This window comes from Zhongshania sp. (assembly GCF_047636175.1).
Lineage (GTDB): Bacteria > Pseudomonadota > Gammaproteobacteria > Pseudomonadales > Spongiibacteraceae > Spongiibacter.
In genome coordinates this window covers 1-57,671 of sequence record NZ_JBLIKC010000025.1, presented here as the reverse complement: position 1 = coordinate 57,671, position 57,671 = coordinate 1, and the positions used below count along the sequence as shown (strand labels likewise).

Below are 57,671 nucleotides of genomic sequence, written 5' to 3'. Positions count from 1 at the left end.
TTGGATGCTTTCGGAAATGAAAAACATATGTGATCAGTTCGCGAAAGCGACTATAGAACCAGCTAGCTGCCGGACCAACTTAAAATTGATCCGGCCGGAACATTGCATCGTGGCCACCATCGACAAAAACAATAGAACCGGCCATAAAACTGGCCTTGCTACTCAGTAAAAAGCAGACCACCTCCGCGATCTGCTCGGGCCTACCAACCGCTCCCATGGGCACGCTGTCACCAAAGTCTTTCATGATCTGCCCAAGGTCCTTATCCGCAAGCACTTTGTCGCTTAGCGGGGTATCGACAATACCTGGTGCAACTGCGTTCAAACGCACGCCTTGTCTAGCGTAGTCCGGCGCATTGCGGCGCAACCAGCAACTAAGCGCATGTTTTGACCCGGCATAGGCGGTATGGGCATCCTTACCATCAACCAGCTCGCATGCAGCGGATTCCTGATCATCGAGTAACAACTTGACGTAATCATCGTGCCCGACCATCGCGGCGGAGTTAGAGGCAATCATCACAACGCTGCCTTTACGTCGCACCAACAAATCCAGCACGCCCTCAGTGACCGCTATTGCGGCAAAGTAATTAACCCGGGTAATCAAGGACAGTGGTCGAACCGACGGACCGAGACCGGCGCAGGGAATAAAGCCATCGAGTCCATTTGGCGCAAGGGCACGAATACCGTCTATCGCCTTTTGACGCCCCGGAAGGTCAGATAAATCAGCGCAGACATCACCCTCGGCAAGATCAACTACAATGACTTGATGGCCAGCATTACGAAGCTGCATCTTAATCGCAGCGCCAATACCGGTGGCACCGCCCGTTAATGCGTAAGTCCCCATTGATTATCCTTATTATTGGATCATTTATTCGACAGCAATCAAACCCTCAGCGCGAGTCAGCTTATTGCGTTCATATTTATGTGCGGGTGTATTTACAACATCCGCTAGCGGCGCAGCCACCCGAGAGCGCTGACTCTGCAGCGGGTCTGCGGCGCCATAAAGCGTATTGCGCTGAAACGGTACACGACCGGCACGGCGAATACGCGCTTCCATAATTTCTGGCGCGGTTTCCTGACCATGGACAGCGCCAGCGGCGCGGGTGATGGTCTCGTTCATCAGGGTGCCACCAAGATCATTGACCCCGGCATTCAATAAAGCCTCGACACCCTGCTCGCCCATCTTCACCCAAGAAGCTTGAATATTATCTATCAGGCCGTTAAAAACCAGCCTAGCAACGGCGTGCATCAACACCGCCTCACGAAAGCTCGGTCCCCGTCGCGACTTACCTTTAAGATAAATTGGCGCCTCTGCGGGCACAAACGGTAACGGCACAAATTCAGTGAAACCGCCCGTTTGCGACTGAAGACGCCGCACTCGGAGCAAGTGGCGCGCCCAAGATTGATAATTATCAACATGACCATACATAATAGTCGCCGTCGAGCGCAGCCCCACCTTGTGGGCCGCCGCCATCACCGCGAGCCATTGCTCGGTATTTATTTTATCCGGGCACAATACAGCCCGCACTTCATCGTCCAAGACTTCCGCAGCAGTGCCGGGCAAGGTATGCAAACCCGCCTCTTTAAGCCGCTGTAAATAGGTCTCTAAATCTAGGCCCAATGTTTCAGCGCCCTGCCAAACCTCTAAAGGCGAGAAGGCATGAATATGCATATCCGGCGTCGCTGCGCGCAATGTCGCCACAATATCAAGATAGGTTTGGCCGGTGTACTCGGGGTGTATACCGCCCTGCATACACACCTCAGATGCACCGCGCTGCCATGCTTCAAGAGCGCGCCGCGATATCTCCTCACCGGACAAATCATAGGGCCGGCCGCGCAAATTCTCACTGAGCTTGCCTTTAGAAAACGCGCAAAACTGACATTTGAAATAACACACATTAGTGTAATTAATATTTCGCGTGACTACATAGCTGACCTGCTCACCACAGCGCTGCTGACGCAACTGATCGGCAGCCCTGCAGACGGCGGAAAAATCGCTTCCGCGGGCGCTGAATAACCGCACAATATCATTTTCGCTCAACGCCTCTGCGCGCAGTGCGCGCTCAAGTAAGAGGCTTATATCGCTGGATATTGGCGCATAGCTTTTCAAAAACTCGGGCTCTGCACGCAGTAAATTAAGCTCGGCGGCAGGAGCATCAATGTCTTGACCGGCAACCCAGCACTCGTCCTTGGGCAAGCCTTGTGTGTCGCTGTAATGGAGCACTTTGGTATGTAGAGCGGGGTCTAACCACCGCTTATAATCGCGCACGTATTGGGGGTAAATAGTCAGCCGCTCATGCAAGTGTTTACCCGCACCCGCGGTTTCTTTCATCAGAGTTTCTAAGTGTGGCCAAGGCGCCTCGGGATTGACAAAATCAGGTGTCAGCGGCGATACACCACCCCAGTCATTAAGTCCCGCTGCCACTAATTGCGGCAGCACGCCGGGGCTCAAATTTGGCGGAGCTTGAATACTCATCTGCGCACCAAAAATCAAGCGCGCAACGGCGATAGTCCACAACAATTCATTCAAATCTGGCTCAGGAGCGGACGCCATTTTAGTATTCGGCTTGGCTCTAAAATTTTGAACGATGATTTCTTGGATATGGCCGTAGCGCTGATGTAACTCACGCAAGGCTAGTAAAGACTCCACCCGTTCGAGACGAGTTTCACCAATACCAATGAGTATGCCAGAGGTGAACGGCACCAACGCCCTACCCGCCCGCGCAATCGTTTCCAAACGCAGTACCGGGTCTTTGTCAGGCGAGCCATAGTGAGGCATACCTTTTTCACACAAACGGCTAGAGGCCGATTCGAGCATGATTCCCATTGAGGCAGATACCGGCCGCAACATCGCTATTTCTGCATCATCCATGCAACCAGCGTTAATATGTGGCAGCACATTAGTCTCTGCCAGTACCCGCGCTGCAACATGTGCAAGGTATTGCAGTGTGCTAGCAAAACCCATTTCCGCGAGCGCGTCCCGAGCCGCCTTGTAACGCAATTCCGGTTTCTCACCCAAGGTAAATAAAGCTTCTTTACAACCCATACTCTCGGCAACCTTAACTTGCGCTAGCACCTGCTCGACGGGTAAGTATGCTTGCTGTATTTTTTTAGGGGTTTTTGCAAAGGTGCAGTAATGACAAACATCGCGACATAAATGCGTCAACGGAATGAAGACCTTGCGAGAATAACTCACACCATTGTAAAAACCGCGGTCGCGCAATTCTGCCGCCGCAAGTATCAGCGCTTGAGTTTCTGTCTTGTCCGCCAGTAACAGGGCGTGTTCCGCGCTCATGCCATGGTCGCCGACGTCCGCTAATAAAGACTCAACTGTAATTGCCTGTGCTATCGCGTTCATACCGCACTCCACAGTTGTAGAGATGTATTTGCGGCTTCGCCACCCAGTCGTCGCAAGCGCTGCGCAATACCGTCTTGATACAAATACCCCAGCGTTCGCTCAGCGGCGTCGCTAGGTACCATCGCCAGCAACCGCAGAAGATCGTCTTGCGTGTCAATATCTTGCGCCAGTCCCGGTAAAGAGATCACCTGCGCAGGCAGCTGCATGGCCGCAGCTGAAGCGTAATGCGCCGCACAACTGCCGGGGCCATAGGCCAAGACCGGCGCCTTAGCAGGGTCGCAAACCACAATATTACTGCCGAAGCCATGACGATCAGTGGCAATACTTACCGCCGACGGATGGGTTTTCATTAATAGCCGATGCTGTTCAATCAGTGCGTTTAATTCTTGGCTACCCAGCAAAGGCAAATCGCCATGCACAACCATTGCTGGAGTAACGCGGGAATGGTTGTCGGTAAGCTCAGCCATTTTGCCCAATGCCGAGCCGACCACGGCATTCAGTCCACTTGCACCTAAGCTGCGCTCAGACCAGCAATCAGTACCGTAGTGCTCGGCCAACAGCTGGGCGGCGGGATCATCCGATACCACCACAATACGCTCAAAACTCGGATGCACGGTCAGTACCGTGAGTACATCCTCAACCATGGCGTGAAATAAGGCCCGTCTTTCAGAAACATTCAAACTTCCCGCGAGACGCTGTTTGGCCTGTACAAAATCTTTTAACGGCAATAGTGCCCACATAGTGTTACACGCTTTTATCCGGTTACTTTTATTATCAAAACGTTTCGGCAACTGCATCACCGAAGGTGTTTAAGCGCTATAGCTGGCGGCAAAACCCAACACGGCAACTGCAAGCGCAATCTTACTACTGAGATCAGTCATCAAGGTCGGCGCCACGCACACTTTAATACCTAATGCCTCAATATCGTCGGCATATTGTGCATCGGCTTCATCAAGTACAAAGCCATCGAGTAAATCACCGTAATACTCTGCTACCGCAAAGGCCGTCGCTGGCATATCAAGTTCACGCATCATTTTTGCCGCCGGCCCTTTCACAGCCCGGCCGGCAATAATAGGCGACACGGCAATCACCGGCGCCGATGACTTCATCAGCAAACGCCGGCATCCCGATAAGCTCAATATTGGGTCTATGCTAACAAAGGGATTGGACGGGCAAACCACAATGGCGGCTAGGGCCTCATCCATCAATAAACTGTGTACCTGCGGATTTAATTGCGCGTCGTCCGCACCTTCAAAATGTAGTTCTCGCACTTCCGGTTGGCATTGATCACGCACAAAATATTGCTGAAAGTCTAACCAGCCTTGATCGGTATTTACCTTGGTGGCAACCGACTGTTCCGACATCGGTAGCAATATATGCTTTATACCCAAGCCTGCCGCAATCTGCTGGGTCACCGCCGACAACGACTGGTCGGCGCGTAAAAGCTGCGTTCTTAGTATATGTGTCGCTAAGTCTTGGTCACCTATTTGAAACCACTCATCGCCGCCGAGCCTGCGCATGGCGATGAGAGTACGCCAAGTTTCATCGCGCAAACCCCAACCGCGCTGCTCGTCATTTAAATCTGCAAGCGCGTACATCACCGAATCTAGATCGGGGCAAATACGCAGATCCCAATAATCGAAATCATCACCGGTGTTCGCAACAATGGTTAGTTGCTCAACGGCCAATAAGGCGGCTAAACCACGGCATAATTTAGCACCACCAACACCACCACTTAAGGCCAGCACCTTGCCGCCTAAGTGCGACTCTAGGTTAGCCATTAGCGGAACATATCCTTTTCTCGATCACGAATTAAGCTTGCAGAACCGGCAGCCGACGGGCGTAATTTTGCCCCGCGAATTAGGACTAAAGGCAGTGCCTCATCGCCCTGCCCCATCATAAAAGAGGCCGCCGCCGCCAACTCATCGGCCACCGCCACTTCGGTGACCTCAAGTGGTCGGCCGTATAAATCAGCTTCACCGACTCTATTTTCCAGCGCTTCAAAGCCGGCGGTAGCAATCGCAAACCCGACGGTGCCATTGCGCCAGGCACGACCGGCACTGTCATTGATAATAATATTCACACCAACGCCAGTGCTCGCCAATAATGCCGAGCGCAGCTCTGCGGCGCTGCGGTCCGGGTTTTCTGGCAACAGCAGTAAACGCGGATTGTCGTCATCACTATTAATATTAGAGCGATCAATCCCGGCATTAGCGTGCACATAGCCAAGTACATGCTCGACGATAACCACACCCGGACGCTTACGAATAATCTCGCGAGACTCATTTAACACAATCTGCATATGACGGGAGTCTTTATCACATTGTCCGGCTAGCTCAACAGCTTGAGCGCTCGGCTCTACAACGTTTAAATAGGCATAGCGCCCCTCGGCTTTGGACACGATCTTTTGTGCCAAGACCAATACATCACCGACTTCCAACACCAACTCTGAGGCGGCCAAAGCCGCCAAAATAAGTACCGCTATATCATCACCGGGCTCCACCAAAGGAACACCCGGCAATGCATGAAGACTAAGCGAGGGTGTCATAACTGAATTAATGATCCAAACCCGTTAACTTAATACCGGCGTGACATTTATATTGTTTATTTATAAAAATAAGCAACGATGTCATGGCCTCTACAGCAGCGGCATTGGCGATGCTCCCAGCATGAAACCCGCGCAAACCAGCAGCCTCAACCAATTCGATTACCTTGGCGCGGGCTGCTTTATTGTCACCACAAACCAGCACATCACAATCCATACCTTGCCCATCTTGCAAATGTATCGCTGCCACATTTTGGAATGCCGACACCACGCTGACGCTCTCGCCCAAAATATTTTGAGCAATCTGGCCAGCTGAACCTTCAGCAGGCAACTGCACCCGCGCTACTTTTGGCGGGACTAATGGCACAGTAACATCGATCAGTATTTTACCTTCCAAGGCCGCTTTTACAGTGAGAAGGGTGTCCGCATGGTGGGCAAACGGAACCGTCAAAGCAGAGATATCCGCCGCTGCTGCTGCCGCCACATTATCCATAGCTGCTACCGACACGCCCTCTATACCGCGCTCTTGCATCAATTCTCGCAGCGCCTGGGCCGCCGCCTCGGCTTTTTCTTGGGTACGCGACCCAATAATAATAGGGTAGCCGGCCTCAGCCCAACGGCGCGCCAAGCCAGTACCCAAACCACCCGTTCCACCAAGAATTGCCACAATGGCTTTGCTTTCAGTCATTCGAAACTCTCTCTTTAATGATGCAATTATTAGACTTAGCAATGGCCGCGAAAATCTCTTCGTAAGCAGCCAAGACTGTCAAAACATATTGTGTTTGCAGATTAGTGTATACGTCTTAATCCACCGCGAATACTGTCAAAAACGGTCTATTTTTAAACAAATAAGATCGTTTTACTCGCCCCACTTAACACCCAAGGCATCACTCAAATAAAAAGCTGAGACCTAGCGGGTTTACATCAAAGTGCTTCTCTAAAAAAGGAGCTCAGTCACCACAGTTACGCATTTTAGATTAGTCCTTTCAGACTAGCCGCTGCCCGAGTCAGCAAGATTCCTCGCCATATGGGCGTCTTAGACCAGACATTAAAAGTAACACCGAAGCAAATCCGCTTCCGGTAGCATAAAAATGCGTTAAACTTGGACCAATTAAACTTAGCTAAATTTAGGGGGTAATACTCTAGAAAAGCGCCTTAGCAAGTCGACAGCCAACTTAAATATAAAAATCACTTAATGTGTAGTGCGGAGTTAGAATGCAGGACAAGTTAGATTTCAACGGCAAGATCGTTATCGTTACCGGCGGTGGCAAAGGGGTTGGTAAAGGTATTACTGAACGCTTCCTGCAGTGTGGCGCAAAGGTGATTATCTGCGGCCGCAACAAACCTGAAATACTTCCCAGTGCAAACGGCGAAAATGCCGTATTTTTCCCTTTGGATGTTCGCGATGTTGACGCAATTCAACTGTTTGTAGATACCGTTGTCAGCGACTTTGGCGGCATCGACGTGCTCATTAATAATGCTGGCGGCGCACCCGCTGCAGATGCTGCGACGGTCTCTCCGCGCTTCTCAGAATCCATTATCCGCCTAAACTTACTCGCCCCACTGAATTTTTCACAGTCCTGCAATAAAGTCATGCAAACTCAGAATAGTGGCGGCGCTATTATTAATATCGCCTCGGTGAGCGCAGTACGCCCCTCGCCCGGCACCGCAGCGTATGGTGCTGCCAAGGCAGGCCTAGTCAGCTTAACAAGCTCCCTCGCAGTAGAGTGGGCACCTAAGGTGAGAAGTAATACCATCATCGCCGGTCTAATCCGCACAGAGCAAGCCCATCTTCACTATGGCGACGAAGCAGGTATCGCCGCTGTCGAGAACACCATCCCGCTGGGTCGAATGGCGTTACCCGAGGATATCGGCGACGCCTGTGTATTTTTAGCCAGCGATCTTGCCGCATACATAAGCGGCTCGACGCTAACGGTACACGGTGGCGGCGAAAAGCCCGCATTTTTAAATGCCGCCAACGCAGATTAAGATCGACTGCACATTTCTGGCTGGCTACCGCTTGCAACTCAAATTTTATCATCCCAGCTCAATCCGGCGCCTGTCGGACTGGGAGGTAGTGAATTACCGCAATTCGCTACGCAAACTATGTATACCCACTTCGGTAATCTCGAATAATCATGCCGGCCCCTGAGGAGTACATTGGCTAACAAGTAAGGCGACTTGAAACTACTCAACGCGACGATCTGGCATCGCCTGCCCACGACAATTAACGAGGCGCGACATGACACCTAGACAAATTACGATAGTACAAACGCAGCTATCTACGGTGAAATCTATCGGCAAGCCCTTTGCCAAAATGCTCTACGCGCGGCTATTTCAATTATCGCCAGATCTCAGAACACTATTTGCGGGCGGCAGCCGTAAAGACCGCCAACTCATAGACACGCTCTGCACTACCGTGAACTCATTACAAAATATGGATGGACTCAAGGTGGTAATCCATAATGTCGGTCGGCACTACAATGACTTAGGTGTAGGCGAACGCCATTACGATTTTTTTATGCAAGCGATGCTGGAAACCTTAGAGATGGCGCTGGGCGACGAGTTCAGGGATGAGGTGAAGGCCGCATGGCTAAACCTACTAACTACGCTAAAAAACACGCTGCTTGAAGCCAGTCACTACCACGAAATTCAACACCCTGCCTGGGGCAGTGAAGTACCGATGGCCTTGGTGGATCAAGGGCTGAGAAGAATCAGCGCTTGTCAATCAATGCCGTTAAAAATATTAGCGTAGCCGAAATGGAGTCTGACGCCACATAGTCATCCGCACCATTTCCCACGGCGCGCGTTATGCATTGCATTGTAATCTGACCACTGCCGGAATGCAGCCAGACTAAACCACTCACATTAGCCAAAACCGTAAACCAGAACACCAATCGAAAAGACACTTTCTTGGTTTTATGACGCAAGCGTTGCTGTGCAAAAAATGCCCCAGGCCAGCCGCCAGAAAGAGATAATAGCTGCAGGGTTTTTTCTGGTACTCGCCAAGTTCCTACCAGAGCCGCTTTTTTATCCTTAGCATAGTAGAAGTAATTCACTAAACTAAGGCATAAAATTAACAGCGCAATCAGTGGCGGTGTATATCCAAGATAATAAGACAGACCCAAAAACAAACTCACTATAGCGACAATAACGTAAGCGATTCTCATCGTATTAGCTCTACTAGTCATTGTTATAAACAGCGGGATTTATTACGCCATTACAATAAAGACCCCAGAAAATGGAGCCTTTAAATATCAAACTAATAGTATTTACAATATCAGTTAACTCGCACTATTTTTAAGGTATTAGTGTGTCCATCCATACCCACTTGATCACCGCTGGTACCTAGGATTAAATCGTCAGTTTCAACATGCCCTTGCAAGCGAATAGCCTCCACGCAGCCGTCAATTTCAATACCTGCTGAGGGGCTGGCAATGGCATAGACACCGCGATATAAACTGACACGATTACAGGTGGAGGGATTGCGACTAAAGGCAAAAATAGGAATACCCGAGGTCAGTCGAGACATCAGCAATACGGTTCTACCGGTCTCAGTCATTGACACTATGGCTTTAACGCCGACTTGATGGTTGGCCGCATACACGGCGCTCATGGCGAGCGTCTCTTCAACGGATTCGAATTTACGCTCAAGCCGGTAGCTAGACTTACGCGCTGAGGGATACAATTCCGCGCCCTCGCAATTGCGGGCCATGGCTGTGACGGTTTCTACCGGATATAAGCCCGATGCGGTTTCTGCCGACAGCATCACGGCGTCAGTACCATCGAGGACGGCATTTGCCACATCAAACACTTCAGCGCGGGTGGGAACCGGACTGCTGACCATCGACTCCATCATTTGCGTGGCGGTAATAACGGGACGGTTTAGCACTCGCGCGCGTTTAATAATGAGCTTTTGGAGACCGATTAAACTTGCATCGCCGATCTCTACACCAAGATCACCCCGAGCCACCATCACGCCGTCACAGGCGAGAATTAGTGCATCCAGATGCTCGTCAGTTGCGACCGCCTCGGCCCGCTCTATCTTGCCAATAATATGCGCAAAGCAGCCTGCACTTTCCAGCTTAAGCCGGGCATCGTCAATATCTTCTGCACTGCTAGGAAAGGATACTGCGATGAAATCGAGATCCATTGTTGCCGCCAGTTTAATATCTTCCATATCTTTATCGGTTAGCGCTGGCGCTGATAAACCGCCACCCAAGCGGTTAATCCCTTTGCGGGAATGCAGCTTACCAATACTTTCTGAGCGACAAAATACTTGCTCGCCAACAACTTTATCAACGCGTAAACGAAGCCGACCATCGTCGAGCAACAAAATATCACCCGCACTGACTGAGCGCGCTAAGGGCTCATAATCTACCCCAATATGACTCGCATCACCCTCGCCATCGGCGAGCTGAGTATCCAATATTAGTTCCATGCCCTTTTCAAGTTCAACCGGATCCACTGCCATCTTGCGCAGGCGAATCTTCGGCCCCTGCAAGTCTCCCAACAAACCAACGTAGCATCCCGCCTCGGCAGCCAACTCACGTATCAGCGCGGCGCGAGCTACGTGCTCAACTGCAGTGCCGTGAGAAAAATTCAATCGAAATACGTTAACCCCAGCGCTAATCATCTCAGCAAGAGTTTCTCGAGAGTCACAAGCGGGTCCGACCGTGGCCACAATCTTAGTTCGACGCATGAATGGCGCTATCCTTTGAATAAATATTGAGGAAAATCGATATGTTACACCTCTAACTCGCTGACAGCGACTAAGCAAACACTTGGTTTTATGACCGCCGCTATTTACTAATAAACAGTCAGCTAAATTTTGAACATAAAAAAACCCGGCAGAGCCGGGTTTCGGTGTAGCGCTATAATATATTCAAAGAAAATAGTCACCGTTATCGATACCCAAACCCAGACCACCAAGATTGCGGGCAAAGCTGGTAGGATTATTCGCAACGTGGGCTCTGGCGGTGTGAATATCAAGGAAACGCTGCTGAATCTCACTACCAAGAAATACCGACTGACCACCGGCCACTTCAAACAGTGAGTCGATAATCCCAATGCTCTTAGTGATAACCAACGATGCATGATAGCGATAACGAGCGCGGTCTTCGACCGGAATAGCTTGGCCTGCTTCAGCCATGGCCATCATGGTATCGAAATTACCAAATAGCAGCGCCTCCATTTCGTCAATACCGTTTACCGCAGCGGCAATTCGCTCTTGAACCTGAGTATCACCAGCAAGTTTAGTAGGATCACCACTCGCCTTATTCAGTACCGCATGCTTATAGAGTTCTATCGCAGCTTTACACGCACCAATTGCCGGGGTACACACCACGCGGATAAACGTTTGCGCCCAGGGTAACTGATATAATGGCGCGGTATTGAGCGCCTGTCCGGGATTTGTGCAGGCAAAACCGTCAGTTTGCTTGTGGGTCATATAGTCCGGCACAAACACATCATCAACCGCAACATCATTGCTGCCGGTACCCTGCAAACCCATAGATTGCCAGGTATCAATGATTTTATAATCACTCTTGGGCACCAAAAAGGTCCGGTAGCCGTCACCTGGAATGATTGCACCCAGCAAAGCCCAGGTGCAGTGATCACTGCCACTAGACCATCCCCAGCGACCGCTAAGCTTAAAGCCACCGTCAACAGCGGTCACCTTACCCATCGGCGCATAGGATGACGAAACCCGAGTGTGAATATTGTCACCCCAGATCGCCTGTTGAGCGCGATCATCCATGATGGCAAGTTGAAAAGCATGAACCGCAATAATCCCACACGCCCACGCCGTAGACATACAGCCTTCGGCCAAGGCAATTTGCATGCGGAAAAAATCCTGTGGTGTCAGCTCAAGTCCACCGTAGCGTTTAGGCTGTAAGGCAAGAAAAAAGCCGATATCCTGCAATTCGTCTATAGAAGCCTGCGGTACTCTGCGCAGTTCTTTCGCTTCTTGCGCCCGCTCGCGCAAACGCGGCTGCATCTCGAATATCGCCGCCATCATGTCGGCAACTGAAAACATCTTTGGATCACTTTTAGCTTGCGCTACGCTCATCACATTTCTCCTTTACTCATTCTATTGGCAAGGCGACCATCATATTGTAACTCGCCCAACCATGACGCAAATCGATACGACCATCCGTCGCAGTAAAAACCAAATCCAGACTACGCGTCTGGCATATTAAATTTATGGCCCCACAAACTTGGCAGGCTAGTCACTGTTGGGGTAAATCCATCCCAATCCATTTGTAAACCGTCAGTTCCAAACTCCATGGCAAAACCGGTGGGCGTTGCCATATAGAAAGACAACATATTGTCATTAGTATGACGACCCAAAGTAGACACCACAGGGATCTCTGCCGCTTCAACACGATCCAAGCAATAACCCACTTCATCAACATCGGTTACTTCTAGCATCAAATGGACACAGCCGACAAGATTAGCCTGATCTTCATACAGCGCCAGGCTGTGATGTCGGGGATTATTCACGTGCATAAAATGCAGGCCCTGCCCCGGATCAGCAGGATCTGGCGAAAATTTGAAATGCATATAATCGCTATCACCAAAGCCTAGCAGATCTTTGTAGAAATCGTGGGTCTCACCTAGCTTTGCCGCAGGCAGCACCGCGTGGCCAAAACCCATATCGCCGTTAAAGCCGGTTTCAAAACCTGAGATACCTTTTGGCGATATAAATTTAGCATAATCCAGCTCGCCACCCCAGAATAGCTCAAGGCCATTACCGGAGGGGTCTTGCAGGCGAATCAAGCCGCGCACCCGACGTGCTTTTGCGTCCGCCTCAGAACCCTCTTCAAATGCAACACCCGCGGCCTTTAACTCAGCCTTTGCGGTGGTAAAACCGGCTTCGTCTGCCAGCTCCCAGCCACAGCGAGCCAGTCGATTCTGATCTGACTTCACAATGGCAAACCGGTAGGGCCGGGTATCCATCTTCAAATACACATTGCCATCCTGGGGCATGGTCGGTGCAACCATTAACCCCAAGATATTACTGCCGTACTCTAACCACTGCTCCGGGTTCGTTGACTCAATAACCACATAAGCTAAGCTGCGAACATCCATTACTATTTCCTGTTATTTTCTCGATTTATCAGCTATTTCGTATTGCGTAATCCACCACGTATTCACGCTTTTCAGCAAACGCTTCGGGCACATCAACGGCATCGACGTAAAACTGGTTATACCATTGGCGCAGGCGATTGATAGGCCCATCGCCGTCACACAGCACTGGATTATCTACCCGTGTTTTGGTGTGCCAGATATGCACATCTTGAAAGAATGCGGTGCGGTTCTGCTCAACATATTGGCGCGCCATTTCGTCATTCTGCGCGTCGCTCATACCGGCAATTTTCTTCACCGCCACACCAAAGCGCAAATCAAAACTGCCGTGATTAATCGGCACATGGGTCACCAGTAAGCGTGACGCAATGTCCATACCCTCAGCTTTGCCCGTCATAAACGTATTCATATACGCAGGGCCGTGGTAGGTCGCCTCGGAACTCAAGCCTCCGTCTTCAGCCAGCAGCTCTGAACCACCGGTTAACTCCTGGCGGTAGGTGTGCTTGTACACAATATTCTTGAATTCTTGTATCGGCGCGCCATGGATAGGACCAAAATGCGCTACATCTGCCATATTATCGATAAGCTCTCGAGCATTGGTATTGATGGTCATCAAGTCCATATGCCAAATCGTCCAGTCATCGCTAAACAAATCATCGATGAGCGGCGGACGCTGCTCTTCAATCGGCGGTTTACCTTCTGGGTCAAACCACATAAACAGCAAATGGTTTTCTTCTAAGGTCGGATAAGTGCGAATCACCGCTTTAACTGGAATACGTTTGGCGTAAGGTATGTCATCGCAAACACCGTCTGCACCCCAACGCCAAGCGTGAAAAGGACAGCGTATAGAATTGCCTTCCACACAACCTTCACTCAAGTCAGCGCCCATATGGGGACAGTAGCCGTCAAGAATATGCATCTCGCCGTCTTCGCCACGATAGGCAACCAGACGCGTACCAAAATAATTAAGTTTAACCGGCGTGCTAGTATATTCACTCGCCAGACCGAGACAGTACCAACCACGGGCGTAGCGATCGGGTAATTCCGCTGCCTCAATAATATGCGGCTGGCGCGGCACTTGCGCTACCTGACTCATTGTTATTCTCCTTGGGACGCGTTTTTTATAATGGCTCTATATGGTGAAAAATTCTCACACATGCCCACCAGCCGCACCATCCTCCGTTTAGACGAGCTAAAAATTATAAATAAGCGCCTGTTTTCATTAATATTTTCTAGAAAACACGGCAAGCAGCTAGCACCTATTACAAGTCATAACTCGTGGGTAAAATTCCCGCCTTGCGGTATCCTCCGCCAATACCAGCCGTTACAATGAAACCCTAAACCTAAGAAGCTAGGCCCCCAGAAACTTAGAAATAAAAAACTCAGCGCCCGACCGAAACCAACACCAACATTCTTTACTAATAGATTACAGGCACCAATGGCTAGTAAAAAATCATCCAGTAAATCCGCAGTCGACAAACACGAGCGCAAAATCGTCAGCATGAGCCTTCCTGGCCGACCGGGTAAAAACCCCATGCCCGCCGAACAAGCCATCAACTTTGCTACACAGTTAGCGAGCGACGGTAAATGGCCGGTGGTTATTGTTCTGAGCCGACAGCTACTAGCACAAATACCCCAGCTAACTCGCGTCTGGCCCCTGCTATTTCAGGGGCTCACCGAAGCCGGCGACTATAGCGGACTCGCCGCTGCCACGGCGGAACATTTAATTAGCAAACCTCGTGACATCAGCGCACTACTCTCGCAAGCAACCGCGCTACGCCTGCTAGATCATCACGAGCAGGCCCTGCAATCGATTGCGAAAGTCCTGCGTTTAGCACCCGCCAATACCACTGCGATCAATCATCGCGGCGTAATTCTAAAAGAAATGGGCAATATGACTGACGCCCTAGAGGCGTTTAATCGCTGCATCCGATTAGCCCCACAAGATGGCCACGCATACTGGAATAGATCCGATTTATTTAACGACATTAGCGATACCGAGCTCGAAAAAATGGAGGCGGTATTAAGCAAGCCGTCACTCACTCCCAAGAATAAAGCCCGGCTGCACTACGCACTGGCTCGCGGTTACGAATTTCGTGGCAATAGTGAAAAACAATTTTCGCATACCGAAAGTGGCGCAACACTAAAACGCAGCTTACTTCAGTATAACCACGCCGAAGAAATGCAGCAGGTGCAAGATATTCCCATCTATTTCAGTGCTGACACCCTCAATCAAACGCCCCTAGAAGCCAAACCACACAGCGCCAAGCCGATATTTATTTGTGGCCTGCCACGCAGCGGCACCACCTTGGTAGAACAGATTTTATCAACGCATTCTATGGTTACTGCTGGCGATGAGCTAAACGCTCTTCCCCGCGCAGCAGCTGCGTTATTGCAGAAAAAACGTATCGACAAGCCCTTTCCTCTGTGGGCAAAGGATTTAAGCCCAGCGGACTGGCATAGTATTGGCGAAAGCTATCAATCAATGACCAAGAATCTTCATGGCACGGCATTTTTCACTGACAAATATCTTCAAAATTATAAGGCCCTGGGATTGATTCATCTTGCTAAACCAGAGGGCAAAATTATTTTCTGCCGGCGAAATGCAATGGATAATTTGTGGGGATGTTACCGCCAATATTTTGCAGACGGTCTGCGCTTCACTTACGACCAGCAGGAATTAGCTGATAGCTATCATGGCGCCGCCGAACTTTACCGCTACTGGCAAAAAGTCATGCCAGACAAAGTTTTCTTTCTTGAATACGAAACCTTAATTAGCGATTACGAAACCACTGTTAAGGCGCTACTGGCATTTATTGGCTTGCCATGGGAAGAAGAGTGCCTGCACTTTTACAATAATCCCCGAGCAGTCAGAACGACCTCCGCCACACAAGTAAGATCACCCATTAACACCGGCCGAATCGACCAGTGGCAGAAGTTTGAGCGGCAACTAAAGCCGATGTATCAAAGACTGCGCGAACTTGGAGAAATAGAGTAATATCGCGCCGCGTTAGTATTTAAACCGCTGCTAACTCGGCAAAATCACAGTTATTGGCCCCGCTTTCTACGATGACCTTGCCAGCGGCGAACCGCCGCTTTCACCCCAACAACGCCTTGGAATCAGCGCCGACGAACCATCAAAAGGCATCATTCTCGGCATAGACTCGGGCGGTGACCCCGAACTCTTCATCAAAGGAGAGCGCGACAGTCATTGGCCGGCAGCAGACTTCACAGTCCTCCACATATTCATCATCACCGGCAGACAAATCCAGCAACAACTCAATAGGTTCACCGCAGTATGGGCAGTGTTCAGAAACCGACTCTAGAGCATTCATTAAAAATTCCCTCTGTCGTCAATGAATACCCGCGGGAATAAATACATATCGAATAGCCTTTCATAAAATGGATACCTTCGATTTATACACCCTCAGACCCAAGAATGCTGCTCTAGTTAAAATAATATTCGTGACGGAGGCTGCACGACCATTCATTTTGATCAAAAAGAGCCATCGCTCCTGGCGCTAGGAATGGCTTAGATCGCAGCTATGCCCTGGCTTTTGTCCGCCGTCGTCATCAATGACTAAGATGGCAGCGGAGATGGTATCGGCGCTTCGTTCGCTGCAGCACATGCCGTTGTTGCCAAAATTGAAGAAAATCGCAGCAAAGCAATTTTCCACGACGCCAATGTTGCGGTTTTCAGCAAAGTAGAAGGCATAGTGCAAGCAAAGCGCCGTCACCGCAGATGCCTTAGCGCTTTACCATGACGATACCCCAAGCCGCCAATACTCTGTGACGACGGTGTAAATATCAGCAGTGCTATCTTTCCAACCGATGGGATGTATCTGACACCAAATCAACAAACGCCAGAAGGCGGTATCGCTCAGGGATATGAGATCTGTGATGCCAATAATCAAGTAAAGTTAGATCCCGATTTTAAAACACCTGAAAGGTTTTTATTAAAGGCGCCAGCATACTTAAGAAAATAATAAATCATTACCTTTTGATCAAAAAAAACCCCCGGCATTCCGGGGGTTTTTAAAGATCAGACTAAGCTAGGCAAGTTCAAAGCGATCTAGGTTCATCACCTTAGTCCACGCCGCCACAAAGTCAGTTACAAAGCGCGTCTGCGCATCGGCACTGCCGTAGACTTCTGCTAAAGCGCGTAGCTGTGAGTTAGAGCCAAAGACTAGATCAGCCCGTGTACCCGTCCATTTCACTTCGCCGGTGCTGCGGTCCCTACCTTCAAACTCTTCTTCAGATTTTGACGTCGCCTTCCACTCGGTGCTCATGTCTAGCAAATTCACAAAAAAGTCATTACTGAGTGAACCCACATTTTTGGTGAATACACCGTGCTGAGTTTGACCGACATTGGCTCCTAATACTCGCATACCGCCAATAAGAACAGTCAGCTCTGGCGCACTCAATGTCATCAGCTGCGCACGGTCAATCAACAACGCCTCTGAAGCCACCGCGTACTTGCCTTCAAGGTAATTACGGAAGCCATCGGCAATTGGCTCTAACGCTGCAAATGACGCGACATCGGTTTGCTCGTTCGACGCATCCATCCGGCCTGGCGTAAACGCTACAGTCACCGAGTGCCCGGCGTTCTTGGCAGCCTGTTCAATACCCGCACTACCTGCCAACACAATTAAATCTGCCAGCGATACCTTTTTCGCGCCGCTATTGAACTCACTCTGAACACCTTCGAGCGCTGTTAGTACCTTAGCCAATTTAGCAGGTTCATTTACCTCCCAGTCCTTCTGCGGCGCCAGACGAATACGCGCGCCATTTGCACCACCGCGCATATCAGAACTGCGGAAAGTGGAGGCCGAGGCCCACGCGGTAGATACCAGCTCAGCAACCGACAAGCCGGTAGCGACAATATTCGCTTTCAGCGCGGCAATATCACCGTCATCTACTAGCGCATGATCAACCTCTGGAATAGGATCTTGCCAAATCAGCACTTCTGAAGATACGTCTGAGCCGAGATAGCGAACCCGTGGCCCCATATCGCGGTGGGTTAATTTGTACCACGCCCTGGCGAACACATCGGCAAACTCTTCAGGGTTCTCGTAAAAATGTCGAGAGATCTTCTCATAAGCTGGATCAACACGAAGCGCTATATCTGTAGTCAACATGGTGGGTACATGACGTTTATTGTCGTCAAAGGCATCGGGAATCATACCCGCTCCGGCGCCATCCTTAGGCTGCCACTGGTGTGCGCCCGCAGGGCTCTTAGTCAGCTCCCACTCAAAAGAAAACAGATTTTCAAAATAGTTATTACCCCACTGGGTAGGTGTACTGGTCCAAGTCACTTCCAAGCCGCTGGTAATAGCATCAGTGCCTTTACCGCTGAGGTGACTGCTCTTCCATCCAAAGCCCTGCTGGGCAATGGTTCCCGCCTCTGGCTCTGCGCCAACAAGAGCTTCATCACCAGCACCGTGAGTTTTACCAAAAGTGTGACCACCAGCGATTAAGGCAACAGTTTCTTCATCATTCATCGCCATACGGGCAAAGGTTTCACGAATATCGACTGCCGAAGCTAGGGGATCAGGCTCACCATTTGGGCCTTGTGGGTTCACGTAAATTAGACCCATCTGCACCGCGCCAAGTGGATTTTCTAACACTCGATCACCGGTGTAACGCTTATCATCAAGCCACTCGGTTTCAGCGCCCCAATAAATATCTGACTCAGGCCCCCAAATATCTTCCCGACCGCCGGCAAAACCAAAGGTTTTAAAGCCCATTGTCTCTAAAGCCACGTTGCCGGTGAGAATCATTAGATCAGCCCAAGAGATTTTCTTGCCGTATTTTTGCTTAACCGGCCATAGCAACCTGCGCGCCTTATCAAGGTTGCCGTTGTCTGGCCAGCTATTGAGTGGCGCGAACCGCTGACTACCAGTGCCGGCACCGCCTCGACCATCAGCAATCCGGTAGGTACCTGCGCTGTGCCAAGCCATACGAATAAACAAAGGACCGTAATGCCCGAAATCGGCAGGCCACCAGTCTTGGGAGTCGGTCATTAACGCCGCGATATCACTTTTCAAAGCAGCTAAATCAAGGCTTTGAAATTCTTCAGCGTAGTTAAAATCATCGCCCATAGGATTCGACTTGGCCGAGTGCTGATGCAATATATCTACCCGCAGTTGGTTTGGCCACCAATCGCGATTAGTCGTTCCAGAGCCTGCAGCGTGGTTCATTGGACATTTATTATTTGACATAGGATTATTTTCCTTAGGTAGTGAAAGTGTTTTTAACACCTACCTTTTTAGTCGTAGCAGACCTAGCTATCCAACTGTATTTTTCAATCGCGCTGATAGGTTTTAACTGTTGACGCTGCTTTCAGGCGTCACGAACATCGTAATCTGCACGCCATTTGGCTTAAGCCGCCGGCATGCTCAGACCAGCAATGAGCGCTAGGTGGCTAAAATAAACGCCAAGCTGAATTTAACCTACGACACGCCACGGCAGATTTGAGCGCCACCTCCCACAAGCGTCCGTCAAATAGATTCAATACCGTAGCTGCGGGTTACTCGCTCGGTAGAGCGTTCTATTTTGCGCCTTATAAAAAACCCCAAACATCGTTTTCAAGAGCTCAGCTTCCGTTGCCAGCTACTCCTTTTATTGGGGTCCGCCAGTTATGACTTACGTCAAATTGTTCTTAGCCAATATCGTTTCCCCCGCAGGTGACGAGGCTATTGGCCGTTCGGCCACAGGAAAAATCTATTTTTATTGGCGTGACTAAAACTAATTTAAATCCATTGCATACTTTTTTAGTAACTCCATTGGCACAATCTCCAACGCCCTAATGTGAGTGCGTTTAAGATGCAGTCTTGGCGCCATGCCGCTTTCCATCGCCTCTAACCATCGCGAGGCGCAGACACACCAACTATCGCCTGGCTTTAGACCTTTAAAACCGAACTCAGGTGCCGGGTTCGATAGATCATTGCCTTTTAGCTTTGTGAATTCTAAAAATTCCTTCGACGTTTCAATACAAACAGTATGAGAACCAACATCACCTTTGCACGTATTGCACTTCCCGTCCCGGTAGAAGCCGGTAATAGGGTCTTCTCCACACGTCTCTAATTTTTCACCAAATATGTTAATCGATTCATCCATTTCCATTGCTGTATACCTTCGACTTATGACTGGTAGTAAGACCTTAACATCTCAACGCCAACGGAGAGTCAGTTACTCAACTTATTGGCTTGCTTGGGTGCTTAACATTGTTTCAAACTCACGGTCCATTACGCAATAAACAGCTTAAGCGTTTACCGAGATAAAACTCGGCATCCATGAGCTCGATAATTGGCGGCATTTATTAAACGAGCGTATCTTCTTTACTTAAAAACTGCTCTGATTCTATTTAGACTATTTTACCTAAGCATGGAAATGACACTTTCGACTGCGCGTGGCACTAAATGCTGAGCCGAGCGTATACCGCCATTGTCGATAACGATAGTGCTGCGGTCACACCTGCAGCGCTATCGCGGCCGAGGACAGTACTACTTTTGTTTTAGCCCTTTATTACTCATGGGCTTACTTTGCGGCCAGATACTGCCGCCAGCCACCGAAATGGCTGATATCTTCTGCACCGGCTAGACCCGACGCCTCGCAGATAAATCCACTCACCTGACTGCCGTCTTGCAAGCTGACTTTGCCGATACCCAAAGGCGCAGGAATACCCGCTACAAAGCTGCCGAATTCACTGGCGGGTACTGACCACACTTCTACTTCAATAGCGCAGCCCTCGCCTTGCGGCGCAATCACCATACCCGGCCTAAACGGCGGACCACCGGCTAGGGCATAAAGTTTGTAGTCTGGTAAAGACAAAGTTTGCGAGAGCAGATAGCCGCCGCGCTCGGTCAACTGCCAGTTAAGCGGCTGCCCCTGCAAATGCGCGCCACACACCGCTACTGCAATGCGCTGTGAGTTATTCGCAGACGCGGCCGACAAGGCTTGATAATCGGACTGGGATTTCCCCAGTGGTAATTTAAAGAGTTGCTGAATGCGGTTTGCGACAGACAATAGCCGTCGATCGCTAAATGCCTCGCCTACTAATGTTAAACCAAAGGGGAAGCCACTCTCGGTAAACCCTGTGGGCACTGCCACACCGGCCAAATCAAATAGGTTCATATAATTTGTGTAATAACCTAAATTACTATTTAGCCTAATGGGATCGGCATTCACTTCATCGATACTGTAGGGTCGGCCGGCAGTTGGTGTTAACAAACAGTCCACACTCGCCAATACCGCAGTCGCAGCTTTACGCAGCGCTTTTAGGCGATATTGCGCCTTGAAAGCATCTACCGCTGAACCTTTGTCACCCGCTGAAATTATGGTGCGCGTAACATCCAATAATGCCTCTGGCCGCTCTTGAATCAAAGGCGAAGTGGCAATATAACGCTCTGCGACCCAGGGCCCTTCATACAATAAACGTGCGGCGTCTATAAACGGCGCAAAGTCCACTTCGACCAACTCCACCCCGCTTTCAGCAATGGCACTAAGTGTTTGTTGATAGCAGGTGGCATACTCCTCATGACCGAAAAAGACCAGCTGATCGGCGGCTAACACGCCCATCCGCAATGCGCCCTGCCATTGTCCATAATGTCGAGCGCCATTGGCAAAGGAATTGGCACGGCTATAGGCATCAGCGCCATCTTCGCCCTCGGCCACAGTCAAAATAGCGTTGGCATCGTCACACTGCAAAGCAAAAATTGTCATGCAGTCCAAAGACCGACAGGCCGGCAACATACCACTGGCAGACAACAAACCAATACTCGGTTTTACGCCCACCAAATTATTAAAACACGCTGGCACGCGACCGGAGCCTGCAGTGTCTGTGCCCAGTGAAAACGTCGCCATACCCAGAGCTACTGACACCGCGGAACCGGCACTAGAACCACCACTGATCATGCTTGGGTCAAAGCTATTTTTACACGCTCCCCAGGGGGACCGCGTACCCACAAGGCCAGTGGCAAACTGATCGAGATTAGATTTACCGACCGGAATAGCGCCCGCATCAATGAGGCGCTGCACCACAAAAGCCGAGCTTTCCGGTGTATAGGCAAAGCTTTCGCAGGCGGCGGTAGTTGGCACCCCCGCCAAATCAATATTATCTTTTATGGCAAAGGGAATACCGTAAAGTGGCAAGGCCTGCGCAGAGGCAGACTCCAAGCGCTGAAAATAGGGTTCTAACTCTCCCACTGAAAGCGTGTAAATCCAAATATTATGATCGTGATATTGTTCGCAGCGCTGAGCAATAATTCCAAACACCTCGCGCGGTGTTGTCGTGCCCGCCAAATAAGCGGCGCGCAATGCGGTCAAAGAAAGGTTCATGCTAAGTCCTCCAAAATAAGTACAGACTGACCGGCACTCACTCTGGCGCCCTCATGTAATAATTGTTTTTTAACACGCCCCGCCTGTGGCGAAAATACTGCGATTTCCATCTTCATAGACTCTAGTAATAACAGTGGCTGCCCCTCCTTCACCACATCGCCCTCGTTTACTAACCATTGCCATACGCTGCCTGCCACCGAGCTATCGACAGGTATTTCGCCCTCTTGCAAACTAATTACATCAACCGGGTCATCTATTTCAGGCGCTTCGTAATGGAATTGGCCATCGGCATGCCAGCGCGCCAGTTCCTCGGCAAACGCCTGCTCGCGCTGTTTAGTGTGAGTGGTAATGTCCTCACTGTTATCCACCAGCATTTGCTGATAATCGGCTAAGCAAAATTCGCCCTCTACTATGCGCAGCGAATACTTGCCGAGCGGAAAATCATCACGAATTTGCAGCAGCTCATTCTGGCTAACTTCATAGAAACGAATCTGATCAAAAAACCGCAGCAGATAGGGCTCGGTGAATTCTTTAGTGCGACGGTAGCGGTTCCACATTTGCAGAGTTCTACCAATAAACTGATAACCACCCGGCCCTTCCATGCCATAAACACAGAGATAAGAACCCCCGATACCCACCGAGTTTTCGGCCGTCCAAGTGCGCGCCGGATTGTATTTTGTGGTCACCAAACGATGACGAGGATCAACCGGCGTCGCCACCGGCGCGCCCAAATACACATCCCCTAAACCCATGACTAAATACGAGGCATCAAACACGATATCTTTCACCTTATCGATACTATCCAGGCCATTAATACGACGAATGAACTCTAGATTACTCGGACACCAAGGCGCATTCGCGCGCACCGATTGCTGATATTTGACAACGGCCTGACGACACGCTTCATCATCCCAGCTCAACGGCAAGTACACCGTCCGCGACGGCACGTTAAGCTGTTCCAGCTGGGTTGAGAGATGTTTCTCGGCCGCGACCAATATCGCCAGCAAGTCTGCTAAGGAAATTATTTGGGAGTCGTAATGCAACTGTAGAGATCGTATACCCGGTGTCATTTCGCGCACCCCAGCCACTGTATTTTGCTGCAAATATTGCATCAGTGCGTGGGCGCGAAAACGCAGGCGAATATCGAGTTCCAAGGGGCCGTATTCTACTAATAAGAAATGATCGCCAGCCACCCGATACCAGACTTGATCGCCGACCTCGTCGGCGCTTAGGCGCTGCACAATAGGAGATGGCAATTCACTCAAGGGGGTCATCAGCACAGGTGTCGGTGTCAGGGTTTCAATACTGGTCTGCTGGGCAGCCTCGGCGGCTACCGCGTCTGCAATGGTAACCGCCACAAATTGTAATTTATCGCCAGCGCGCAATTGCCCCAGCTTCCAAAGATCGGCGCTAATCACGGTAGCTGGACACACAAAACCGCCTAATGAAGGGCCGTCGGGACCGAGAATAACCGGCATATCGCCGGTAAAATCAACGGTGCCAAAAGCGTAGGCGTTATCGTGAATATTTGACGGGTGCATTCCCGCCTCGCCGCCACTATCACGCGCCCAGTTCGGCTTGGGACCAATCAAGCGGACCCCGGTGCGGCTGGAGTTATAGTGCACTTCCCACTGAGCGCCAAAAAACGCCTCAATATCTGCGGGAGTGAAAAAGTCTGGTGCGCCGTGTGGTCCGTAAATCACCCTTAAGCTCCAGTCTTGGCTTATTTCGGGTTTAAGCTTATCGGGTAAAAGATTGCCCTCAGACAGTGTGCTAGCTAATGACAATACATCCCCCACCCGCAAGGCGCGACCGCTGTGACCACCAAATTGACCAAGGGTAAAAGTCGAGCGCGAACCTAAATATTCAGGGCATTGAATGCCGCCGGCCACGGCCAGATAAGCTCGGGCACCTGAACTGATGCGGCCCAAGGTAAGCGTCTGTCCGGCCTCAAGATGCACAAGCTGCCAAGGCATCACTGGTATTCCATCCGCTCCGGCGCTCCCGCCAAACACAGTCGCCGGGATTGCAGCGCCACCAATCACCACATCGGTGGCCACACTAAATTGCAGACTGGGGCCTTGCAGTGTTATTTCCAACCCTGCGGCGCGGCTGTCATTACCTAATAAGCGATTAGCTAAACGGAAGGAATAACTGTCAAAGGGCCCAGATGGCGGCACGCCCACGTCCCAATAACCGCTGCGCGCCGGGTAATCCTGCACGGTGGTTTGAGTACCCGCTTGTAACACGGTCATTCGCTGCGGCTGCCACTGAAAATCGTTAAGGTAGCGAGTGGTGATCAGCCCTTCTTTCAACACGGGATCATCTAACAGCGCGCGCAAATATTCGCGGTTGCTGACAATGCCATATAACTCGGTTTCATCCAGCGCTGCAGCCACGCCTTGCAAGGCCGCGCTGCGCTCTGGCGCATGGAATATAATCTTGGCCAACATGGGATCAAAATACGGTGACACTTCAGTGCCACTGTCTAACCAATGATCAATGCGCAAGCCCTTGGCTTCCGGAAAGGAAACCTTACTAAGCAAACCTGCACAGGGCTGGAACTGTCGATACGGATCTTCGGCATAAACTCGCACTTGCATGGCATGACCCTTGGGCACCAGTTTCTTGCGCAGTGCAGCAAGATCCGGCAAATCGCCTGCAGCTAACATTAGCATCCATGCAACTAGGTCTATTCCCCAAACCGCCTCGGTGACGCCGTGCTCTACTTGCAGGCGGGTATTCACTTCCAAAAAGTAATATTCGCCACTGTCCTGATCGTAAATAAATTCTACGGTACCGGCGTTGCGGTAATTAACTACTGACAATAAATCCTCAGCTTGGGTGTAGAGCAAATGGCGCAAAGAATCTGGCAGGTTCGGCGCTGGGCATTCTTCTACTACTTTCTGGTTCCGGCGTTGAGCCGAGCAGTCGCGCTCGCCAATGGCGATCACTTGACCGTAACCATCGCCAAATACTTGAACTTCAATATGTCTGGCGTGGGCGATAAACTTTTCTAGAAACACGCCGTCGTTAGAAAAATTATTACCGCTCAGTTTTTTAACTTTGTCGAAGCCACTGCGCAAATCGTCTTCGCTATGACAAACCTGCATACCAATACCACCGCCGCCGGCAGTGCTCTTTAGCATTACTGGGTAGCCAATTCCCGCCGCTAAGCTAACAGCGCTTTCCAAATCATTGAGCAGGCCGGTTCCGGGGGGCAGTGGCACGCCCACCGATTCGGCAATTTCTCGCGCCTTATGCTTTAAACCAAAATCGAGCATGTGCTGTGCAGTAGGACCAATAAAGGCAATTCCTGCTGCCTCACAGCGGCTAACAAAGGCCGCGTTTTCACTGAGAAAGCCGTAACCTGGGTGAATAGCTTCTGCGCCGCAGAGCTGAGCAATATCAATGATTTTATCGGCATTGAGATAGGTTTCGGCAGCACCACCGTCCCCTAAACTATAGGTTTCATCGGCGTTGCGCACATGCAAACTTCCGCTGTCGGCTTCGGCGTAAACAGCAACGGCGATAATATCGAAATCTTTTAAGGTGCGAATTATCCGTGTGGCAATTGCGCCACGGTTAGCAATCAAAACTTTCTGGAACATAGCAATCCGGTAACGGGCCGTCCCGTTGTGCTATACGACAGCGGTCGTCCACTGAAGCGTTAACAAAACAATGTTTATACTGCGCTCAGGCTGCATCCCACACTAAATATTCAATTGGCGTGGGGTTGAAGGCATTACAGGGGTTATTCAACTGGGGGCAATTAGAGATCAGTACATAAACATCAACTAAGGCCTTCAGCTCCACGTATTTGCCGGCACCGGAAATACCATCGGCAAAGCTCAGGCCGCCATCGGCGGTGACCGGAACATTCATAAAGAAATTGATATTGTGGGTAATATCGCGCTTGCTTAAACCGTATTCTGGTTTTTCGGCAATGGCCAACATCCAGCTGTCACGGCAGGCGTGCATACAGCGTTTTTCCAGATCGTAGCGCACGGTATTGCTCTCGGTGGCACAGGCGCCACCGAGGGTATCGTGGCGGCCACAGGTGTCAGCAACAATTTCCAGCATGGGGTGATTTTTATTGCTGCGCAGTATTGAGCCCGCCGTCAAATACACATTGCCCTGCTCACGGATAGTATCGGTGACACTGTATCGTTCGGCGGGATCATCCGCACAATAAAATAATGTGTCCGCCGCCTGATTACCCTCTAAATCTAATAATCTTAAAACTTGTCCGGCGCTGACTTTACCTAGATAGTAATCACCCGCCAATACCACTTCACGAAATACCGCCGCTGCTGCCAGCAAGTCACTTTCTTTAATCATAATGCAGCCCTCTTCTCAGCTGCCTAGGTAATACAAGGCATTATTTGTAAAACCGCGACGGTTTTCGTCACAGTGATTCAGACATATATCGTCGTCAATCATCGGCTCGGATAAACCCAGCTCAATACCAATACGATGGCGGGGATATTGCTCCGCCTGCTGCAGGGGATGCGGGCAGGCATGTATCAATACTAAGGCGTCCATCTCAAGTCGCAGCCTAACGCTACTGCCTGCGGCGCTACCATGCTCTGCCAGCGACATATCGCCGTCGACATTGGTCACCACTTTGCTAAACCAGTTGATATTGGCCGCCATGTCCGCGCCACCCAAGCCGTACTTTGCCAACTCGGTTAAAAAGGCATCGTAGCCATTTTGGTGCCAGTCATTGCGGTCGCTTTGATAATTACGTGCACCCCAGCGATCTGCCACTTGAGCCGCGTGACTATTACCACACACAGTGTCATGCCAGCCGCTGTCATCACTAATAACAGATGCAAAAATCCGTCCCATATCAGAATACAAGCAATGACCTTGGGTGAGTTTAAACGTGTGCTGACACTTGAGTGTGTCTGGGGCGTTGTAACGCTCCAATAAATTGCGCGGGTTATAAAACAGCATAGCCGCATTGCCACCGCCATCTAGATTACGCAAGGTGATCTGAGTACCCCGCCGGAGCTCGACAGACCAATGACCGCCAGCGGGTAGTAATGTTGCATAATTTTGCATTTTTTAAACGTACTCCGCCGGTTCAGGCTCCATCAAACTCTCGTCAATTTCATCGAGTAATTCTTGGGCACACTCTCCCACTGGCAGATCATAAGTAATCCCTGCGCCGTAGGCATTAGGTGCTTGTGCATCTACCCGCCGTTTATCAAACACCCACAATCGAGTTCCCAAATGAAAGCCCTCTTTTAAATCGTGGGTAACCATAAATATAGTGAGCTTATGTCTACTCCATAGATCCAGTACCAACTCGTGCATATCTGCACGAATACCGGGGTCAAGCGCGCCAAAAGGTTCGTCTAGCAAGAGAATGCGCGGCTTTAAAATTAAGGCCTGAGCAATCGCTAAACGCTGACGCATACCGCCAGAGAGTTCATCTGGGTAACGCTGCTGCATGTGACTAAGACCAACAATATTTAGCAGCTCGGCCGCCTCTGCCTGTGCGGCTTTTTTAGCACTGCCCCAGAGAAACCCAAATTTGGTTTTTTCGAAGGCCCGGGCAATCGCCACGTTTTCTAAAACACTTAAATGTGGAAACACCGAATACTGTTGAAAAACCACGCCACGATCGGCATCAGGCTCCGTGGGAATAGGTTTACCATCGAGTAAAATACTACCCTGCGATGGCGTTTCATTACCCAGAAGCATTTTTAAAAATGTACTTTTACCACAACCCGACGCGCCAACCAGAGTGATGAACTCGCCCTCTTTTACCGAGGCAGAAATATTTTCTAAAATGACATTATCGCCGTAGCGTTTCCAAATATTATTAATTTCGATCATGACTTACCTTCCTGCTGAGCGTGCCACGGAAAGGCTGTGCGACTGAGCTTGGCAAGCAGATAATCGATGGTGAAAGCTAGCAGCGTAATCCATGCCACATAAGGCAAAATAATATCCATGGAAAGGTAGCGACGCACTAAAAATACCCGGTAGCCCAAGCCGTCTGTTGATGCAATCGCCTCCGCAGCAATAAGGAATAACCACGCCGTACCCAATGACAGCCGCACGGCATCGATCAGTCTTGGCATTAACTGGGGTATTAGTACCCGCAAAATAATCTGGCCACTATTAGCCCCCAAGGTTTGTGCTTTTACCAACTGTTCACGGGGAATTTCCAGGGCACGCTTTTGAATCTCTCTGGCAATAAAGGGAGTCACACCGATGGCAATGAGCGCCACCTTAGAGACCTCACCCAATCCGAATACAATAAATAACACTGGCAGTAAGGCCATGGGCGGCACCAGCGATATCGTAGTGAGCAGTGGGGCAAAACCGGCATTTAATACTGGCAAGGCGCCGGTCATCAAGCCAAAGAACATACCCAGTGACGCGGCAATAAGCATACCCAAACCCAGACGCTGTAAACTGCTGAGAGTATCTTGCCAAAACAAATAATCGCCGGTGCGCTTGCTTGGTTCAAATGCTAGACGTTGAATTGCATCGCTCATTTTGGCAAAACTGGGTAGTAATTTATCAGCGGCGTTTTCAGCAAGTCGCGCGTCTGACGCGGAAATATATAGCAATAAAATTGCCGCAAATGGCAGCAGAGCTAAACCAATTCTCCATATCCGTGAGGGTGTAAAATTGATGAGTCGTTTCATTATTAGCTACATTCCTTATTATAAAATTTGCTAACCACGCGCCGCGATCCTGTTTAAATCATCACCATACATGGCTAGCAAAACCGTCTTACAAGTTGCCGTCAGCGGCCATTTGCATATAGCTAGGGTCAAAACGGAGCTTAATATTTTTGCTATTACCAAACACCCCCGCTGCTGTTTCTATACCAATAAATCCGGCGTCTGGTGCACCGTTACCCAAGAGACCGTGTTTAAAGGAGAACTCTGCAACACTTTTCATGGTGGCTTTGAGTGCTACGCTGTTGGTAAATTCAACCGCGCTGGCTGGGGTGTAAAACATTTTGGTGCTGGCGAGCTGCGATTCATAACCGGCTAAATCGGTACCAGAGGCAATGCCCATTTCAGTACGAGCATCAATACCTGCTTTTCCCACGTCACTCATAGTAGCCATGATTTCATACCAAGCACCGGTCAGCGCTTTACCCAGATTCGGATTCGCTTTAAGGATGTCGGTATTGATAACTAACAGATCAATGATTTCGCCGGGGATCATCGAAGAATCGAAGACCTTATTCGAGCCAGGCATACTCATGATTTCACTTAGCAGAGGATTCCAAGTCGCCACCGAAGTAACACTGGCGGTGGGGAATACCGCAACCATATCAGCGTCTGAGGTATTAACAACGGTAACATCCGCCTCAGTCATACCCACACTTTCTAAGCCGCGAGCGAGCAGGTAATGCGAGACACTTAGCTCAACCAAGTTGACCTGCTGGCCCTTGATGTCCTTAAGCTCTTGGTAACCCTTGAGTACCACGGCGTCATTACCGTTGGAGAAATCGCCCACAATTAAGGCAGTGCTATCAACACCACCGGCAGCAGGGATAGTCAGAGCGTCCATATTGGTCATGGCACAGGCGGCAAACTCGCCAGTGGTATATTGGTTAATAGATTCGATGTAATCGTTGATTTGTACGACGTCTATATTAAGGTCGTATTTTTTAGCCCACTTATCGACAATTTTTTGCTCGGCGCCATAGCCCCAAGGCATCCAACCTACGTAAATTGACCAACAAATTTTGAAGCTGTCGGTAGCGGCAGCAGAGAACGACGAAAACGTCAGGGTAAGCAGTAAAGCGGCAATTCGCTTCATAAGTAAACCTCCAGCGGTTTTACACAGATTCATAGAGCACTCCTGGCGAATATCACCGATCGTCTCCCGGGCTTTTATCCCGCCGTGTAACCTTGTGATTTAGCAGTGCTGCTAAACGCGCCGAAGGTCGAAAGCTCTCGGACCAGTCACCTCAACAGTAATTGAGATCGGAACCCTAGCTTTCCATTTTCAAATTGTAATTCGTCCAATACAACCAAGAGTGCGGACATATTAGTTAATACAAGGTTCGTGCCAAGCCAAATAAAACGCCGTTCTATGAGCTTTTAGGAGAATCACCTGACATCCCAATCAGCACCACACAGAATTATCGCACCAACATGAAGCCTGATAGGCACCAAAATAAACCAATTCCACTACTTGGCTTTACCGCCAGTATCCGAATAATTAAACGTTTCGACTCAACCCCATACGCTTAATCCGCGATGCTAAGGTCGTTGGTTTCATACCTAGCAGCGCCGCTGCACCGTCGTCACCAAACAACTTCCAATCCGTCTGCTCTAAAGCCGCCAACATGTTTGCCCGTAATTTCCCCTGCATTTCGTCGTCAGACAAAACCACGGCTTCATCATTGCCGGTAGCCGTTGCCACATTTTGCGCACTGCCGGTACTTGGCAGGTCAATGACGGTCCGGCCATGGCGAGAAGTGATCGCTGCGCGCTCCATCACATTCTGTAACTCTCGAACATTTCCCGGCCAAGGGTACTGCTGCAACAGTCTTAAATCGACTTGTCGTAACCGCGCGTTGTGCTGACCGAACTTTTGACACGCCTGTTCCAGAAAGTGACTGGCCAGCACCGCTACATCACTGCCCCGCTCCCGAAGTGGCGGCGAGTGAATGGGAAACACATTTAAGCGGAAATATAAATCTTCTCTGAATCGCTGCTTTACAACTTCCTGTTTTAAATCTTTGTTGGTGGCTGCGATTAGCCTAACTTTTACATCGCGGGTACGCTCTTCACCCACTCGTTCAAGCTGTCCCTCCTGCAAAACACGCAGCAATTTGCTTTGTAATTCCAGCGGAATTTCGCCAACCTCATCCAGAAACAAAGTACCACCGTTTGCTAATTCAAAGCGGCCAATACGATCTCGCACCGCCCCAGTAAACGCGCCCCGAATATGTCCAAAGAATTCGCTCTCAAATAGTTCACGAGGAATTGCCGCACAATTCACTCGAATCATCGGTTTATCCCGACGTTCGCTAGCCTCATGAATGGCGCGGGCAATCAATTCCTTGCCAGTACCGGATTCGCCGGTAATCAGCACGTTAGCATCGGTTTGCGCAACCATATCAATCTGTTGGAGCAACCGGCGCACACTGGCACTTTCGCCGATTATGCCGCTGTAGCGCTGTTCAATGAGAAATTCCTGCTGCAAATATGCGTTTTCATCCTCAAGTCGAGATTTAAGCTCTTTCAATTCTTTCAGCGCATCGCGCAATTTTTTCTCAGTTCGTTGACGCTCACTGATGTCGCGGAAGACGACGACCGCCCCGATAATTTTGCTGTCTTGAATAATTGGTGTACTGGTGAATTCAACAGGAAAGGGTGTGCCGTCATGCTTCCAAAATACTTCTTTAAACCCTTCGCGAACAACGCCATCGCGAATTGCCGCGTAAATTGGGCACTCTTCAACCGGGTAGTGACTGCCGTCCTCGTGAGTATGATGGTGAACGTAGTGAACATTATGTCCCAGCACATCGCTGTCGCCGCGACCAAACAAACGCATCGCAGCGGGATTCATAAAATTACATAAGCCGTCAGTATCCACGCAGTAAATACCGTCGCCCACCGAGGTCAGCATCAATAAATTTTCGCGCTCACTCTGCTGAAAAATACTCTGCAGGTGCTTCCACTCCAGCAGGCCGCCGCGCACCAACCCGTCTGCCTTAGCATTATTGCGACTGCGCTCAGTGGATGGCACATCGCGTATTGCAACAACCAGGTATTCCTTGCGCTTAATAATTGCCCTGGCACCGGACAGCTCCACCGGAATTCGCTCATTGTTCTTCAGCCGACAGGAGATCCGATTACTCCACGCCTTGCCCTGAGCGAGCACCTGCTCGGTAAATACAATCAGCTGGCCCAGCTCTTGCCCGTGAATGGCCGATACAGGCATCCCTAAAATTTCCTGGCGACTGAAGCCAAGGAGGTCGCTGGCGGCAATATTACAGTCCACGTAACGATTATTAGCGGGATCTAACAGCATCAAGGGTTCAGAGCATTGCTCGAATGCCACATTGCGCATCCCGTAGGCCAACTTACCCCATTCATCATTAGAATCTGACAAATCAAACATGGTTTTCCCTCATGTCATCAAGCACACCATCAACCTCGATAATCTACGCAATTGCGTACACTTTAACTACTCCTTTGCGTAGAAAACTGCAAATGCGTCGTGAAAAATATATCGAAAATATCCATCAAAAATACGATCTCAAAATCACTATTTTTTAAGACTATGTTTTCTATAAGAAAAAAAATATTAACCAAATTATTTCGGGCCCAGCAAAATTCCGGCACGGCATTCGCTTTAACAAAGGCGGGTAGCGGCGGAAGGCGGTTACTAATCACCTCCTGCCTCTGTCATCAACAAGCCTACGAAAACTAGAGGAAACAACGATGCCTACTGTGGAAATACCCCATTACAAAGATGGCGACTTTTTGGTCGATTACGAAGAAAAAGTTTTTGAAGACGTGCAAGCCGATCCGGGTGCCAAAGCCCTGCTCACCTTTCACACCATTGCCTTTGAGGGCTCCATCGGCTTAGTCAATTTACTGCAAGCCAAGCGCCTGCTGAGAAAAGGCTTTGAAACGAAAATTTTGCTCTACGGCCCCGGCGTGCAATTAGGCATACAACGCGGCTTTCCAACACTCGGCGCAGAAGCTTTCCCCGGTCACCTAGCCTGCAACAACCAACTGAAAGCGTTCATGGAAGAAGGCGGTGAAGTCTATGCCTGTCGCTTCGCTTTGCAGGCGCTGTATGGCCAAACAGAAAAAGCATTAATTGAGGGAATTCGTCCGATCAATCCCTTAGATGTAATGGATCTCCAGCTTCTTATGGCGAGAGAAAAGGCCTTTACTGTCCACACCTGGACCTCTTAAAAGTACCCAGCAAACTCAGCTCGCGCTGATGAGAATACACCGCGCGAGCTGAGTTTCAAAAATCGGAAATAGATGGTTTACATAATTATCTATTGACCGAGTCACAGCAAAGTAACAGGGATAACTATGACCGACATACTTGCCGCAGCCGTACAATGTAGTCCAGTGCTGTATTCCTGCGAAGGCACCGTCTCTAAAATTTGCACATGGATTGCCGACTTAGGTAAACAGGGTGTGCAGATGGCCGTATTTCCGGAAACAGTCGTCCCCTACTACCCTTATTTTTCTTTTATCCAGTCGCCGGTAAACATGGGTAAACAACACCTGCAGTTAATGCGCGAATCAGTCGTCGTACCCTCGGTTCACACAGATCGAATAGCGGCGGCCGCCGCCAAAGCCGGTATGGTTGTCTCCGTCGGCATCAATGAACTGGACGGCCACACCCTCTACAACGCCCAACTGCTGTTCGATAGCGATGGCCGCCTAGTTCAACACCGGCGCAAAATCACCCCCACTTATCACGAGCGCATGATCTGGGGACAAGGTGACGGCTCGGGATTATCAGCAGTAGACACCGCCATTGGCAGGGTGGGCTCGCTGGCCTGCTGGGAACATTTCAATCCCTTGGCACGATACGCCCTCATGGCAGATCACGAAGAATTTCATGTTGCGATGTTTCCTGGCTCCTTGGTGGGAGAAATCTTTGCCGAGCAAATCGAAGTGACCATACGCAATCACGCCCTTGAATCTGGCTGCTTTGTTATTAACGCAACCAGCTGGTTAAGCCCCGCGCAGCAGCAGCAAATCGTCGTCGATACCGGCGGCCCGCTCGCGGCAATCAGCGGCGGCTGCTTTACCGCCATTGTCTCTCCCGAGGGGCGATTACTTGGCGACACTCTACGCAGTGACAGTGGTGAGGGTGCCTGTATTGCCAGTTTAGATAAAGCCCTTATCGCTAAACGTAAACGCATGATGGACTCAGTCGGCCACTACAGCCGCCCAGAACTACTCAGTCTTCTGATCAATAAAACCCCACGCCCACATATGCAAAATATGGCGTCTGCTGATGCGCATACAGATGTGCAAGAAATCGTCGAAAACCCACTAGTAAACAACAAATCACTGTCCACATCGGCTTGAGGGAGACCGCTTTATGACACAAAAAATAGGCACGTTATCCGGCGCTCAATTAAGCCAGTTACAAACCCGCGGTTTACGCTGGCTAAACGGCGACAAACTGGGACTAGCCCGCAGCGGAGGCGCGGGGCCCACCGATCACAAGGCACTCAGTTTTGAAGGTGAAACCGCCATGATCCCCCTATTTAATAGCCAGGTTTCCGACTCACCCTACAGCGCCCAATTAGACGAGAGCAGCGATCAGGTACTGATTTTTGATCAAGGCACGCTAATCGCCAAAGCCGTCGCACCGGGCACGCCTCGATTTTATGCACTCAGCACCGCCGACGGCGTGCCTTACTCACAGATAGCAACCTTGCACAGCAAGGACGTACTGGCCACAACGGTGTTGCAAACCTGTGTTCGCTATCGCAATCGAGACACGTCCTGTCAGTTCTGCGCTATTGAAGAATCTCTTGTCACCGGTAAAACCATCGCCCACAAGACACCGGCACAGCTGGCCGAGGTCGCCAAAGCAGCGGTTGAACTAGACGGCATAACGCAGATGATAATGACCACAGGCACACCCAAAACCAGTGACCGCGGCGCAGCGGTTCTGGTTGAGTCGATTTTGGCGGTAAAAGCCAGCGTCAACATCCCTATTCAAGCGCAATGTGAGCCGCCCGCAGATGACGTTTGGCTTTACCGTCTCAAAGAGGCGGGAACCGATGCCCTTGGTATGCACTTAGAGGCTGTTAGTGATCGGGTTCGCCAACGAATTATGCCGGGTAAAGCCAGCGTGCCACTTAGTCGCTATATGTCGGCATTCAAAACCGCAGTCAATATTTTTGGTCGTGGCAATGTGAGCACCTATATATTGGCCGGCTTAGGTGATACCGAAGACGAAATTATCGACATGGGTTTACGCCTTATTAACATGGGGGTCTATCCGTTTGTAGTTCCCTTTGTACCCGTAGCGGGTACGCCGCTACAAAATTACCCCATACCCGATGGCGCAATGCTCGATCGGATTTTTTTACAGCTCGGTCCCGCGCTTTCAGCAAGCGGCATACAGTCGGCAAATACCAAAGCCGGCTGCGCCAAATGCGGTGCCTGCTCCAGCTTGAAGAAATACGAAAGCCCATCAATGCCACAGCCGGATAACCAGCAAGTCATGGAGATCGCCCATGCCTAAAGAAATTATTTCTAGTCGCCGCCTGCACTACGCTTTTGATGAGCAAACCTTTAAAAGGTTTCGCGCAACGGAACTCAAGGTCAAACTCGCCACCAGCAATTGGGAGCGCCAACGCTATTTCACTCTGCGTGAACGGGTATTCATCGACGAGCAGCAGCTGCTCACCCGCGAGCAAGACGGCGATGATTTTAAAGCGACAGCCATCGTTGCGCTGGCCAGCAACTGTGGCATGAGTGACGACGTCATCGGCGCGGTGCGCATATTTCAAGTGAACGATGCCAGCTACCCCAATCTCTGGTTTGGTGGCCGGCTTTGTGTGGCTAAAGACTATCGCGGTCACCGCAATATCGGCAAAACACTAATAAACACCGCCGTCAGCAGAGCCAAACTCTTGGGTTGTACACATTTTCGCGCCTACGTGCAATTGCAGAATGTGAGCTATTTTGAAGGTCTGCACTGGCGACAAATCGACGAAAAAAATATTGCCGGCCGCCCACACAAATTGATGTACGCGGACTTGTCAGCCTACCCATTAACCTGTCTGCCGGCGCCGGAGATCAACGATCCAGAAAGGACAATGGCATGAGACCTTTAAACAGACGGCCTGCATTTACCATTGATCGCGCCATTGCCGATGTCGAACTTGCCGACTTAATCACTGCACTTCGCACCCTGCCTGAAATTCAAGCCAAACGCACTATTCGTTACGCCGCCGCACTGAGCCCGGCCGCAGACAATATGGTCGAACGCTACGCCCAACCCGGTGATGATTGCGCTGCCTTCGCCTCGGGCGATGGATACCAACTACTGGCAATGGAGGGCATGTTGCCTGAATTTGTTGCCGACGACCCAAAGGCCGCCGGATGGTCATCGGTGATGGTTAACGTCAGTGATATTGCCGCAATGGGTGGACGCGCCAACGCGATCGTCAACGCCTTCTGGCACTTTGACGACGAAGCCAGTAAAACCCTGCTGCATAATATAAAACGCGCCTGCGACGTCTTTGGGCTGCATTTCGCAGGCGGTCACAGCAGTATTAACACGGGCTATCGACCCGGCCTAGCCGTCGCCATTACCGGCTTTGCTCGGCGACTACTGTCCTGCCATCACCTCCGTCCAGGACAACGTCTATTCATTCTTAGCGATTTGAACGGCAACTGGCATGGCAACCAAGCCTACTGGGACTGTATTGGTGGTAAAAGCCCAGAACAAATTCGCCTGCAGTGGCAGCTACCCGCTGAGCTTGCCGAGCGCGGTTTAGCAACTGCCGCAAAAGATATTAGTAACGGCGGCATTCTAGGCACCTTAATCATGATGCTGGAACTCACCGGCTGCGGCGCGACTCTCGATCTAAGCGCCGTGCCTAGACCACGCGGTGATTTATTGCGCTGGCTAAAAACCTTCCAAAGTTTTGGCTTTTTGCTGGTCGCAGAGGCCAACCAGGTAACGCCTCTCATACAGTTCTTTCAACACAGCCACCTTAATTGCACACCCGTCGGCAGTATCAATGACAGCGCTGTCATCGAACTCGACTACGGAGGCAGCCGGGCTACTTTTTGGGATCTCAATTCCGAAAAACTCACCAATATGGGAGCTGAACTATGCCCGCCGTCAATTTCATAGTGAGCTGGCCAGATGGAGAGCAAGGACAATATTACTCACCCTCAACAATCATCCACCAACATCTCAGTGCTGGCAGCAGCTACAGCCAGCAAGATTTTTCTAGCCGCTGTAAGCGAACCATGCATCAGGCATCAGAGCGCGTCCGACAGCGCTATGGGTTTTCATGCAGCGCCTCATCTGCCGAACTAGAAAAATTACTACAGAAATTAAATTCGCTTAAAGAACGCGACATTCAGGGTGAGGTTTCAGTACTTAGCCTTAGCTAGAAACAGCCTACGTTATCATTTCCTATTCACAGGATTTTATCATGAGCACCACAAGCACAAACCATTACAGCAGCATTATTATCGGCGCAGGTCAGGCCGGACTAGCGACAAGTTACTGGCTCAGCAAGCAAAATATTGATCATCTCATACTGGAGAAGTCCGATTGCATCGCGCCCAATTGGCGTAGCCAACGCTGGGATAGTTTTTGCTTAGTAACGCCAAACTGGCAGTGCCAATTACCCGGCATGCCCTATAGCGGCAATGATCCCGATGGCTTTATGGTGAAAGATGACGTCATAGCGTATTTAGAAAACTACTATCGTTACACCCGCGCGCCGGTCTTCTTTAATAGTCCAGTAAACCGGCTAGAAAAAAACGGCGGTCGCTATTTTATCGAAACGCCGACTCGCCAGTTCATCGCCGACCACGTGGTGATTGCCTGTGGCAGCTACCATCTGCCAAATATACTCCCTGCCGCTACCGCTATGCCCGACCACATAGAGCATATTCACTCAAGCAACTATAAGAATTCAGAGCAACTACCAGCGGGTGAAATAATGGTAGTGGGCACCGGCCAATCGGGCTGCCAAATCGCCGAGGATCTACATTTAAAAGACCGTAAAGTTCACTTGTGTGTTGGCACCGCACCACGAGTGAATCGCCGCTATCGTGGCAAAGACGTGGTGAACTGGCTAGATGCTATGAATTACTACGAAACCACCATAGACAAGCATCCAGAAGGTGACAATGCACCCAACGCCACCAACCACTACGTGACCGGCCGTGACGGTGGTCGAGATATTAATCTACGGATCTTTGCCGAACAGGGAATGCAGCTTTACGGACGACTAAAGCGCTGCGATGCCGCGGTACTGCAGTTCCACAATGACCTAGCAACAAACCTGAACTATGCAGACGCCGTTGCAAAACGTATTCGTGACAGTATTGAACGCCATATTCAGGAAAATAGTATTGAAGCACCTGCTGACGACAATATTGACAGTGACTTCCTACCCTATCACTGCGAGCAACTCGACCTAAACCAAAGCAAAATAACTGCCGTGGTGTGGGCGACTGGCTTTTCTTCTGACTACAGCTGGCTAAAATTACCCGTGTTTAAAGACAATGGTCAACCGATTCAAAGCCGCGGTATTAGCCCAGAGCCCGGCCTATACTTTGTCGGTTTAAACTGGATGAACACATGGGGTTCTGGCCGCTTCTATCATGTTGGCCGAGACGCGGAACATATTTGCAACGCCATAGCTGCAAGCCTTCAACAATACAAAACCGGATAAGGGGGAAATTAAATCCTCAAATTCGGTAAGAGAAGCTAAAAGTCGCACCTAATAAACAGCAAAAATCATGGGCCTTCGTCGGTGCGCATAATTCACCCTAACAGCACGAATCATTACAGTGTTGCCAAAAGGCTGAAAGCAGTTAATGCTTACAGCCCACGCTAGTATTCTAATATTCAACTGAGCATACCCGGCAAGGGCTTTCACAAACGTAAGGGTCTATCGGGGAGCTTGGCAATATAGTGGTCAGTCACTTTCTACATCGCTTAGTCATTTGAACAGTAGAGTACTTCCCATTGACACATTGGCGCGCTACTTACCTCATTGAAAATTCTAAAAAACGCGATATGATCAGCGGAAAGGAATGTTTGGCAGAAATCATGGTATTAATCTTCGTTTTCGGGCACTCGCAAATAGCGAAGCCGCCATCTCATTGAATCTCCTTATATTTTTAAATCCATGCTAAAGCCCCAATTTTGATAAGGGGGCCAAAGTGATATGTGGCGCAAGTCGTCTGAATAAAACTGTTAATTGAATAATCAACAATTAAAAGGGTTAGAGTGAATGTTTTTTGATCAATTTGAGAAAGCGACGCATTTATTACTTCAGATCTAACCTCCATTATCCTAACGAGTAAAATAATATGACTGTATACATTCTTTCTAGACTAACTATTACTGACCGCACTGAATACGATAAATATGAGAGTCAATTTGAGGAGATCTTCTCAAAATTTGACGGTAAATTGTTAAGTGTCGATGAAGACCCGTTAGTTATTGCTGGTGAGTGGGAAGCTACTCGCTCGGTGCTTATTGAGTTTCCCTCAAAAGAGTCTGCCTTCGCTTGGATGCAATCTGACGCTTATCAAGCAATTTCAAAGCACCGTAATGCGGGTAGTCGATTAAGCTCGATAATGGTTAAGGCGTTGGAAGATTGATCAATTAAAGGGTTAACGCCCTTTGATCTGAAATGGTGGTTTCGGGGTTTAATCTCGAATAAAGCTTGTTGCCTTTGAGCGGCTCTGCACCGGAAAGATAAAAGCTGGAAGCGCCCTGAGGGTCGAGATCCCACAATAGAGTTTGACAGTTGTCCTTGCTTGCAAGGCATGCAACGTTCACTGCTGCCGCTGTTTTGCCAACTCCGCCATTGGGGCTATAGAACGCAATAATCCTCATTGCTGCCCTGTTAATGTATTGATTCCAATGAATTAAGACTTACAGGATAACCGGCGCTTGGTCCTGCCTGATGACACTTTTATGACCCAGCCTGATCACGTACCGACACAGATCAGCTTGGCACGCAGAAAAAACCGGATCTTGGACGGGTATAAATATGTCATAAAGGGGTGAACCACAAAATTAAAACGGTCGTATAAGTTAGCGTTAATCTGCCAGACCAAAGAATTCGATTTAGGAGAGTGCTCATGAAATACCAAGCCCCAGCAAATGATCTTCGTTTTTTGTTGTTTGATGTACTGGGCGTAGACCGGCTTCATGAGCTGGAAAAATACGCCGATGCCACACCGGATCTAATTTCCGCTGTTATTGAAGAAGCTGGAAAACTGGCGGCTGAAGTGATTCAGCCGACCAATCAAGTCGGTGACCGCGAAGGCTGCCATTACGACCCCGAAACCCACGCTGTGACAACGCCTGACGCGTTTAAACCGGCTTATAAAAAGTTTGTGGAAGGTGGCTGGACTGCACTGGATGCGCCGGTGGAGTTTGGCGGGCAGGGGTTACCCCATACGCTTAAGTTTGTGGTGGACGAAATGGTCTGCTCCACCAACCTGTCTTTGGGCATGTACCCGGGGCTGACCCATGGTGCTATCAGCGCACTGTACGCCCACGGTTCCGATGAGCTCAAACAAACCTACCTGGAAAAGCTGGTGTCTGGCGAGTGGACGGGCACCATGTGCCTGACCGAACCCCAGTGTGGTACCGATTTGGGTCTGATTCGCACCCGTGCCACGCCCAACTCAGATGGCAGCTACGCCATTGAGGGCACCAAAATCTGGATTACCGGCGGTGAACACGATCTGACCGACAACATTGTGCATCTGGTACTGGCAAAGCTGCCCGGCGCGCCGGACACCACAAAAGGCATTTCGCTGTTTGTGGTTCCCAAGGTTCTGCCTGAGTCTGGTGAGCGCAATCCGGCGTTCTGTGGTGGCCTGGAACACAAAATGGGCATTAAAGGCTCCGCGACCTGCGTTATGAATTTTGAGGGTGCCAAAGGCTGGCTGGTGGGTGAGCCCAACGACGGCATGCGTTCGATGTTTACGATGATGAATGAAGCACGCCTGATGGTGGGCATGCAGGGCCTTGGACTGGCAGAGATGGCTTATCAGGAAAGCCTCGGATTTGCCCGCGAACGTCTGCAGGGCCGTTCCATGAGCGGCGCGAAGAACCCGGATGGCCCGGCCGACCCGATTATTGTGCACCCGGACGTTCGCCGCATGCTGATGCGTCAGAAAGTTCTGAACGAAGGCATGCGTGCCATGGCCCTGTTTGCCGGCCACCAGCTTGATCTCTCGGTTGCCCATCCGGACGAGGCGGTACGTGAATCCGCCGATGATCTGGTGCAACTGCTCACTCCGGTGGTGAAGGCATTTTTGACTGACGAAGGCTCCAACAATACGAACATCGGCCTGCAAGTTCTGGGCGGTTCTGGCTTTACTACCGACTGGCCGCTGGAACAACTGGTTCGCGATGGCCGTATTGCGCGCATTTATGAAGGTACAAATGGCATACAGGCGCTGGATTTAGTGGGCCGAAAACTAAGTCTGAAAGGCGGGCGGCTTGTGAGCACCTTGTTTGATGTACTTACCAGCTACCTGAAGGACAACCCGGAAGCACCCCATCGCGATGAGCTGAAAGGTGCTGTAAGCTCGCTGGAAAAAGCCACTCTTTGGCTGGTAACCAACGCGCCAAAAGATCCAGAGCAGGCAGGTGCTGCGGCCACGCCGTACCTGCGCCTGATGGCTCTGACGGTTATTGGCTATATGTGGTCACGCATGGCTAACGTTGCCAGCCAGCAGATTGCAGCCGGGGCGGGCAACAAGCCGCTGCTGGAAAGTAAGCTGGTGTCTGCCCGCTTCTACTTTGAAAAGCTGCTGCCGGAAATTCACTGGTTGCTAAGCGATATCGAAAGCGGCAAGGGCAGTCTGATGGATATGGGAGACGATCACTGGGCGGCGTGAGCCTCTAAATCCGGATGTTTTGAATCAAGCCACGCACTGCGTGGCTTTTTTGGTTTGGGGGCTTAGTCTGCTGGATTGAAAATTGGCGCCGGAGCAATCCACCAAAACCTAAAGGCGACTATATGATCACTGACTTCAGATTTAGTGATTGGCAGGCATGTCCATTCTGCAAATGAATTTCCCGCACAGCTGCCAAGCCGCTAGACTCTGATGGCATTATTATTGGTAAAAATGTGCCTAACAAGTGCATGTTGTCGGACAAATTACAGTTGGCTGGCTCCGCTACATATTTTAGCCAACTACAACTTGCTCCTTAACAGGGCGTTAGATGCCAAGGCTAGTTATATGAGAATCGGAGAGCTTGCTGGAGAAGCTACGGTATCGGTCGAAACCGTTCGGTATTACCAGCGTAGGGGCTTATTGGATATTCCAGAGCGTCCATATGGCGAAAATCGTATTTATGTTTCTGAACATCTGGACAGGCTTCGCTTTATTAAACGAGCCCAAGCTTTAGGGTTTTCGCTTTCTGAAGTTGAATCACTGCTTAGCCTTTCTGCCTCCAATTGTGCTGAAGCGGAGCAATTAGCGAATCGTAAGCTCATGTTGGTTAATGAAAAATTAGCTGACCTTTCTCGAATCCAGTCGGTATTAAAGCGAGCTGTTGCAGGTTGCCGGTCAACCCAACCTTATGAGGGATGCCCAATCATCGAAAGTTTAATTGATCCCAAGGCTTGAAGCCGTACCTAGGTACGGACTCTATACTGACCCGGTCTAATACCTGAGGTCAGCCTTAAGCGAATATGAAAAACTCTCTAGATTCAATCGGTGGAATTGGAAGTGTAATTTCAGCCGTATCCGCCGCAGCGCCCTGCTGCCTCCCATTCTTAGCATCAGTCGCGGGCGCTGTTGGTCTTAACTCACTTTTGCCATATTCGGGATACATCATTTATTACGTACAGGCGTTTGCTGTTATTGCTGCTGTCGGTGCATTCTTATCGTTCAGAAAACACCATAGAGCTATACCTTTAACGCTAACAATCATAAGTGTCCTGGCACTCATTTACGCTTATAACGTATCACTGGTCGCGTGGCTTTTGTACGCTGGTTTAGGTGGTCTGGTTGTTGCCGCCATTTGGAATACCATTGAGTTAAAAAGGTGCAATCAATGCCAAACACCAGCGTAGTGCTTCAATCCACAATTCAGTGTCCTCACTGTGGCCATGCTCAAACCGAAACAATGCCAAGGGATGCCTGCCAGTATTTCTATGATTGCGAGAACTGTAAGAAAGTACTTAAACCAAACGCCGGAGATTGCTGTGTGTTTTGTAGTTTTGGCACTGTAAAATGTCCTCCAATACAAGAAGGCGAGTGTTGTGGCTTATGACATCTAATCGGGTAGCCGACGGTCTCTAACCCTCAGCCCCCACAACACCCTGCATGCGGATCCTCACACGGTTTTTCACTGAGAATGGTGAAGATTGATCCAACTATTGCGCAATTCATAAAGCCCCTGAGATTTTAATCGGGCATTGGATAATCCCTGATTAATCCCCGGTGTTTTAGAGCTGCGCCACGCGCCTTTACTGGTAATGCGGCACGCAACTGCGGCTTGTACGTGGACGCCTCGACTCATCAGGTTTCTAACTTTGGTTCGTGGCTTTCGCCACAGTCGCCAATATGCCATCTGGACTTCCCAGCCTTTACTAGACATGGGCTGATTCCAAATTTTGTTAATTCAGTATTATGCGGACATTTGACCGTTTGCTTATCACCAGACTAGGACATGCGGTATGAAAGGCCCCTGTGTCACAATAGCGGTCAGTCGCTGTTTTCCTACGGTAGACTACCATCGACCCGTAGCGGACTTCATTCGTTGGGTAACCGGCTAGACTTGGTTCGCTTTTCACTCAGATTATGCATATCCCTAAATGGATAGTGCAATAAGCGTGGAAAGCTTGCAGATTACTAGCAGCTCGCCTCACTTCGGTCAAAAATGAAGTGACGATTAAGTTACTGAGCCGTATCTGATATATTGGCTCAAAATTTACAACAATTGCCGCCCAAGCATACGGAAAAAAGTAAACGCGAGGGATAGGAGGCGTGATATGGCAAACGGTAAAGTCTTAAGGCAATTGATTAGAGCCGGTAGCAGCGGTGATTCTGAGGCGTTTCGTCGCGCCTCGGAGTCGGTAATCAAAGATGAGCGTCAAAAACAGCACCATTTATTGGCAAATGACCTTGAGCAGATTTTGTACGGCGAGCATTTAAAATCTACGAAAGCTACCGGGCGCACGCAACTACCAGAGCCACCCGTCGATAAAGAGCGTGGGCTGCCACTCTTGGATATTAGGCAGGCCCAACGCCCACTGGAAGAAATGATACTGCCAGAACCGAGCCTGACAGCCATTGAAGAGCTACTGGAAGAGCATCGTCGAGCTGACGTGCTGCGAAGCTTTGGTATGAAACCCACAGGTAAAGCTCTTTTTTATGGGCCTCCAGGATGTGGGAAGACGCTTGCGGCGGAAGTGATTGCATTTGAATTGGAGTTACCACTGGCCATTGTGCGTTTAGACGCCCTGGTTTCTTCATTCTTAGGTGAAACAGCGGCTAATTTACGTAAAGTTTTTGACTTTATTGCCGAGCACCCAACAGTGGCGTTGTTTGACGAGTTTGATGCGATTGGTAAAGAGCGTTCGGACTCAGGCGAGCACGGAGAACTGCGGCGCGTAGTGAATGCAGTTTTGCAAATGATGGACGCATACCAGGGTAAGAGTCTGATTTTGGCTGCCACCAATCACGAAGTGATATTGGACAGCGCTATCTGGCGTAGATTTGATGAAACTGTCGGCTTTCATTTACCTGATACCATGCAAATCCAGCAAATCCTTTCACTTAAATTGCGCGGCGTTCGCCGTCAATTTGAGCTGGATGAAAGTGTAGTGCTTTCGCTATTTAATAATCGTAGCGGTGCCGATATAGAGCGAATTGTGCGCCGAGCCGTTAAAAAAATGATCCTGCGCAGCCAGGAATTCCTAACTGTCAAAGACTTAAAGCTTGCTATATCACGCGAAAAATAACAATTAAGGGTTAATCATGGATGATTTCGAACACATCAGTATTGAACGAGCACCCTTTGAAAATGACCGGAGAACGCGAATATTCAAGATCCCCCGTAACCCTCGAGGCGATCTTCGGGGGCATAGCCAACACCTATTGGGTAGCTTAGATCGCTCACTTCAAAATGCCCGAGAGCAAGAGACATCCCGCCCTGGTAACTTTGTTTTTAAGATTCGCTATACTGGCTTACTGGACATTGCCCACCTGCATAAACATGGTATTGAGTTCGTCAGTCAAGAGGATAAGCAGCTTTGCGTAGTTTTTGCCGATGAAGCAGGTCTCGCTAAATTTTCTGATCATCTTCAGAGGCTGGGAATTGACGACGCGGAATTAACTTATAAGCAAATACTGGAAGCCCTAGACGGTATTGATAACTGGTCTGTTGAAGACCGTACCAGTTGGGCTATAAATAAATACGGCCTACCTCAATCGGAGCAATTCATTTTAGATGTGGAATTATGGCCGGTCGGTGTTGCACATCACCCTGAACGATTGGTTATTTGCGAAGCATTCGAGCGATGGCTGACCGAAACCAAAATTCATCGGTTGGATAAAATCAACCTTGACAGCTTGCTGATGTACCGTGTGAAAGTAAATGTAAACCAAGCCACCATGTTATTAAGCCATGGTGATGTAAGACTGGTGGATTTATCCCCAGCAACTGGTATTCATTACAGTCAGCTAAATTGCGATATTGATGAGTTACCAGGTAATATTTCACGCCCGCCGGTTCACGCCGCACGAATATGTATTCTCGACAGTGGAATTGCTGGTAACCATCCGTTAATTGCTCCAGCCATGGCTGAGAGTGTCGACTTTATCGGGGGGGATGGTAGTGACTTGAACGGGCACGGTACCGCTGTTGCCGGGATAGCGCTCTATGGTGATTTAGAATCCTGCAAAGCGAGTAATTTCTGGCGGCCAGAATTGCTATTGTTCAACGGGCGAGTTTTAAATGAGAATGCAGAATTCGACGTAAACGTGATAGAAAGGACTTTGGTAGAAGCTGTCACGTACTTTGTTGAAGAGCACCATTGCCGTATATTTAATTTATCATTGGGAAATTCCAATGCGCCATACGATGGGAAGCATGTCCGGGGTATTGCCTATGTGCTCGACAAGCTTGCCCGCGATTTAAATGTTTTATTAATTGTTTCTACGGGCAATTTTAACGGTTCGAACAATCCCGATGTGCCAAAAAACAGCTGGAGAGATGAATATCCTGAGTACCTTCTAGCTGAGCAGAGTGTACTCATTGATCCAGCGCCAGCTTTGAATGCAATAACCGTTGGGAGCTTGGCGAGACATAATGCTACTTTTAATACACAAAGATATCCAGAGGTTACGCAGCTGGCGCCAGCGAACGAAAATCAGCCTTCTCCTTTTACACGTCACGGCCCATCGGTGAAAGGGGCGATAAAACCTGAGCTTACCGCCACAGGTGGCAACTTGGCATCGCCCATGCGGACAGGACGAGAGTATGATCCCGTAATGAGGGGCATGGGCGTGTTGTCCTGCAATAGTCAATTCGTTGGAAATACGTTATTTAGTGAAATGAGCGGGACTAGTTTTTCGGCTCCCTACATCACTCATTTGGCCGGACGATTATTGAACAATTATCCTCGCGCGTCAGCTAACCTACTTAGAGCCCTTTTGATTAACCACGCGAATTTGCCTAGCGAAGTTGAAACGAGCTTTTCTGACGAAATAAAGGAAGCTTATAAAGCGGCTTGCAGCCGCGATGCAAGTCGAGATGTTGCTGGTTACGGGGTAGTGGATGAAAACGAGTTGTTTCGCTCTTCTGAATACGTAGTAGGGTTAATGGCAGAAGACAGAATTGAAAATAACGCGCATCATTTTTTTGAACTACCATTACCCCTTGAATTTTTACGAACTCAACGTGCTGCTAGAGAGATCCGAGTGACACTCACTCATTGTCCGGCTGTTCGCACCACTAGGCTCGATTATGTTGCTACTAAGATGCATTTTCGGTTGGTAAAAGGTACGTCGTTGGAGTCGGTACAACGACATTTCAATCACGACACCCAAGACGAGACGGATACTCGTAACGACGACGCTACCGGAAATAGGGATGTCACCGCAGAGCTGAGAAGCAAAGGAACTGTCCAGTCATCCACCTGGCGAATGAAACAACGGAGCCCTAAAGAAAAATGGTTTGTAGTTGTTACCCGTCAAGATAAAGATTGGGGCGAAGCGTTGAGCTTCGAGCAAGAAGAGTATGCGTTGGTGGTTACAGTGACGGATCGCGAGAATGAACACGCCCAGTTGTATACGCAGATTTCACAGCAGATTGAGCTCCAAATCCAGTCGCGTGCTCGAGCCATTTAGCGTTTTTAACGCAACAAAAGAGCCCGTTTTCTGCCTTAAATTTTTAATATCCGCGTAAGGAATCTCGAAAGAATAGTCAACCAAGCCCTCTATTTTGTGAGTGTCCGTCCGCTTTTTACCAAGAGCAGGACATGCGGTATGAAAAGCCAGTACGAAAGGCTCTTGTGTCACATTAGCGGTCAGTCGCTGTTTCCGCGTCGTCGAGACAATTGAACAAGAGAGTACGTTCCATTAACACATTGGCGAATTACTTAACTCATTGAAATTTCGAAAAAACGCGATATGATCAAGGGAAAGGGATGTTTGGCAGAAATAAAGGGAATTAGTCTTCGTTTGTCCGGCTCTCGCAATTGCGAGGTGGTCAACCTAATGAATTCCCTTAAATTTTTTCATCAACAATGAAGTTCCCCCTTTGATAAGGGGGCCAAAGTGATATAAGGCGCGAGTCGTCATAATAAACTGTTAGGCAATCATCAAGTTAAGGTGATAAATGTCACTTCGAAAGAAGAAAGCTGAGATAAAGCGATTGATAGGTTCTTTTGAGCGCGAAGCAGACAAATTTCACGATTTGACGTTCAGTCTATTCTATGTGGAAGATGAAGGACCTATCGATAACAGGAAGTTCAAGTCTCCAAACCATACAATAATGCTGTGGCAGTATTATGGAAAAATTGATCCTCACGGTGGTGCTGAGAAATTCGTTGAGAATCTAAAAAGTAGTGATCTTCAGTGGGGTTTAAGAGGAGCTAAGTTATCAGCATTTGCTGTGATTGAAGGTGATAGTTGTACTCTCTTTTGTCGCATGGCAAAACGCGCTGGTAGTTTGTTTAACGAAAAGGAATCCTCTGTCTTAAAGAGTCGCGTGGTTTCTGAAATACAGAATTCCGAAATAGATGGGATTTCTAAACCAGCTGCCGTTGCTAATGATAACTCGATGGCTGTTTGGCTAAGCTATCTTCTCTATTACATTTCTAAAGTCAGTCCAGGAAAAGATAAATTAGAGAGAATCGATCCCGATCCTTTTTCTCTTTCGCTATTAGCCTTAGAGGCTTTATTCGAAATTCCAAGAATAGAAAAGGTAGATAAATCGATGAGTCGAGTCGATGAGTTAGATTTCAAAGTGGCTTTGTCGTTTCCGGGAGAGAAGCGTAGCTATGTTTCAAATGTTGTTAGCTCGCTAAAAGAAAGCTTAGGTAAAGACCAAATTTTCTACGATTTTGATTATCAGTCACAGTTGGCTAGACCTGACTTAGATACAATATTGCAGAATATTTATAGAAATAATTGCGATTTGGTCGTTGTATTCTTGTGTAAAGAGTATTCGGAGAAAGAATGGTGCGGTTTAGAGTGGCGTGCTGTAAGGGATATCATCAAGGCTAAGGAGGGTGAGCGAGTAATGTTTGTTCGATTTGATGACGCTCAAATAGACGGTGTATTCTCAATAGATGGTTACATTGATGCCAACCATTTCACGGAAGTCGAGGTTTCTACGTTTATTTTGGAACGCATTGAGCTCGTTAGTGGTGCAAATGCCTAACAAAGCGCTGCTAGGGACAAGATCATTATCTATTGTTTACCGTCCGCTTATTACCAGACTATGACATGCGGTATGAAAGGCTGTTGCGTCACAATAGCGGTCAGTCACTGTTTTCGCGTCGGCGAGACAAGTGAACAAGAGAGTGCGTCCCATTAACACATTGGGGAATCACTTAACCCATTGAAATTTATAAAAAATAAGATATGATCAATAGAAAGTAATGCTCAGCAGAAATAAAGGGAACTAGTCTTCGTTTGACCAACGCTCGCTAATAGCGAGGTCGCTACTCCATTGAATTTTATGGAATTTTTCAATCAATGTTGAAGTCCACTTCTTGATAAGGGGGCCGCGAGTCTCTATAACTAACTGTTATGTGCTCTCCTAGGAATCGATATGAGTTTTAAGTCTTGGCGAAGCTATTCGAACTTTAAACATAAAGTGGATACAAAGCAGCGTTTTATCTTAGATGAGGAGTCTGTAGAGTTTCTAAATTCTATAGTGAATACCTGTCAAGAGCGTGAGCATACAATTAAAAAGGATTCTATTGTTTGGCGTGCTCAGAACGGACACTCATGGAAGCCATATTGCCAGCATGACCCTGATACAGGGGAAGATATTCATTTAGATGATTTTCCATGTCCTTTCCCTCCAAATCGTATGAAGCCATTATCGGATAGTGCAGCAGAAGGAAGAGCTAACTCAAAGGGAATCCCGCATCTATATATTGCTACAGATAAAGAAACCGCCATGGCGGAAGTTCGTCCTTGGTTAGGGACGATCTTAACAGTGGCTCATTTGAAAATAACCAGAGATCTTAAGATTCTTGATTTCTCAGTAGAGCACGGTAACGACAACTTTAAATTAAAGTTCATTTTCGAAGAGCCATCTTATGAGGAAATTATAAAATCCGTCTGGTCTGATATAGATAATGCGTTTTCTAAACCTACAAAAGCTTCTGACTTAAAATCAGAATACGCGCCAACACAAATAATATCAGAGTTCATTAGGTCTAAAGAATATGATGGAATAGCTTATAAAAGTTCTTTGGCTGAAGGTCACAATATATGCCTTTTTGACCTTGATTTAGCAGAAATTGTTAAATGTGATATATTTGAATTAACTGCATTAAAGTTCGACTTTAAACAAGTAGAAGAACATTAAGAGTGAGAGCATTATAAATGCACATAATAAGCAAAGGCAGCATCGCCCTGCGGGTTGGATGCGCTATCGCGCGCCGCTGCTTTGGGCATTATGTCCTTGTGACTAAGCTCACGCAAGGGCTTGACTAGGTAATCTATGAGCTTATGTAAGGAGATCGACATGTCTGAAGAAAAAAGTAATATCACGATTAATCTAAAATTAAGTCAAGACGACCTTCGTGAATTAAACGAATTAACAGACCAACTTGATGGTGGTGAAAACATCGAGAACGAAGAAGATACTTTTGCGGACAAAGGTTTACGTCGTAAGCGGTATCGTATTACTTGTGAGGCGAGAGATGCGAATGGAAATGTGGTTTCATGGGTAGAAAAAGCATATGGAAGCGCATTAGCTTTGGCTGTCGGGGCAGTTGCCTGCCAAGTTAAAGTAGGTAATCCAAATTGCTCAGCAGATAAACTCTAGTTTTCCTATCAAGAGCATAACAAGTCATTTAAGGGGAGCCGCTAAGGCGAGCCCCTTAATTTCGGCGTTATGAGTGAATTCAAAAAAGAGGCATTGCGTGAAGAAAGAAGAAAGCTACATTAACTTGTACAAAAAAATAGATGCCACATCAAAGACTCGGTTTAACGCATCTAGACGTCTAAGGCTCCACTCAAAATTCACAACATTTACAGTTGTTATAATATCCTTGGGTTTAATTCTTGTGTCTCTAATGCAAGCTTTTAGCCTCGGCAATAATATTGAAAGCAAGCTTGTCGGCCTTATGCAGGTTTTTTCGGCTGTCGCTGTATTAGTGTACTCCCTTCTGACGGACAAAAATGATTACTCAAATCTATCAGAAAAAATGTACTCCTGTGCGTCACAACTTGGGGAGTTAAAGCAGAAATTATACCCTGCTCTTGATGGGGAGCATGATCAAGAAAAGTATGATTCATACCGAGACGGCTATCATGAAGTCTTAAAACTCTATGAAACTCACGCTATTAATGATTTTAGGGGGGATTATTTTCGCGCAAAACTAGAAATGCCTGAAAATTATGTGATCAAAGGGAAAGACTGGTGGGTGGCTAAAGCAGAAATATACTTTCTTCATATACTTGATTTTATATCTTATCCAGTAGTTTTAGGTGCTTTGGGATGGTTTATATGTTGGGTATGGTTTGGTACTGCACCAACCTCATAACAAGGCCAGTAACAGCGACAGCTTTTCCGTCGCTTGTTTTGTGACGAAAAATACTGCCACAAAAGAAACAACTACAAAGCTGCGCGTTCTGGCGGCGTTATGCATTAGGGCCACCCAATAACTCCTCACACATACGAGATTGAATAAGATGGCGACAAAGAAAACTCATCATGTTGTAAAAAACCCCTCGGGTGGCTGGAGCGTCAAAAAGGGAGGGGCTTCAAAAGCGTCTGGCACTTATAAGACTCAAAAAGATGCTGTTTCCTCTGCCGATACGATAAGTAAAAACCAAGGCACCCGGGTTGTTGTGCATGGCAAAGATGGCCGTATCAAAAAGGGCTAAAAACACATGACTGACTATTCAAAGAATGTTTTTGTGAACTGTCCCTTTGATGAAGATTATCGACAGCTTTTAGTGTCTATTCTGTTTACTGTGAAATACCTAGGATTTATACCCCGCTTAACTCTTGAAACTGCGGATTCAAGTAATACACGTCTAGCAACGATCGTGGATCTTATCGCCGTATCAAAATTTGGCATTCATGATTTATCAAGAATTTCAGTAACCCGAGAAGGTGAACCAGCTCGAATGAATATGCCATTCGAGCTGAGGTTAGATTACGGTTGTAAGCAATATAAAGGTGGTAATGCTGATAACAATAAGATTCTGGTTCTAGAAAAAGATCGGTATCGTTATCAAGCCGCTTTATCAGACTTGTCCGGTTCAGACATTAAAAGTCATAATGATGAACCGATTAAAATGACAAAAGCTATTCGTGATTGGTTTGTTACTGAGGAGTTAGGAACAGGCCCAAGCCACAAGAAAATTTGGTATGCATTTAATGATTTTTCTGCTGACCTTGAAGAAAAACTTTTAGAAGAAGGGCATACACACGAAGACTTTGAAGATGTCCCTATACCCGAGGTTATGACATATATGGACCGTTGGTTTGCATATGCATAACAAGGCGCTGCTACGAAAAATTTACTCGCTAGCGTTCCTAAATTTCCGCAGAGCGCGGCGTTATGTGTAAATAATGATGGAATTCAATCAAGTACTTTACCTATTGATTATTGGAGTCTGTATAGCGATTCCTCTCTCAAAGGTATACAAATTGATCAATAAAAAGTGTCCTGAATGCGGCGGTAATTTATCTCTAGATAAAGTTAAAGATCCGGTGGGCTTTAATGCCACAAAAAAAATTGCGGTTTCTTTCTATCGAGGGCCAAGAAAATATACTAAAGGCTTGGTTTGCAATAATCGCAGTCACAAAGTCAAAGTACAACACTGGGGTACTTAGTTTTGTGTACTGTCCAACTTCAACACATAACAAGTAGCACCAACGGACTCCGTAATATTGGCACCTTTTGCGCAAAGAAACGCAGAAAAGTTGCCAATATCACTACGCCGTTGTGCTAGGCGTTAAGGTCTTAGATAAGCATACGACTTTCATCAAAATACGTATTTTTGACCGTCCGCTTATTACCAGAAGGCGACGGCCATCGCTTGTTGCATATGATCTTTCCGCTATGGACAAGACCCGGGAGTTCGCACTAGAGGTGATTTCGCCCGCCCGCAATACGGGCGTGTCGCAAACGGCAAAAATAGCCAATATCAGCTAAACAAAAACACCCAGAGTCACTAGTTAGGCTCTGGGTAATTTATGTATTAGATAGCCTAATCTTTCTTAATTATTTCCTCTATTGCAAGACATACCCGGTGGGTACTTTGCTCAAGAAAATCCGGTATTTCTGACATCAGATTCACCTCGATCCTAGGCTACTCCTATTCATCGCCCCAGCGCCGCCGAGCATAGATAAGAAAGCCGTAAAACAATGGGGTCGTTAACAGCCAAGATATTTGGCTTTGCAGCTGAACGCTTCGACCACTAACTTCAAACAATACTGGATTAAACCACGGGCCGGTTGGAACCAGTGGTGCCCAAGACATGGGGTATCCCATCGCCAATTGCTCGTGGTAGATGAAGAGCTCAACAAACAAATTTTGGCCAATGTAGATAAAGAGTAAAAGGAAAAAGGCATCCCAGCGCCACCGCTCAAATATTGTGTTACTGCGACCAAGTATCAGCCAAACAAGTAATAGTCCGCCCATACAGACCGCAGAGGCATCGGCGAGTGAATTTAATATCCAATTGATATGCTGAGGTATGGCGGCATTCATAACATCAGGTCGCCGTGCGTTTACCTCTAATCCATCCCATAATCCGTAGGTAAACCAAATTTCCCAGCCTGCCGCACACAACACAAAGGCGGCTATAAACCCGAAAAACAACCATTTGGGCAGTTTTCCCATTACATACGCTAGCGTTAGTAGAGCGCTGGGAATAATCGACGCGCCATACACCACGAGAATCGTAGTCCATTGGCCCTGTGTAAGTGCGGAACTAAACTCTGGCATAAAAATACTCCTTACTCGAATGCATAGCGCAAATTGAGCGCATATTGAGGCTCATCTGGATTGTTGGCCGTTACGTAATTACCTGGCAATAGGGGTACGTCAAGCACCAGTAATTTTTCTTGCTCGCCGGTAATGTTCCTAGCGCTTGCCATAACGCTCCAGCTGCCATCGGTAGCGACAACGCCTAGGCGAAAATTGAATTTAGTGGTTGCTTCTTGCCGTGCCTGAGGATCAATGTCCGCATCAACCCAGTGTTCGCCCTGATATAGCGTGTCGAGGGCGATAACCATACCGATATCGCCTGAGTCACTTAGGGGGAAACGAATGGTGGGTGTCAGGCTCGCTGACATTTCTGGCGCAAAGACTAATGACTCTCCGCTTAAATCTTGTCGAGACTCACCCGAGCTTGCTTGTGCGGGGCCGTTAACGTAGCTGACATAGTATGCATCGCTATAGCCCAGACTCCCTGCAATGGTGAGCCATTCCCATGATGGTAGCCATGTAGCGTCCACCTCAAACCCCTGAGTCCTTGCTGAGCCGGCATTCAGGAAGAAAAAGGTAGCACCGTTAAATACGCGGACTTGAAGGTTCTGAAAGTCATTGAGGTAGATTGCGCCATTTATGCCAAAACTTCCGTCGAGTAGTTTTGCCTTGAACCCAGCTTCGTAGGCTTGCCCCTCTTCAGGCTCGTACTCCAATGATTCGTTGTTAAACGCGAGCGCAGCGAAGCCGCCACCCTTAAAACCCTCAGTAAAGCTAGTGTAGATATTGAGGTCGTCGCTCCAATCGTAGGCAAAAGCGATTTTTGGTGAGAGTTCGTTTTCTTCGCGTACCCGGTTTTCGTCGTAGTCACTTTGCTCTAACAGCGGCGCTGTAACGCTTGTTCCTTGTTGCCCGCTGACACCAAAGGCAGTGGAGCTGATTTGCCCCTCCTTTCTATTTTCGCCGTAACGAATCCCCAAGGTCATATTCAGGCGATCGGTAAAATGCCATACACCTTGCATAAAAATCGCAAAGCCTTCATCCGTTTGGCGAGTGAAATTGTCAATGATTTCGGTATCGAAGCCCGGAGGAAATACGCCTGGGGTTCCGTTATTTGCTATCGAGGCAAGTAAATCGAATACGTCATCAGCAAAAATGCCGAGTTGACCTGTTGGGCCTACACCGCCGCCGGCTTCGAACAATGACTGTACACCGTTCATATTGATGCTAAATCTACCCGTTACATCGCTTTTAGTCGCGAATACGTAGCCACCGCTTATGATATCTATACCCTCTCCCCAGCCGAAGGGTGCAGGGGTTGATCCTGACCAGCGCAACTCTAGCGTTTCCTGTTTATAGGTTTCGGGCAAGATTGAGTTCAGTCGGATAAGCGGAATTGGCGAAAAATCGATATCATCTGAAAACGGCGTACTAATTTCTGACCACGCGGCGATGACCTCAAATTGGTTGTCCTTAACTCCCCAGCTTTCTGCATCTGGAGACCAGCTCAGTTTGATGGACATCGAGTCTGCGTCGCGCTCTTTAAATCCTCGCTCGTCTAGCGATCCACGCTCATTAAAGGGTATAGAGTCAAATTGAGGGTCGTGCTCAAGATACTCTTCCTCTGCATCTGGCGTGGCCTTTAGGATTTCAAGATTTGAACCTCGGCCTTCACTTCTTGCGGCCCAAGCATTGATATAGACATCTAATGTTTCTGCTGCATGAAATGCTAACTTTATTCTGCCCGCCAAATAGTCGTTACTTGGCATCTTATTTGTAGCGGTATTGAAAATATGGCGGTCTTGCGAGCGTGATTTAAATGACAAGCGTGAGGACAAACGATCTGCTAGTAAAGGGATTGATATGCCGCCCTCGACCAGTTTGTCGTTAGACGACGCATAGACTGTCGTTAAATAGCCCCGCAATTCGTCGCCGGCGGGCTCAGTCGAAAAATTCATAACACCAGCAATTGTGTTCTTACCAAACAGTGTTCCTTGTGGCCCCCGGAGAACTTCTAATCGCTGTAGATCAAAAACCGCATCATTGGCATAGGTCATTCGACCGTAATACACATCATCAATAACTAAGCCTACCGATGGTTCCAGTGCGCGGCCGAAGGGTGGGGTGCCGAATCCACGAATGGTAATGGTGGGTGTCAGATCATCGAAATTAACTTTAACGTTGGGCACGTACTGCACCACATCTTGGATATCAATGAGTCCTGCGTCTTTAATAAACTCGCCATCGATAACAGATACTGAGACCGGCACATCTTGTAGGGACTGCTCTCTCTTTTGCGCCGTGACGATAATTTCTTCTAGTACTCGGTCAGCCATTGCACCATGACTAATTATAAGTGGCGTGATTCCTGCCAATATATATAAAGACTTTAGTTTTTTTATTTTTATTTTTATCTTTATTTTTATTTTTGTTTTAATCATTACTTATCCTTTATTAACGCGAGGAGTGTAAATCAATAAGTAAAGAAATGGAATTTAATACGTTAAATCAGTGGCATGTACTTCCCAGAGTTTACTAGACGCTTTCTTACTTCTCGGATTTTAATACGCGCCTTTTAAAAAAACTACGCTGATGCACTCGCGCCATTAAGCATGCAGCTTTATAGGTAACGCGGAACAGCTGACAAACGAGGCTAATAGAGGGCAAATAACGAAACACGTCAATCGGATTGACTCATTTTTGACCGTCCGCTTTTTACTAAAATTTGCCTTTTCACTAAAATGGCATCTGACGCTCTTTCGGATTGATTTTGAATACCTCAACCCGACTTTTAGTCAAAAAAAACATCTCTTCGATATATTCAGAGATGCTTTTTTGTACTTTTTGTAGAAGGCTTAGAATATACCTCTCCACTTTTTAAACCTTGCCTACTTCGGCTTTTATTATCAAAGCTTAAGGATAAAAAACAGAAAAGAAAAAAACGGCGTGGCCAACGCCAACACTCTGCGTCGCCCACGCTATTTTTAGTATCAGCCCTTTTTAGGAGCGCCAGACTCACCAGGCCAGCGCGATCCGCCAATGGTGTCGGCAAACGGCTGGAAGCCTTCAGGATCTAAAGGCCCTTCTAGCGTTATCCGGCGATCTAGAAATGTTGGTGTCCACAAATGTGCTTCAGGCTCGCTGCGTACTGGCAGTTTACTTGCCACAGGATCCCAAGGGCTGTCATTTAGGGTCAGCTTGCCGCTTAGTTTTTCTACATAGGCGGTGCCATATTTACTGTAAACTCGCACAACACGTGGGGGGAAATCGTAGTCGTTCGAGGTCATATCAACCCCGCGCAAGCACTTAATCCACCACTCATTGGTTTCAAACTCAGGCGGAATTTCACCCGGTCCAGTAACCTGACCCGTGTATTCTAGAAAGGTGTGACCACGGTGAGTGACGCTAGCGCTAACGCTGTCCATCAAGCGGTAGTACTTGGTTTCACCATAGTATTTAGGCTGTCCCCAACGCTCATGACTGCCGTATATTGCGGCTTCTTGGTCAATCGCAATAGAGAGTGTGTACTCGCCTTCAATACCGTTGTAGTTGGCGTCTACATTCACTACACAGCCATACTCTGGCTCATTGAGCACCGGAAAGTTATAGATGGTTAAAGTGACTTTTGGCGTTTTGCCCGGTGTAATCCCAGGCGGTAGTAAAGCCGCAATACAGGCAGGATCAGTGAGGTAGCTTATTTTCAGCATCGGCCAATTCAGGATATCTCCGGGTACACCTGCTGGCTTAGTGGCATTTGTCATTACTATCTCCTCGTTATCATTAACGTATGGGGTTTACTATTTTTTAATTTTATTTTTCACGCTGTTGCGCTAAGCAACATAGAACTGTTGGAACCATTTACGATATTTTGAAATTGGGCCGTCGCCATCGCACAGCGTTGGATTGTCTAGATAAACCTTGTTTTCCCAGATGGGAATGTCTTGCTGAACTTGGTGCACTATTTCATCGCGGAAGGCGT

The 57,671-nt window shown here is 48.6% G+C and carries 52 protein-coding genes and 1 riboswitch; of the genes, 23 read left to right on the top strand and 29 right to left on the bottom strand.

The window, feature by feature from the left end:
* Positions 1–79: 79 nt before the first annotated feature.
* The 6 genes from ACI955_RS14250 to npdG are packed head-to-tail and all read right to left on the bottom strand — an operon-like array spanning position 80 to position 6,588.
* A complete protein-coding gene (locus tag ACI955_RS14250) occupies positions 80–841 on the bottom strand; it encodes an SDR family oxidoreductase (RefSeq protein ID WP_415244412.1) in 762 nt (253 codons plus the stop codon).
* Positions 842–865: 24 nt separating this feature from the next.
* Positions 866–3,355, bottom strand: coding sequence for a 5-amino-6-(D-ribitylamino)uracil--L-tyrosine 4-hydroxyphenyl transferase CofH (cofH, locus tag ACI955_RS14245; RefSeq protein ID WP_415244411.1), 2,490 nt, complete (start codon positions 3,353–3,355; stop codon positions 866–868).
* A complete protein-coding gene (cofC, locus tag ACI955_RS14240; protein ID WP_415244410.1) occupies positions 3,352–4,146 on the bottom strand; it encodes a 2-phospho-L-lactate guanylyltransferase in 795 nt (264 codons plus the stop codon). Before cofC ends, cofH begins: the two co-directional genes overlap by 4 nt.
* A gap of 18 nt (positions 4,147–4,164) precedes the next feature.
* Positions 4,165–5,136, bottom strand: coding sequence for a 2-phospho-L-lactate transferase (gene cofD / locus ACI955_RS14235; RefSeq protein WP_415244409.1), 972 nt, complete (start codon positions 5,134–5,136; stop codon positions 4,165–4,167).
* Positions 5,136–5,903, bottom strand: coding sequence for a coenzyme F420-0:L-glutamate ligase (cofE, locus tag ACI955_RS14230; protein WP_415244408.1), 768 nt, complete (start codon positions 5,901–5,903; stop codon positions 5,136–5,138). Before cofE ends, cofD begins: the two co-directional genes overlap by 1 nt.
* 7 nt (positions 5,904–5,910) lie before the next feature.
* Positions 5,911–6,588: an NADPH-dependent F420 reductase gene (gene npdG / locus ACI955_RS14225; protein WP_415244407.1), complete on the bottom strand. Its 678-nt coding sequence runs from the start codon at positions 6,586–6,588 to the stop codon at positions 5,911–5,913.
* A gap of 527 nt (positions 6,589–7,115) precedes the next feature.
* Between npdG and ACI955_RS14220 the strand changes: the two genes are divergently transcribed.
* The gene (locus ACI955_RS14220; RefSeq protein WP_415244406.1) at positions 7,116–7,889 is read left to right on the top strand and encodes an SDR family oxidoreductase; all 774 of its coding nucleotides are present in this window, start codon (positions 7,116–7,118) and stop codon (positions 7,887–7,889) included.
* 253 nt (positions 7,890–8,142) lie between these two features.
* Positions 8,143–8,655 carry a globin domain-containing protein gene (locus tag ACI955_RS14215; protein ID WP_415244405.1) on the top strand — a complete coding sequence of 171 codons (513 nt, stop codon included), beginning with the start codon at positions 8,143–8,145 and terminating at the stop codon, positions 8,653–8,655.
* On the opposite strand, the gene ACI955_RS14210 is transcribed toward ACI955_RS14215, so the two are convergent.
* From ACI955_RS14210 to ACI955_RS14190, 5 genes are all read right to left on the bottom strand, one after another.
* A complete protein-coding gene (locus tag ACI955_RS14210; RefSeq protein WP_415244404.1) occupies positions 8,615–9,070 on the bottom strand; it encodes a DUF1294 domain-containing protein in 456 nt (151 codons plus the stop codon). The two genes, ACI955_RS14215 and ACI955_RS14210, sit on opposite strands and share 41 nt — an antisense overlap.
* A 110-nt stretch (positions 9,071–9,180) precedes the next feature.
* Positions 9,181–10,602 (bottom strand): pyruvate kinase, encoded by a 1,422-nt coding sequence (gene pyk / locus ACI955_RS14205; RefSeq protein ID WP_415244403.1) that lies wholly within the window; start codon positions 10,600–10,602, stop codon positions 9,181–9,183.
* A gap of 183 nt (positions 10,603–10,785) precedes the next feature.
* Positions 10,786–11,970 carry an acyl-CoA dehydrogenase family protein gene (locus ACI955_RS14200; RefSeq protein WP_415244402.1) on the bottom strand — a complete coding sequence of 395 codons (1,185 nt, stop codon included), beginning with the start codon at positions 11,968–11,970 and terminating at the stop codon, positions 10,786–10,788.
* Between the two features lie 110 nt (positions 11,971–12,080).
* Positions 12,081–12,992: a VOC family protein gene (locus tag ACI955_RS14195; protein WP_415244401.1), complete on the bottom strand. Its 912-nt coding sequence runs from the start codon at positions 12,990–12,992 to the stop codon at positions 12,081–12,083.
* 28 nt (positions 12,993–13,020) lie between these two features.
* Complete coding sequence (locus tag ACI955_RS14190; protein ID WP_415244400.1) at positions 13,021–14,085, bottom strand: Rieske 2Fe-2S domain-containing protein; 1,065 nt, start codon at positions 14,083–14,085, stop codon at positions 13,021–13,023.
* A gap of 342 nt (positions 14,086–14,427) precedes the next feature.
* Here ACI955_RS14190 and ACI955_RS14185 point away from each other — a divergent pair, with 342 nt between their 5' ends.
* The gene (locus tag ACI955_RS14185) at positions 14,428–15,987 is read left to right on the top strand and encodes a sulfotransferase (protein WP_415244399.1); all 1,560 of its coding nucleotides are present in this window, start codon (positions 14,428–14,430) and stop codon (positions 15,985–15,987) included.
* A gap of 139 nt (positions 15,988–16,126) precedes the next feature.
* Here the strand turns inward: ACI955_RS14185 and ACI955_RS14180 are convergent, their stop codons facing one another.
* From ACI955_RS14180 to ACI955_RS14125, 12 genes are all read right to left on the bottom strand, one after another.
* Positions 16,127–16,324 (bottom strand): CPXCG motif-containing cysteine-rich protein, encoded by a 198-nt coding sequence (locus tag ACI955_RS14180; RefSeq protein ID WP_415244398.1) that lies wholly within the window; start codon positions 16,322–16,324, stop codon positions 16,127–16,129.
* A gap of 186 nt (positions 16,325–16,510) precedes the next feature.
* A complete protein-coding gene (locus ACI955_RS14175; protein WP_415244397.1) occupies positions 16,511–16,726 on the bottom strand; it encodes a hypothetical protein in 216 nt (71 codons plus the stop codon).
* 315 nt (positions 16,727–17,041) lie between these two features.
* Positions 17,042–19,210 carry a catalase/peroxidase HPI gene (gene katG / locus ACI955_RS14170; protein WP_415244396.1) on the bottom strand — a complete coding sequence of 723 codons (2,169 nt, stop codon included), beginning with the start codon at positions 19,208–19,210 and terminating at the stop codon, positions 17,042–17,044.
* Between the two features lie 526 nt (positions 19,211–19,736).
* Entirely contained in the window at positions 19,737–20,114 is a 378-nt protein-coding gene (locus ACI955_RS14165; protein ID WP_415244395.1) for a DUF2237 family protein, read from the bottom strand.
* Between the two features lie 414 nt (positions 20,115–20,528).
* Positions 20,529–22,328: an allophanate hydrolase gene (gene atzF / locus ACI955_RS14160; protein ID WP_415244394.1), complete on the bottom strand. Its 1,800-nt coding sequence runs from the start codon at positions 22,326–22,328 to the stop codon at positions 20,529–20,531.
* Entirely contained in the window at positions 22,325–25,939 is a 3,615-nt protein-coding gene (uca, locus tag ACI955_RS14155; RefSeq protein ID WP_415244393.1) for an urea carboxylase, read from the bottom strand. Before uca ends, atzF begins: the two co-directional genes overlap by 4 nt.
* A gap of 85 nt (positions 25,940–26,024) precedes the next feature.
* On the bottom strand, positions 26,025–26,669 hold the full coding sequence (locus tag ACI955_RS14150; RefSeq protein ID WP_415244392.1) for an urea amidolyase associated protein UAAP2: 645 nt from the start codon (positions 26,667–26,669) through the stop codon (positions 26,025–26,027).
* A gap of 15 nt (positions 26,670–26,684) precedes the next feature.
* Positions 26,685–27,395, bottom strand: a complete 711-nt coding sequence (locus ACI955_RS14145; protein WP_415244391.1) for an urea amidolyase associated protein UAAP1 — start codon at positions 27,393–27,395, stop codon at positions 26,685–26,687.
* A gap of 3 nt (positions 27,396–27,398) precedes the next feature.
* Entirely contained in the window at positions 27,399–28,175 is a 777-nt protein-coding gene (locus ACI955_RS14140) for an ABC transporter ATP-binding protein (RefSeq protein ID WP_415244390.1), read from the bottom strand.
* A complete protein-coding gene (locus ACI955_RS14135; RefSeq protein WP_415244389.1) occupies positions 28,172–28,996 on the bottom strand; it encodes an ABC transporter permease in 825 nt (274 codons plus the stop codon). The genes ACI955_RS14140 and ACI955_RS14135 overlap by 4 nt, the downstream gene beginning before the upstream one ends.
* A gap of 88 nt (positions 28,997–29,084) precedes the next feature.
* Positions 29,085–30,128 carry a putative urea ABC transporter substrate-binding protein gene (locus ACI955_RS14130; RefSeq protein ID WP_415244416.1) on the bottom strand — a complete coding sequence of 348 codons (1,044 nt, stop codon included), beginning with the start codon at positions 30,126–30,128 and terminating at the stop codon, positions 29,085–29,087.
* Positions 30,129–30,189: 61 nt separating this feature from the next.
* Positions 30,190–30,318: riboswitch (guanidine-I (ykkC/yxkD leader) on the bottom strand.
* A 215-nt stretch (positions 30,319–30,533) separates the two neighbouring features.
* Positions 30,534–32,444, bottom strand: a complete 1,911-nt coding sequence (locus ACI955_RS14125) for a sigma 54-interacting transcriptional regulator (protein WP_415244388.1) — start codon at positions 32,442–32,444, stop codon at positions 30,534–30,536.
* Between the two features lie 323 nt (positions 32,445–32,767).
* Between ACI955_RS14125 and ACI955_RS14120 the strand changes: the two genes are divergently transcribed.
* The 8 genes from ACI955_RS14120 (at position 32,768) to ACI955_RS14085 (ending at position 39,682) form a co-directional block, all read left to right on the top strand.
* Entirely contained in the window at positions 32,768–33,250 is a 483-nt protein-coding gene (locus tag ACI955_RS14120) for an MSMEG_0572/Sll0783 family nitrogen starvation response protein (protein ID WP_415244387.1), read from the top strand.
* 126 nt (positions 33,251–33,376) lie between these two features.
* Positions 33,377–34,390 carry a nitrilase-related carbon-nitrogen hydrolase gene (locus ACI955_RS14115; RefSeq protein ID WP_415244386.1) on the top strand — a complete coding sequence of 338 codons (1,014 nt, stop codon included), beginning with the start codon at positions 33,377–33,379 and terminating at the stop codon, positions 34,388–34,390.
* A 13-nt stretch (positions 34,391–34,403) separates the two neighbouring features.
* Entirely contained in the window at positions 34,404–35,561 is a 1,158-nt protein-coding gene (locus ACI955_RS14110; RefSeq protein ID WP_415244385.1) for an MSMEG_0568 family radical SAM protein, read from the top strand.
* Positions 35,554–36,147: an MSMEG_0567/Sll0786 family nitrogen starvation N-acetyltransferase gene (locus ACI955_RS14105; RefSeq protein ID WP_415244384.1), complete on the top strand. Its 594-nt coding sequence runs from the start codon at positions 35,554–35,556 to the stop codon at positions 36,145–36,147. The genes ACI955_RS14110 and ACI955_RS14105 overlap by 8 nt, the downstream gene beginning before the upstream one ends.
* Entirely contained in the window at positions 36,144–37,184 is a 1,041-nt protein-coding gene (locus ACI955_RS14100; RefSeq protein ID WP_415244383.1) for a sll0787 family AIR synthase-like protein, read from the top strand. The genes ACI955_RS14105 and ACI955_RS14100 overlap by 4 nt, the downstream gene beginning before the upstream one ends.
* Positions 37,163–37,450 (top strand): MSMEG_0570 family nitrogen starvation response protein, encoded by a 288-nt coding sequence (locus ACI955_RS14095; RefSeq protein WP_415244382.1) that lies wholly within the window; start codon positions 37,163–37,165, stop codon positions 37,448–37,450. Before ACI955_RS14100 ends, ACI955_RS14095 begins: the two co-directional genes overlap by 22 nt.
* A 41-nt stretch (positions 37,451–37,491) precedes the next feature.
* The gene (locus ACI955_RS14090) at positions 37,492–38,745 is read left to right on the top strand and encodes an MSMEG_0569 family flavin-dependent oxidoreductase (protein WP_415244381.1); all 1,254 of its coding nucleotides are present in this window, start codon (positions 37,492–37,494) and stop codon (positions 38,743–38,745) included.
* Between the two features lie 643 nt (positions 38,746–39,388).
* Complete coding sequence (locus ACI955_RS14085; protein ID WP_415244380.1) at positions 39,389–39,682, top strand: DUF1330 domain-containing protein; 294 nt, start codon at positions 39,389–39,391, stop codon at positions 39,680–39,682.
* Positions 39,683–39,686: 4 nt separating this feature from the next.
* On the opposite strand, the gene ACI955_RS14080 is transcribed toward ACI955_RS14085, so the two are convergent.
* Positions 39,687–39,920 (bottom strand): ParA family protein, encoded by a 234-nt coding sequence (locus ACI955_RS14080; RefSeq protein ID WP_415244379.1) that lies wholly within the window; start codon positions 39,918–39,920, stop codon positions 39,687–39,689.
* 248 nt (positions 39,921–40,168) lie between these two features.
* Between ACI955_RS14080 and ACI955_RS14075 the strand changes: the two genes are divergently transcribed.
* From ACI955_RS14075 to ACI955_RS14060, 4 genes are all read left to right on the top strand, one after another.
* Positions 40,169–41,944 carry an acyl-CoA dehydrogenase C-terminal domain-containing protein gene (locus tag ACI955_RS14075; protein ID WP_415244378.1) on the top strand — a complete coding sequence of 592 codons (1,776 nt, stop codon included), beginning with the start codon at positions 40,169–40,171 and terminating at the stop codon, positions 41,942–41,944.
* A gap of 345 nt (positions 41,945–42,289) precedes the next feature.
* Positions 42,290–42,679, top strand: a complete 390-nt coding sequence (locus ACI955_RS14070) for a MerR family transcriptional regulator (RefSeq protein WP_415244377.1) — start codon at positions 42,290–42,292, stop codon at positions 42,677–42,679.
* Positions 42,680–42,744: 65 nt separating this feature from the next.
* Entirely contained in the window at positions 42,745–43,128 is a 384-nt protein-coding gene (locus ACI955_RS14065; protein WP_415244376.1) for a MerC family mercury resistance protein, read from the top strand.
* Positions 43,110–43,328 (top strand): GDCCVxC domain-containing (seleno)protein, encoded by a 219-nt coding sequence (locus tag ACI955_RS14060; RefSeq protein ID WP_415244375.1) that lies wholly within the window; start codon positions 43,110–43,112, stop codon positions 43,326–43,328. The genes ACI955_RS14065 and ACI955_RS14060 overlap by 19 nt, the downstream gene beginning before the upstream one ends.
* Positions 43,329–43,403: 75 nt before the next feature.
* Here the strand turns inward: ACI955_RS14060 and ACI955_RS14055 are convergent, their stop codons facing one another.
* Positions 43,404–43,655, bottom strand: coding sequence for a hypothetical protein (locus tag ACI955_RS14055; RefSeq protein ID WP_415244374.1), 252 nt, complete (start codon positions 43,653–43,655; stop codon positions 43,404–43,406).
* 394 nt (positions 43,656–44,049) lie between these two features.
* Here ACI955_RS14055 and ACI955_RS14050 point away from each other — a divergent pair, with 394 nt between their 5' ends.
* The 8 genes from ACI955_RS14050 (at position 44,050) to ACI955_RS14015 (ending at position 52,255) form a co-directional block, all read left to right on the top strand.
* On the top strand, positions 44,050–45,021 hold the full coding sequence (locus ACI955_RS14050; protein WP_415244373.1) for an AAA family ATPase: 972 nt from the start codon (positions 44,050–44,052) through the stop codon (positions 45,019–45,021).
* Between the two features lie 16 nt (positions 45,022–45,037).
* Positions 45,038–47,410 carry a S8 family peptidase gene (locus ACI955_RS14045; RefSeq protein ID WP_415244372.1) on the top strand — a complete coding sequence of 791 codons (2,373 nt, stop codon included), beginning with the start codon at positions 45,038–45,040 and terminating at the stop codon, positions 47,408–47,410.
* 490 nt (positions 47,411–47,900) lie between these two features.
* Positions 47,901–48,947, top strand: a complete 1,047-nt coding sequence (locus ACI955_RS14040) for a TIR domain-containing protein (protein ID WP_415244371.1) — start codon at positions 47,901–47,903, stop codon at positions 48,945–48,947.
* 393 nt (positions 48,948–49,340) lie between these two features.
* Positions 49,341–50,108 (top strand): RES family NAD+ phosphorylase, encoded by a 768-nt coding sequence (locus ACI955_RS14035; RefSeq protein WP_415244370.1) that lies wholly within the window; start codon positions 49,341–49,343, stop codon positions 50,106–50,108.
* 159 nt (positions 50,109–50,267) lie between these two features.
* Complete coding sequence (locus ACI955_RS14030; protein WP_415244369.1) at positions 50,268–50,570, top strand: hypothetical protein; 303 nt, start codon at positions 50,268–50,270, stop codon at positions 50,568–50,570.
* A gap of 97 nt (positions 50,571–50,667) precedes the next feature.
* Complete coding sequence (locus ACI955_RS14025; protein ID WP_415244368.1) at positions 50,668–51,291, top strand: SLATT domain-containing protein; 624 nt, start codon at positions 50,668–50,670, stop codon at positions 51,289–51,291.
* A gap of 148 nt (positions 51,292–51,439) precedes the next feature.
* Entirely contained in the window at positions 51,440–51,634 is a 195-nt protein-coding gene (locus tag ACI955_RS14020; protein ID WP_415244367.1) for a DUF2188 domain-containing protein, read from the top strand.
* A gap of 6 nt (positions 51,635–51,640) precedes the next feature.
* The gene (locus tag ACI955_RS14015) at positions 51,641–52,255 is read left to right on the top strand and encodes a hypothetical protein (protein ID WP_415244366.1); all 615 of its coding nucleotides are present in this window, start codon (positions 51,641–51,643) and stop codon (positions 52,253–52,255) included.
* Between the two features lie 822 nt (positions 52,256–53,077).
* Here the strand turns inward: ACI955_RS14015 and ACI955_RS14010 are convergent.
* From ACI955_RS14010 to ACI955_RS13995, 4 genes are all read right to left on the bottom strand, one after another.
* Positions 53,078–53,710 carry a hypothetical protein gene (locus ACI955_RS14010; protein WP_415244365.1) on the bottom strand — a complete coding sequence of 211 codons (633 nt, stop codon included), beginning with the start codon at positions 53,708–53,710 and terminating at the stop codon, positions 53,078–53,080.
* An 11-nt stretch (positions 53,711–53,721) separates the two neighbouring features.
* Positions 53,722–56,133 carry a TonB-dependent receptor gene (locus ACI955_RS14005; RefSeq protein ID WP_415244364.1) on the bottom strand — a complete coding sequence of 804 codons (2,412 nt, stop codon included), beginning with the start codon at positions 56,131–56,133 and terminating at the stop codon, positions 53,722–53,724.
* 549 nt (positions 56,134–56,682) lie between these two features.
* A complete protein-coding gene (locus ACI955_RS14000) occupies positions 56,683–57,453 on the bottom strand; it encodes an acetoacetate decarboxylase family protein (protein ID WP_415244363.1) in 771 nt (256 codons plus the stop codon).
* A 69-nt stretch (positions 57,454–57,522) separates the two neighbouring features.
* Positions 57,523–57,654, bottom strand: a complete 132-nt coding sequence (locus tag ACI955_RS13995) for a hypothetical protein (protein ID WP_415244415.1) — start codon at positions 57,652–57,654, stop codon at positions 57,523–57,525.
* Positions 57,655–57,671 lie beyond the last annotated feature (17 nt).

Coding starts and splice junctions, on each gene's coding strand:
- ACI955_RS14250 (WP_415244412.1), bottom strand. CDS start 841: ATGGGGACTTACGCATTAACGGGCGGTGCCACCGGTATTGGCGCTGCG.
- cofH (WP_415244411.1), bottom strand. CDS start 3,355: ATGAACGCGATAGCACAGGCAATTACAGTTGAGTCTTTATTAGCGGAC.
- cofD (WP_415244409.1), bottom strand. CDS start 5,136: ATGGCTAACCTAGAGTCGCACTTAGGCGGCAAGGTGCTGGCCTTAAGT.
- cofE (WP_415244408.1), bottom strand. CDS start 5,903: ATGACACCCTCGCTTAGTCTTCATGCATTGCCGGGTGTTCCTTTGGTG.
- npdG (WP_415244407.1), bottom strand. CDS start 6,588: ATGACTGAAAGCAAAGCCATTGTGGCAATTCTTGGTGGAACGGGTGGT.
- ACI955_RS14220 (WP_415244406.1), top strand. CDS start 7,116: ATGCAGGACAAGTTAGATTTCAACGGCAAGATCGTTATCGTTACCGGC.
- ACI955_RS14215 (WP_415244405.1), top strand. CDS start 8,143: ATGACACCTAGACAAATTACGATAGTACAAACGCAGCTATCTACGGTG.
- ACI955_RS14210 (WP_415244404.1), bottom strand. CDS start 9,070: ATGAGAATCGCTTACGTTATTGTCGCTATAGTGAGTTTGTTTTTGGGT.
- pyk (WP_415244403.1), bottom strand. CDS start 10,602: ATGCGTCGAACTAAGATTGTGGCCACGGTCGGACCCGCTTGTGACTCT.
- ACI955_RS14200 (WP_415244402.1), bottom strand. CDS start 11,970: ATGAGCGTAGCGCAAGCTAAAAGTGATCCAAAGATGTTTTCAGTTGCC.
- ACI955_RS14195 (WP_415244401.1), bottom strand. CDS start 12,992: ATGGATGTTCGCAGCTTAGCTTATGTGGTTATTGAGTCAACGAACCCG.
- ACI955_RS14190 (WP_415244400.1), bottom strand. CDS start 14,085: ATGAGTCAGGTAGCGCAAGTGCCGCGCCAGCCGCATATTATTGAGGCA.
- ACI955_RS14185 (WP_415244399.1), top strand. CDS start 14,428: ATGGCTAGTAAAAAATCATCCAGTAAATCCGCAGTCGACAAACACGAG.
- ACI955_RS14180 (WP_415244398.1), bottom strand. CDS start 16,324: ATGAATGCTCTAGAGTCGGTTTCTGAACACTGCCCATACTGCGGTGAA.
- katG (WP_415244396.1), bottom strand. CDS start 19,210: ATGTCAAATAATAAATGTCCAATGAACCACGCTGCAGGCTCTGGAACG.
- ACI955_RS14165 (WP_415244395.1), bottom strand. CDS start 20,114: ATGGAAATGGATGAATCGATTAACATATTTGGTGAAAAATTAGAGACG.
- atzF (WP_415244394.1), bottom strand. CDS start 22,328: ATGAACCTTTCTTTGACCGCATTGCGCGCCGCTTATTTGGCGGGCACG.
- uca (WP_415244393.1), bottom strand. CDS start 25,939: ATGTTCCAGAAAGTTTTGATTGCTAACCGTGGCGCAATTGCCACACGG.
- ACI955_RS14150 (WP_415244392.1), bottom strand. CDS start 26,669: ATGATTAAAGAAAGTGACTTGCTGGCAGCAGCGGCGGTATTTCGTGAA.
- ACI955_RS14145 (WP_415244391.1), bottom strand. CDS start 27,395: ATGCAAAATTATGCAACATTACTACCCGCTGGCGGTCATTGGTCTGTC.
- ACI955_RS14140 (WP_415244390.1), bottom strand. CDS start 28,175: ATGATCGAAATTAATAATATTTGGAAACGCTACGGCGATAATGTCATT.
- ACI955_RS14135 (WP_415244389.1), bottom strand. CDS start 28,996: ATGAAACGACTCATCAATTTTACACCCTCACGGATATGGAGAATTGGT.
- ACI955_RS14130 (WP_415244416.1), bottom strand. CDS start 30,128: ATGAAGCGAATTGCCGCTTTACTGCTTACCCTGACGTTTTCGTCGTTC.
- ACI955_RS14125 (WP_415244388.1), bottom strand. CDS start 32,444: ATGTTTGATTTGTCAGATTCTAATGATGAATGGGGTAAGTTGGCCTAC.
- ACI955_RS14120 (WP_415244387.1), top strand. CDS start 32,768: ATGCCTACTGTGGAAATACCCCATTACAAAGATGGCGACTTTTTGGTC.
- ACI955_RS14115 (WP_415244386.1), top strand. CDS start 33,377: ATGACCGACATACTTGCCGCAGCCGTACAATGTAGTCCAGTGCTGTAT.
- ACI955_RS14110 (WP_415244385.1), top strand. CDS start 34,404: ATGACACAAAAAATAGGCACGTTATCCGGCGCTCAATTAAGCCAGTTA.
- ACI955_RS14105 (WP_415244384.1), top strand. CDS start 35,554: ATGCCTAAAGAAATTATTTCTAGTCGCCGCCTGCACTACGCTTTTGAT.
- ACI955_RS14100 (WP_415244383.1), top strand. CDS start 36,144: ATGAGACCTTTAAACAGACGGCCTGCATTTACCATTGATCGCGCCATT.
- ACI955_RS14095 (WP_415244382.1), top strand. CDS start 37,163: ATGCCCGCCGTCAATTTCATAGTGAGCTGGCCAGATGGAGAGCAAGGA.
- ACI955_RS14090 (WP_415244381.1), top strand. CDS start 37,492: ATGAGCACCACAAGCACAAACCATTACAGCAGCATTATTATCGGCGCA.
- ACI955_RS14085 (WP_415244380.1), top strand. CDS start 39,389: ATGACTGTATACATTCTTTCTAGACTAACTATTACTGACCGCACTGAA.
- ACI955_RS14080 (WP_415244379.1), bottom strand. CDS start 39,920: ATGAGGATTATTGCGTTCTATAGCCCCAATGGCGGAGTTGGCAAAACA.
- ACI955_RS14075 (WP_415244378.1), top strand. CDS start 40,169: ATGAAATACCAAGCCCCAGCAAATGATCTTCGTTTTTTGTTGTTTGAT.
- ACI955_RS14070 (WP_415244377.1), top strand. CDS start 42,290: ATGAGAATCGGAGAGCTTGCTGGAGAAGCTACGGTATCGGTCGAAACC.
- ACI955_RS14065 (WP_415244376.1), top strand. CDS start 42,745: ATGAAAAACTCTCTAGATTCAATCGGTGGAATTGGAAGTGTAATTTCA.
- ACI955_RS14060 (WP_415244375.1), top strand. CDS start 43,110: ATGCCAAACACCAGCGTAGTGCTTCAATCCACAATTCAGTGTCCTCAC.
- ACI955_RS14055 (WP_415244374.1), bottom strand. CDS start 43,655: ATGTCTAGTAAAGGCTGGGAAGTCCAGATGGCATATTGGCGACTGTGG.
- ACI955_RS14050 (WP_415244373.1), top strand. CDS start 44,050: ATGGCAAACGGTAAAGTCTTAAGGCAATTGATTAGAGCCGGTAGCAGC.
- ACI955_RS14045 (WP_415244372.1), top strand. CDS start 45,038: ATGGATGATTTCGAACACATCAGTATTGAACGAGCACCCTTTGAAAAT.
- ACI955_RS14040 (WP_415244371.1), top strand. CDS start 47,901: ATGTCACTTCGAAAGAAGAAAGCTGAGATAAAGCGATTGATAGGTTCT.
- ACI955_RS14035 (WP_415244370.1), top strand. CDS start 49,341: ATGAGTTTTAAGTCTTGGCGAAGCTATTCGAACTTTAAACATAAAGTG.
- ACI955_RS14030 (WP_415244369.1), top strand. CDS start 50,268: ATGTCTGAAGAAAAAAGTAATATCACGATTAATCTAAAATTAAGTCAA.
- ACI955_RS14020 (WP_415244367.1), top strand. CDS start 51,440: ATGGCGACAAAGAAAACTCATCATGTTGTAAAAAACCCCTCGGGTGGC.
- ACI955_RS14015 (WP_415244366.1), top strand. CDS start 51,641: ATGACTGACTATTCAAAGAATGTTTTTGTGAACTGTCCCTTTGATGAA.
- ACI955_RS14010 (WP_415244365.1), bottom strand. CDS start 53,710: ATGCCAGAGTTTAGTTCCGCACTTACACAGGGCCAATGGACTACGATT.
- ACI955_RS14005 (WP_415244364.1), bottom strand. CDS start 56,133: ATGATTAAAACAAAAATAAAAATAAAGATAAAAATAAAAATAAAAAAA.
- ACI955_RS14000 (WP_415244363.1), bottom strand. CDS start 57,453: ATGACAAATGCCACTAAGCCAGCAGGTGTACCCGGAGATATCCTGAAT.